Origin of the sequence: Aliivibrio sifiae (genome assembly GCF_002954705.1) — a bacterium.
In the GTDB taxonomy this organism is placed as follows: domain Bacteria; phylum Pseudomonadota; class Gammaproteobacteria; order Enterobacterales; family Vibrionaceae; genus Aliivibrio; species Aliivibrio sifiae_A.
This window is the reverse complement of the sequence record NZ_MSCO01000001.1, coordinates 2,088,919-2,145,925: the sequence shown is the minus strand read 5'-3', so window position 1 is coordinate 2,145,925 and position 57,007 is coordinate 2,088,919. Positions and strand designations below refer to the sequence as shown.

Genomic DNA, 57,007 nt, shown 5'->3' with positions numbered 1-57,007 from the left:
CAGCACCAAAAAGAGCCACGTTAGGGTCTAAGCCAGTAAGAAGAGGAACTAGGACAAGGGCACCAAATGCAACAAACAGCATTTGAAAACCTTGGAATAAATTGTATAGCATTTCCATTTCCAGTAATGAATTTGAGGGATTCTATCATTATTTGAGCAATAAATATCTTGATTTCACTCGTGAAAAAATAAAACTTTTCCAGAAAGTATTACTCTAATAGCTTGAAAGTTAGATCTGAGTCAATTCGAATCCTTGCTGAATAATAGGATAGCCCTTATTATCGGCGGTAAATTATAAAAGTAATTATAGGTTGTTTGATGTTACGTATCTTGTGTTTATTAATGTGTATGATTGCTAGCCCTGTTTTTGCGCAGCAGCAAACGGATCTTTATCATACCGAAGTGCAATTAACTGATGCAGAGAAAGCAGAAAGTTTAGCTAAAGAAGAAGGCTTGGTGAATGTATTGATCAAAGTTTCTGGTCAACAGGAAATTGCTGAAAACGAAGTGATAAAAAAGGCGTTAACACGAAGTGATCGTTACGTAACTCAAATGAGCTTTGTTGAACATGATGACGCCCCTCGTGGTATGAAACTAGGTTACAACTCAAGTATGGTTCTAAACTTGTTAATGCAAGCAGAACAGAGTATTTGGGAGACTCCGCGTAAACCCGTATTAGTTTGGGTCGTCAATGAATATAATTATCAGAGAAGCGTCATTTGGGAACAATCAAACAATTCATTAATCACTCGTATTAAGAATGCTGCAAATGAACGTGGTTTACCGGTTATGTTTCCTGTAGGAGATTTTGATGATGTAACATCTATCGAAATTCCAGATTTGTGGGGTAACTTTAAAAAGCCAATTGCAGATGCGAGTGAGCGTTATAATCCTCAAGCTATCTTAGTGGTTAAAGTTCGTGGTAATAGCTCAAGTTGGACGTTGTTTGATACGACTCCTCAATACCTTACGACGACATCGAAAAAACCAATTGAAGGCAAATCATCAGGTGCTGTTCAATTAGCAGATATGGTTAACGAGGTTAGTGATTATTTTGCTCAAACTTATACGAAAAATTTAGGTGCTGTTGCTAGTGATTCTGAAGTTGTATCGATTAAAGGGATTCATACAACAAGAGCTTTCTTCATTTTAGAGAAGTTATTAAAGCAGATGAACTCAGTTGCTAGTGTTCAAGTTGATACAATTCAAGGTGATAAAGTTACCTATACATTAAGCCTATTAGGTGACTATCAACAATTTAATGATGAATTATTAAGTAAAAATACTCGTATATCATTGGTGCCTGAAGAACCTATCGTTAATAAGGACATCAGTTCTGAATTAACCACTGAAGTAACGAAAGATACAGCTGAACCTGAACTTAAAGAAGAGGCGCCTATCGTAGAAGAGAGTGCTTTGGTCGATGAATTAGAAGTGAAAAAACTAGTGATTCATCAGTATCAATTAAGCGCAAATTAATCGATTTTAGTTAAATAAAAAGGTGACTCTAGAGTAACCTTTTTTTATGTTTAATTATTCACCTTCAGTGAATTTTGCTTTTTCTATTTTTTCAACTTCAGATAAACGTTTCAGTTTTAATCCGAGCTCTTTACCTCGAAGGCGAGCGTAATAAATATTACCTACAAACGCACCTGTAGTAAGAATTACCTCAATCAGTGCAAAGTATCGTTCGCCTTCATCAAGCCAAAGAATGGTTAAACCATGTAAAAAATAAAACATTAAAATAAAGTTAGCCCAAGCATGAGTGTAAGGCTTACCTTGAATTATGCCCTTTAACGGAAACAGCATAGGAATTATCCATGCCACAGTCACGCCATAAGGGTTAATTAATGGGTGGGGGGAGAATGTACTATGCCAAAGTGTAATAAAAATGAGTAGTGCTAAATTACAAAACAAAGCAAGTAAACGGTAGCGCTTCGTCTCTGCGCTCATTGCAACTGAATCCATGTCTTTTCCTTGGTGTTGTTTTATAAAATTTCTAATACTTTCTCGGGTGGACGTCCCATTCTTGCTTGGTTATTGTTAACTACTATTGGACGCTCCATTAGCTTTGGTGTTCGTGCCATTGCTTCAAATAACTGTTCGTCAGTCACAGAGCTATCACCTAGATTTTGTTCTTTATATTCAGTTTCTTTTGTTCTCATCATGTCACGAACAGAAGTAAAACCTAATTGAGAAAATAGTGCTTTTAATGCATCAGTACTCGGTGCTTCTTCTAAATATTTAACCACATTTGGAGTAATTCCTCTTTCTTCAAGTAACGCTAAGGTTTCACGACTTTTTGAACAACGAGGGTTGTGAAAAATAACAACAGACATATTTTTTCCTTTTGATTATAAGGTGCTAAAACGTTCTCGTGATAGACGGAGCTGATCAATTCTTGCGTCGTATCTAGCTTGGTCTAAACTTCCAAACTCAACCAATTGACTTGCTTGAGTATAATTGCTGAGGGCTTTATTCCACATACCCTTTAAGGCATATACTTCTGCCCTTGCGGCTAATTCACCATTAGTACTGCCATTGTCATGGTAGGCCTTAGAAAGTAACTGCCATCCTGTAGGGTCATCTGGATAATCATGAGTATAACGCTGTAAAACACGTATGGCTTCTGACAGTTTATTGGATTCCGCAAGAGCGTGAGCATAGTTAATCGTTAATACTGGGTTATTTGGTAATTGCACTAAGCTGTCTTTTAAGCGTTTAACTGCTTGCTGATTTTTTTTTGTATAGAGATCTAAATCGGTAGCCGCATCAATATAAAATGTATTAAGAGGATCTTTTCTTAATAGATCATTCATGATTGGTTGTGCTTTGTCATATTGTTTTGAATCAATATACACTAGCGCTCTGCCGTAATTTAGCGCTTGTTTAATATCGTTATTGTGAGTTTTTGATTTACGAGAAAACCAGTCTAGAGCTGCGCCACTGTCAATACCAGCAAAGCGTGCAACAATGCGAGACCGCGCAAGATGATAGCGTAATGAGGTATTTACTCGGCGCATAGGGTACTGTTGTGCTCTTTCTCTACTGTCGGTAATACGAGACGTTGGCAGCGGGTGGGTTAGTAGCATGGGTGGTGGTGTGCTTGCATAGCGGTATTGATCAGCTAGGCGAGAGAAAAATCGAGGCATCGCTGAGACATCAAAACCTGATTTAGCTAAAGTATCAATACCAAACCTATCTGCCTCTTTCTCATTACTACGAGTGTAGTTAATTGAACTTTGCATCGCCCCGGCAGTGGTTGCATGAATTGCTGCTATTCCTGCTTCTGGAGCTGCTATTGCTAATAGTAAAGATCCAATAAGTGCAGCTACAGTAGCTGGTGAGCGCCTTGCTTGATCTTCCATACTACGAGCTAAGTGGCGTTGAGTTATATGTGCAATTTCGTGAGCGACAACAGAGGCTAATTCACTTTCTGATTGGGCGTATAAAAATAACCCAGAATGAAGTGCTACGTAACCGCCAAAAAAGGCAAAGGCATTAATTTCTCTATTATTAATTAAGAAAAAATGAAAAGGGGTTTTTACATCGCTCGCATTTGCGACTAATCGATGCCCTAGGACTTGAACATATTCAGCTAAAACAGGATCGTTAATAACAGGCTGGCTTGCTCGAAGCATACGCATATATGCATCACCATAGATTAACTCTTGGTCAATCGTTAAGGTTGATGCTGCTGTGGTCCCTATATCCGGTAAATTTAAATCGTTCTTTGCATAAACGGGAAGAGTACTTGTCAATAATGAGGTGATCAGTAAACAACTGGCCAGCTTTTTTAATTTGAACATGTCGTTTTTACAAATCCTTTTCAATAACATTCTCTTATAGAGAGATAATAACGTAATCTTGATGAATAAGAGCGCCAAATTTAGAATTGGTTTCTTTTTTGTCGTAATTATGTGATTTATACTCTTTCAATTGAAATCTATCATATCTATAGAGTCGCTGAATGGAAACCAGAAGGTTAGATTTATCACAACATCGTTGCCCAATGTCGCTGTTATTAGCAAAACGGGCCAGTAAATCATTAATTAAAAATGAAATGTTACAAATCAAAGTCGTCGACAAAGCGTCTTTAAGCGATATGATGTCATACTTCGAACAGCATCTATTTGATATTCAATTAGAGCATGCTGACACCTACTCACTTTTAACCATCATAAAAAAGTAGAACTTAATATGTTAGATATGGTTACACAGTGGTATAAACGCCGCTTTTCTGATCCTCATGCCGTTAGCCTTGTTGCGATTCTTATCGTTGGGTTTATCACGATCTACTTTTTTGGTCATTTAATTGCTCCCTTGTTGGTGGCTATTGTTCTTGCATATTTACTTGAATGGCCAGTGGTAAAACTGAGTAAATTAGGTATACCAAGAACACTGTCAGTCATGCTCGTTATTATTTTATTTATTAGCGTTATGTTAATGGCTGTTTTTGGGTTAGTTCCTACAATTTGGAATCAAGTCGGTAACTTAATTAATGATGTGCCATCGATGTTTAATGGATTGCACAATTTGCTATCTAGCCTTCCGGGACGTTACCCTGAACTGATTCAACCTCAATCGATTGATACTTTACTAGAAACCATTCGTGGCAAAGTTCTTGGCATGGGCGAAACCATGGTTAAAGGCTCATTGGCATCATTAGTCAGTATTGCTGCGTTAGGGGTGTATTTGATCCTTGTTCCGTTGCTTGTTTTCTTTTTATTAAAAGATAAAGAAGAGATGGTAAGAACAATGAGTAATATTCTGCCAAAGAATCGTCGTTTAGCGACAAAAGTATGGGTTGAGATGAATGAACAGATCAGTAATTACATTAGAGGAAAGGTAGTTGAAATTCTGATTGTCGGTGGCGTGAGCTACATTACTTTCTTTATTATGGATTTACGTTATGCCTTATTGCTCGCTGTAATGGTTGGGTTTTCTGTATTGATTCCTTATATAGGAGCCGCTGCAGTTACCGTTCCTATTGCTATTGTTGCTCTATTTCAGTGGGGATTAACGCCTGACTTTTATTGGTTGATAGTCGCTTATGGCATTATTCAAGCACTCGATGGTAATGTTTTAGTGCCTGTACTTTTTTCTGAAGCCGTTAACCTTCATCCGGTCGCTATTATTGTATCGGTACTGGTGTTTGGTGGATTATGGGGCTTTTGGGGGGTTTTCTTTGCCATTCCGTTAGCAACATTAGTGAAGGCGGTATGGAAAGCGCTTCCTGCAACAGATGAAGTGTTTAATAAAGCATAAGGCAGCTTAACAAATAAAAAGGCGGTGCTTTTAATAAGCATCGCCTTTTTATTTTGAGTTTTTAAAACGATTATTTCTCGTTTAAATAGTCCAATACCACTTCGTGGTGAGTTTTTGTCTTGAACTTATTGAAGACGTGTTCAATAACACCTTCTTCATTGATCAAAAAGCTAATGCGGTGTAATCCATCATAAGTTTTCCCCATGAATTTTTTCTGACCCCAGACACCAAAAGCATCAGCAGCGGCATGATCTTCATCTGATAATAATGTGAAGTTTAACTCGTCACGTTCGATGAATTTACCTAAACGTTTTACAGGATCAATACTAACACCAAGAGTGACGACATTATGGGCATCTAATTCGGCTTTAATATCACGAAGACCTTGAGCTTGAACTGTGCACCCTGGAGTCATTGCTTTTGGGTAGAAATAAAATAAAACCTTTTTACCTTTTAAATCAGAAAGAGAAATAGACTCTCCATGTTGATCAAGAAGTGAAACGTTTGGTGCAGGAGCCCCTGCTTCTAGTGGTGTGATCATGATATTTCCTTTTGAATTACTTTTTATTATTAGAGGGAATTTTTATAAAAATTAATTTTACCGCTGACACTTAATAAATCACATAGAGATTCAAACTCTTCTTGGATCTCCATAATATGACATTCTTGAAAGATCTCTGCGGTGATTTGAATTTGAAAAGTATTTTGGTGCTCTCCCTTTTTAAGGGTTTGCGCACTTAGCGTTTTTAAATCGATGTCTCGATTTGCTAGGAAGTCAGTAAATTTCTCAGTTAAGCCCGGACGATCTTCTGATTCAACGAACGCATCAATCGTATAGAAAATATCTTTCTCTTGATGGGGAGAGGTTCGTTTCATCATGGTCGTTAAATCATGCTGTTGTCCAAGTAAAGGTAGGGTATTTTCAATACGAGAAATCGCGTTCGCTGTGCCAGACAACAACATGATTAATGTAAACTCATTACCAAATGAGGCGATACGGCTATCTACGATATTGCAGCTTGACTCAGTGACAAGGCGAGTCACCTTATTAGAGATACCAGGTCTGTCTGTACCGACCGCGGTAATTACAAGGTATTGAGGCATAAAAAGCTCGTTGTTGAAAAAGATAACCCAATACTAACACGCAAGTGATTGTGTGATAAGCAAGCAATAGTGAACAATCGTCAAAAAAAAGACTCTACAACATAGGCTCTTATGTAATATCCTTGAGGTATATTGAGTGAATGATTTTGCTCATTGCATAAGAAGATGAAAACCAGATAAAACATCATGGTCAAGGACGATGACTCTTTGCAATGATATTAATGAATAACAAAATTAGTTTACACGTTCAAGCTAAGATAAAAGGGAGAAGGATATGTTCTCAGGTAGCATTGTCGCATTAGTAACACCATTAGATACTGATGGTGAAGTAGATTACACCAGCTTAAAAAATCTTGTTGATTATCATATTGATGCCGGTACAAATGGCATCGTTGCTGTGGGTACAACGGGAGAGTCAGCGACATTAAGTGTAGAAGAGCATGTCAAACTAGTAATGAAAACACTAGAGTTTGCAGATGGACGTATTCCTGTTATTGCAGGTACTGGTGCTAATGCCACTCATGAGGCGGTAACATTTAGTAAGCTTTTCCATGACTCAGGTGTTGCTGGCTGTTTAAGTGTGACGCCTTACTATAACAAACCAACACAAGAAGGTTTGTTCCAGCATTATAAAGCGATTTCTGAAGCAACAGACATTCCTCAGATCCTTTATAATGTACCCGGACGTACTGCGGTTGATTTGTTACCAGAAACGGTTGCTCGTCTGTCAGAGTTTGACAACATTGTTGCACTAAAAGATGCAACGGCTGATCTAGATAGAGTTGCACTTACTCGTGAACTTTGTGGCGAAAAATTTATCCAACTTAGTGGTGATGATGCAACGGCGCTTGATTTTGTTAAGTTAGGCGGTCACGGTGTTATTTCGGTAACCTCAAATATTGCAGCAAAAGAGATGGCAACGATGTTCGCACTAGCGGCTCAAGGTAAGTTTGAAGAAGCGGAAGTGATTAACCAACGCTTAATGCCACTACATAAAGATTTATTCGTTGAAGCAAACCCAATTCCTGTGAAATGGGCAGCACATCGTTTAGGTATGATTACTCATTCAGATATTCGTTTACCATTGACGGAGCTAAGCTCATCATTACAGCCTGTGGTTGAACAAGCCTTAATTAGTGCTGGTGTGTTGAAATAATAGGATTGAAAATGAAAGTGAACACTCGCTTTGTTGTTGGATCATTAATGATTGCTGTTTTATCAGCATGTTCAAGCAGTCCAACAGAGCGTCGCCAAGCTAAGCAAGACTTTAAGTATTTGGATACGCCGCCGCTCGTTGAGTGGAAGCAACCTGCTGATGCTAAACCTGAGTTTTATCCTCAATATGATATCCCTCAAGGAGAATTTATTGGTGGTATTGGTAAAAATGTCGATATTCGTCCACCTCAGCAGGTTCTTGAGCTTATTCCTGGTGCTCGAGTTGAAGAGTTAAATGGAGAAGTGACTGTTTGGCTGATTAAAGAAGAAGAGGTCGATAAACTTTGGCAGACCGTGTTAACTTTAATTAAAAAACGCGATATCGGTTTAAAAGTGCAAACTGATTCTGAATTAGAAACGGATTGGATAAAGTGGAACTCAGAAGATGAAGACCATGAGTTTGGTGCTCGCTATAAGATCAATAAACTAAGTCAAAATAGACGTTCTGGTTTCCAAATATCACTGATTGATTGGCAAGTAGATGGTAAGAAAACAGACGTTACTTTGGCTAATAAAGCGCGTTACAACATCTTGATGACAAATTTAGTAACGTCAGCTTACGATGCTCAATTGCGTGAAGAAGCGCGTATTCGTGCTGAGGAATTAGTGAAGCGTATTCCTATTTCTATGGGACAAGATAGAAGTGGTCTTCCAATTATTATTGCTCGTGCGCCTTATAATATTTTCTGGGAACGTCTTGGTGAATTACTACCAATGATGGGGTTAGAAATTGAAGATAGAAACCGTTCTCAAGGTACCATTAAGGTAAAATATAGAGAGCCTGATGATGAATATTGGAAAGAAATAGGAACGAAGCCATTGGCTTTTGAAGGCCGCACTTATAATCTATTATTAGGTGATTTAGGTAACCGAACATCGATTAATGTTACAGATGCTGCTGGTAAGCCTGTAGATGAAGCAACGTTGGATTCTGTTGTTCCAGTTTTAGCTGCGATGATTGAAAAATCAAATAATGCACCTAAAGTGAAAACGGAAGAAGAGTAGAATTTAGTATTAAATTAACAGCGTTTATTTAAATAGTTAAAGACGTTCACATTAGTGAACGTCTTTTTTTTCATTGTTTTGTTCTGTAGTGATGCTTTCTTCATTTGAGGATGTTATTGAATTATCGTCTTCTGATGATTCATGCTCATTTTTTTGTGAGTAAAGCTTTTCCTTTGATTTAAATTTCATATTTGCTGTTGCTTTTAGGGCAGCAAGGTTACCAATAACAACACTTAAAACGATGACAATAATAACCCAAGGATTCATTAACCATTCCATATTTATTCCTTATTAATATTAGTAATGTAGCGAACAAATAACGTATCAATGTGTTTAATAATAGTATCTTTTCCTGCTAATTCGACATTTTCCCATGCGTTTAAAAGTACTTCGGGAGTTAATTCGGTCATAAATAGTGAGCTTTGCTCTTTATGGCTCACATGCCAAGGTTCAATAGCGACGCCTTGTCTGTCTACTTTATAAGGAAAAAAGAAACCATGCTTATGTGCATTTTCTTGTAGCCATATACTAAACGAGGCTTGGTGCCCTGTATTATATTCCCAAGGTTCTAGCAGAAGCGCTGTGTTTTCAGGGAGAGTATTTGATGCATAAATATCAAGATCTGTACCCCAATGATGACGACTTCCACCAGGAAGGGCTGACCAACGCATAATTGCATGGATTTTATCTAGCTCACTCATATTGTCAGTATTCAGTGGCTGCCCATCTTCACCTAAAATAGGACGGATCCCATTGAACTTATTATTCCAAATCATTAATTGACGTTCAAAATCACGGAAACTGCTTGCAATGGTAAGTGTAAAACCTGCGTTGAGTGCGGCCTGTGTTAATGCGTAAAAAGAAGTAACGCAATGGCGATGAAGTTGACGATTAGCTGTTACAAAAGAGAGGTGTTGGGTTGAAAGACCTGTAAGTTGTGCTTTTTCCATAATTTACCACATTAAAGAAGAGAGGATCGAAACCCTCCCATCATATACTCAAAAATCATCAAGAAAATAGATTATTAAGCACTTGTTGATACATATCAGTTAGCTTTTCTAGATCATCGACTTTAACGCATTCGTTCACTTTGTGAATTGTCGCATTAACAGGACCAAGTTCGATGACTTGAGACCCCATTTGAGCAATAAAACGCCCATCAGAAGTACCACCAGTGGTCAATAGTTGAGGTTTTTGCTGGTTGACTGTATCTACTGCATCAACAACAGCTGTTAAAAGATCACCTGTATCGGTTAAGAATGGAAGGCCATTGATGATCCAATCTAAATCGTATTCTAAATCGTACTTATTTAAAGTATCAATGACATGCTGTTGTAGGTCTTCAACCGTAGATTCAGTACTAAAGCGAAAGTTGAACATGATTTCTACATCACCAGGTATTACATTAGAAGCGCCAGTACCTCCATTAATATTAGGAATTTGAAAACTTGTTGGTGGGAAGTAATTATTACCGGTGTCCCACTCTGTTGTTGCTAGTTCTGTTAATGCTGGCATCGCTTGATGAATAGGATTACGTGCAATATGTGGATAAGCAACGTGGCCTTGAATCCCTTTCACTGTTAAATTTCCAGTCAGAGAGCCACGACGACCATTCTTTACAACATCACCCACATACTCAGTACTAGATGGCTCACCGACAATACACATATCGATGATTTCATTTCGATCTTTTAGGGTATCAACGACGCGTGTTGTTCCATTAATAAATGGACCTTCTTCATCAGAGGTAATTAAGAAAGAAATAGAGCCTTTATGGTTAGGATGCTCTGTAACAAAGCGTTCAACGGCCACAACCATGCAAGCCAAAGAACCCTTCATATCAGCAGCACCACGAGCGTATAACATGCCATCAATGATTGTTGGTTCAAATGGGTTGGTATTCCAATGATCTAATGAGCCAGTTGGTACTACATCGGTATGACCAGCAAAGGTAAATAAAGGCGCTTCAGTACCACGGCGAGCCCAAAAATTAGTCGTATCTTCAAATACCATCACTTCTATTGTAAAACCAAGCGCTTCTAGCCGTTTTATCATAAGCTCTTGGCAACCGGCGTCCTCAGGGGTAACAGATTGGCGGCTTAATAAATCTTTTGCAAGAGCTAACGTTGGGGTGTCTGTCATGGTGTATTCCTTTACTTTATCTTTAATTAGTCATCAAAATTACGAGTTTTAAACGGTAAATAGAGTTTCATATTGAGCAGGTTTAAACCCTAAGTGGTATTCATTGTTATGAACTAATACAGGGCGTTTAATCATGGCTGGCATTTCTAGTAATAATTCAATCGCACTTTCTTCATTTAGAGTATTTTTCTGCTCATCCGTTAATTGGCGGTAAGTTGTGCCTCTTTTATTGACAACATTTTCCCAGCCAAGCTGTTTAACAAAAGTTGTCACCATCTCTTTATCAATACCATCAGTGCGGTAGTCATGATAAGTAAAGTTGATTTCATTTGCGTCTAACCATTTTTTACACTTCTTTATCGTATCGCAGTTTTTTATTCCGTAAATTGTAGTCATGGCTTTCTTCATTATGTTATTAATTATTAACTCCTTTATAACGAGAATTGAACCAATACGCCAGTCTTGAGCATAATTTATCATTCTATTGATTATTATTTGAAGTGACTCGTCTTTTTCTTAAGTACATTATTTTTGTTTGTATAGAAAATATACACTTTGTTATCGACATTAATAAGGGCATACATGATGGGGAATGCAGTAAAGGTTGGAGATATAGGCAGTGCACATGATGGTTTTCATCCCAGTCCAATATTGGCAGGTTCAGCGACAGTTAAAGTCGATGGTGTTCCAGCTGCAAGAAAAGGCGATCCTTTAGCTCCTCATGTGAAGCCAAAGCATCCTCCTCATCCTAGATTTATTTCTGGTGGTTCAAGTACTGTTTTTATTGACGGTCAGCCTGCTGCTCGTAATGGGGACAAAGTTGGATGTGGTGGAACTGTAAAGGGAGGAGGAACCGTTAATATTGGATAATTTGACCTAGGTTATTAGTGATAGTTATGAAAATTAATTACAATAAATGCATTTTTATGTGTTTTTTAGTGGAATTGTGCGATTATTTTCGTAATTAGTTGATCAATCTCAACATCATAAATATTGAATGATTAATAATTGTTATTATTAAATCAGGAGGTATCAATGGAGTTGAATCCAGTGTTTGCCAGACGCTTATATTTAGCGTTGTTGGTGCATAATTTAGAAAGACCAAATGTACCGAAGCTTGTCGAATTAACAGGTTGGCCTCGTCGTACGATTCAAGATGTATTGAAAGCCTTACCTGGCATTGGTATTGAATTGATGTTCATTCAAGATGGACGTCGCCATAATGACGGGTATTACCGCTTGTCAGATTGGGGGCCTTATGATCCTGAGTGGGTGTGTTCACGAGAAGATGAAATCGCATCAACGTTGTATCATTAATAATCTAATGATGATGAAATTTAAATAAAAATGCCAACAAATATGTTGGCATTTTTGTTTTTATTGGTTGGAATATCAAGTATGCCTAAGGACAAGAATAGGCTGTACCAAGTAGGGTGATTGATGTATTAAATGGCATAGGATCTTGAAGTATGACGGTATTTGCACCCAAAGAATAAGCTTCGTTTTTTATATCGTTAACCGCCGAGATCATTAACTCTTTGTTGGATATAAAAAAGAAGGTATACCAATGCCCCTCGCTACCTGTCACTGTTCCTAATTCAGAGCACTGTTTATTTCCATTGTCATTATAATGAAGAGCGACTGAACTTGAATTGTTATCTAGAGGCTGGGTTGTCGATATACAGCCACTTAATAAAAATAAGCTTAGGGTTGCGGTGAGCAATTTTTTCATATTAAGAATCCAAGTAAAGTAACGTTGCTGCAACTCGTGACTTTACATTTAGTTTTTTCAATAAACTTTTCATGTGTACTTTAACGGTAGCTTCAGAGATAAATAACTTATCAGCGACTTGTTTGTTTCGCATACCTTTAGCAACGTTCTGTAAAATCTCTAGCTCTCTTGCTGTTAGACTTGATAACTTATCGTCACCATTATGATCTTGCTCTAAACACATTTTAACTTGTTCAGAATAGGCTTTTCCGCCTCGCATTGCTTCTTTTAATAAGGCAATTAGCTCATCAGGTTCGCTGTCTTTTAATAAGTAACCATCAGCACCGGCTTTAACCAGTGTTTTGATGTCTTGTTTGTTATCTGAAACGGTTAAAATTACGATAGGGCATGTTACCCCTTCACTTCGTAGTGCGTGTAATGTATCAAGCCCCGACATGCCTTTCATATTAAGATCAAGTAAGACTAAGTCAGGCTCATCTTGAGAGATAAGAGCTACCGCATCTGTACCGTTACTTGCTTCGCCTGTTAGTGCAAATTCGTCATCAAAAGAGAGAAGTTGGCCAATACCACGACGCATTAACGGGTGATCATCAACGATAACAACATTCCACATAATTTTTACCTTCTATTTTATTTTTATTGGTTTAGTGGAAACATAACGTTCACTGTACAACCGTGTTCAAATTCAGAGGATATCGATAAAGTGCCATGAACACAGTTTGCGCGTTCTTGCATTATTCTTAATCCATAATGATTAATCTTTTCTTCTGTAGGATCAAATCCTACTCCATCGTCTTCAATGTTAATGCAGCCTTGCTCACTTTCTTGAAAACACGTAATGATAATATTATCAGCTTTTGAGTGTTTGATGGCATTTAATGTCGCTTCACGTATTAATTGCAATAAATGGACATGCTGTTGGGCATTTATTGGCAATGAAGGCAGTTCATTATTTACTCTAATATTTATACTAGTTTGCGCAGCCAGTGTCGTTGTAATTTCTTGTAAGGCCTCTCCAAAGTGAGCTTTATTGATGGTTAGCCTAAAAGTATTAAGTAACTCTCTCAATTGAGTATAGGCACTTTTAAGTCCTTCATCTAACTCTATTAATGTATTACCTGTATTTTTGCAGTCACACTTCGCAAGTTGGCGTTTTAGTAATGTAGTTTGAATTTTTAAATAAGATAAAGACTGAGCTAAAGAATCGTGCAGTTCACGAGCAATGGCCGAGCGCTCTTCTAACAATATAAGTTGGTGAGTTTGTTTTTGAGCTTGGTTATAAAAAACACCACGAGCAAGAATATTTGAAATATTAATGATCAGTTTTTGATCAGGGCAAGGAAGAGAGAATTGCCACATTAAGTAACCAAGTTGTTCTCCGTCAATGCTAAGTTCTTGCAAACTCCAAGGGGAATCATTCGCTTCGCCACTGGTAATTTCCCAATCACCACCAGATTCTTCTTCAACAATTAAACGAGCACTTGTTATGCCTTCGATGTGTACAAAGGTATCAAGAATATTTTTAAACGTTTGCTCATCTAGTTGAGATGCGGATAGTTGTTGCGAACAGTGATAAAGCGTTGTAAGTGAACGATTCGCTTGACTTAATTTTTTAGTTTTATCTTCTACTCTATTTTCTAATTCTTTGTAATTTAGATGGATTTGCTTTGCCATATGATTAAATGAATCACTTAATTGGCCTAATTCATTGTCGCTTCTTAAATCAACTTGAACAGAATAATTTCCGTTTGTCATAGCTTTACTTGCTTGTACAAGTCGGTGCAATGGCGTCACGATTTGTCTTTGAGTAAAAAAGATAATAAAGATACTTAAAAACACAATTAACGATAATCCAAGAGCCCCGATAAACGATAAAAGTTGTAACTTTCTTTCTGAGAACTCTTGTAATCGGAAAACAAAGTGATCTATTTCATCTACAAATAAAGAGACTTTATTTAGATAAATTTGCTTATTATCACTAAGTAATGCTGGCTTTAAAGCATGCCATTGCAGACGAATATCCTGATAAGAAAGTTCAATATCATCAGGAACAAACCATTGCTCTAATGTTTGAAAGGAAGGAGATTCAATAGAGTCAGAAAATTTATTTAAGTGATTTATTATTTCTGGCGAATCACTTTCAATATCATAAGCTAATCGATAACTTTGCATACGTAATGAACCTGCAATATTGACTGCTTCAGCATCCTTTAAACTAGAAGATAGGGTAATTAAAGCCAAGCTAGTTGTAATTATGGAAATGAGAACTATCCACAACATCACTTGAGCAATTGTTTTTGTTAGAATTGAGGTTTTGGTATGTTTCATCTTTGTTAATTGTGGCCTATGATTAGTTAAAGGCAAATGATCTCTATTTTGTTGTTTTTATTTGTTTTAAAAATTGATCTAAAACAAATGTACCCCTTGTTTAGCCATTATGGGGTATATCAATAAATATAACAAAATTTAAAATTCATCGTATAAAAATGTGAATAGACAATTGGAGTTATGAATAGATGAGTCAAGATAATGCGATTGACCATTCTAAACGTGGTCTTTTTCGTCGTTTCTCTAATAAAGAAAAAATACATCCTTTAATACAACAACGACTACCTTGGGTTGATAACGAAGCCAAATTCGTATCTCAATGTACTCAATGTGAAAAGTGTATTAAGGCGTGCGAAGAAGAAATAATTGTTAAAGGCGATGGTGGTTTTCCTATTGTCGACTTTTCAAAGGGAGAGTGCACGTTCTGTGAAGAATGCGCCAATATTTGCCCTGATAATCTATTTGATTTAACCATTGTGTCAGCTTTTTCTCATAAAATATCTATAAATGAAGGCTGCTTAGCAAAACAATCGGTTGAATGTCGTAGTTGTAGCGATATGTGTGAAACACAGGCCATTCGCTTTCAATTAGTGCTGGGGAACGTTGCTCAGCCTCAAATTAACTTAGATGTTTGTAATGGATGTGGAGGCTGCGTAGCCGCTTGCCCTACCTCTGCTATCAGCATGACACTGGAAGAGCAAAAATAATGCTAGAGAATTTGCCTGAGAATGAAGTTCATATTTCAAGTTTAGTGGTTCATGTTAAACCTGAATTTTTAAAGCAGACAAAAGAAAAAATACTGGCACTACCGAATACGGAAATCTATGGCGAAAGTGAAGAGGGCAAGTTAATTGTTGTTCTTGAAACTGAGAACCAAGGATATATCACCGATTCAATCGATAAAATAAATGACTTCGAAGGAATTCTAAATGTCGCTTTAGTTTTCCACCAAATCGAGCACTTTGATTCGCAATGTGAGGATGAATCATGAAAATGACAAGACGTGCGTTTGTTAAAGCAAACGCAGCAGCTTCGGCTGCAGCTGTTGCGGGGGTTACTTTACCTGCATCAGCAACTAATTTAATCGTTAGTTCTGACCAAACAAAAATTAAATGGGATAAAGCGCCTTGTCGTTTTTGTGGTACTGGTTGTTCTGTACTTGTAGGCACCCAAGATGGTCGCGTTGTTGCGACTCAAGGTGATCCTGAAGCGCCGGTAAACAAAGGTCTTAACTGTATTAAAGGTTACTTCCTTTCTAAAATTATGTACGGAAAAGATCGCCTTCAAACGCCAATGCTGCGTATGACTGATGGCCAATATGATAAAGAAGGTGACTTTACTCCTGTTTCTTGGGACGTAGCTTTTGACACCATGGCTGAGAAATGGAAAGCCGCTCTGAAAAAACACGGTCCAACAGGTGTTGGTATGTTTGGTTCAGGTCAGTGGACAGTAATGGAAGGCTACGCCGCCGTTAAATTGATGAAAGCGGGTTTCCGCTCAAATAACATCGATCCAAATGCTCGCCACTGCATGGCTTCTGCAGTAGGTGCGTTTATGCGTACGTTTGGTATTGATGAACCAATGGGTTGTTACGATGACTTTGAACACGCAGACTCTTTTGTTCTGTGGGGCTCAAACATGGCGGAAATGCATCCGGTACTATGGACTCGTATTTCTGATCGTCGTTTAAGTAATCCACACGTTAAAGTTAATGTGTTATCTACTTATTACCACCGCTCATTTGAGTTAGCTGATAAAGGGTACATTTTTGAACCTCAATCTGATCTTGCTATTGCTAACTTCATCGCTAACTACATCATTCAAAACGATGCAGTAAACTGGGATTTCGTAAATAAACACACGAACTTCAAGCAAGCAACGACAGATATCGGTTATGGTCTTCGTGATACTGACCCGCTACAAATGAAAGCGGAAAATCCTAACTCTGGAGTGATGAGTTCAATCAGTTTTGAGGAATATAAAGCATCAGTTGCACCATACACAGCAGAAAAAGCATCTGAAATGTCAGGTGTATCAGAAGAAGACCTGATCACATTAGCTAAGCAATACGCGGATCCAAAAACGAAAGTAATGTCTTTATGGACAATGGGTATGAACCAGCACACTCGTGGTGTTTGGATGAACAGCCTTGTCTATAACATTCACTTGTTAACGGGTAAGATTTCAACACCTGGTAACAGTCCATTCTCATTGACTGGTCAGCCTTCAGCATGTGGTACTGCTCGTGAAGTAGGTACATTCTCACATCGTCTACCTGCTGACATGGTTGTTGCTAATCCTAAGCACCGTGCAATTTCAGAAAAAATCTGGAAATTACCAGAAGGTACATTGAACGGCAAACCTGGTGCACACGCAGTTGTTCAAGATCGCATGCTTAAAGACGGCAAGATTAACGCTTATTGGGTTATGTGTAATAACAACATGCAAGCCGGTCCAAATATTAATACAGAACGTTTACCTGGTTACCGTAACCCTGAGAACTTCATTGTATGTTCAGACCCATACCCAACAGCAACAGCTCAAGCATCGGATCTCATTCTTCCTACAGCAATGTGGGTAGAAAAAGAAGGTGCATATGGTAATGCTGAGCGTCGTACTCAAGCTTGGTACCAACAAGTACAAGCAAAAGGCGAAGCTAAATCTGATTTATGGCAAATCATGGAATTCTCAAAACGCTTCACAGTAGAAGAAGTGTGGGGCGAAGAGCTATTAGCTAAAGCTCCAGAATTCCGTGGTAAAACAATGTATGACGTACTTTACAAAAACGGTCATGTAGATGCTTTCCCATTATCAGAAGCTCAAGAACTAAATGATGATGCTAAAGCACAAGGTTTTTATGTTCAAAAAGGCTTGTTTGAGGAATATGCTAGCTTTGGTCGTGGTCATGGACATGATTTAGCACCATACGATACTTACCACCAAGTACGTGGCCTACGTTGGCCTGTTGTTGATGGTAAAGAAACATTATGGCGCTTTAAAGAAGGTTCAGATCCATACGCTAAAAAAGGCTCTGATTGGGACTTCTATGGTAAGCCTGATGGTAAAGCTTTAATTATCTCTGCACCTTATGAAGCGCCACCAGAAGTACCTGGTGATGAGTTTGATATGTGGTTATGTACTGGTCGTGTTCTTGAGCATTGGCACACAGGAACCATGACCCGTCGTGTTCCTGAGCTTTATAAAGCGGTACCAGATGCCCTTTGTTATATCCACCCTGCAGATGCGAAGAAACGTAATCTACGTCGTGGTGATGAAGTATTAATTTCTAATAAACGTGGTGAAGTTAGAGTACGTGTTGAAACTCGTGGCCGTAACCGTCCGCCTGAAGGATTGGTATTTGTACCATTCTTTGATGCTCGCATCTTAATTAACAAGTTGATTCTGGACGCAACTGATCCACTGTCTAAACAGACGGATTACAAAAAGTGCCCAGTAAAAATCACTAAAGTTGCTTAATTAATACATTGATAGGTTACTAGTTTTTTTAACTAGTAACTTGTTACAGAGTTTGCCTTAAGGCGGAGAAATTAGAATGAAAAAATTCATTATAGCGCTTATGTCAGCAGGACTACTGTTTGCAGGTGCAGTACAAGCAGAATCAGAACAAACTACCGAATCACCAACTGCAGAGTTGAATAACCCTGGTGGTATTGGTGGTGTAGAGTCATTACGTGGAGCATCAGAGCTAGAAGCAACTCGTCCTGCGGATGATTTTAAACGTTTTCCTCGTGATCACGCATTAGAAAGTGATTATGTTTATCAGCCACCATTGGTACCACATACAATTCGTAACTATGAAGTATCATTGAACGCGAATAAATGTCTATCATGTCACAGCTGGAAAAACGCAAAAGAAATGGGCGCAACGAAGATCAGTGTAACGCATTATGTGAATCGTGAAGATGCTGTACTTTCAGATGTATCACCTCGTCGTTATTTCTGTTTACAATGTCATGTCCCTCAAGCTGATGCTAAACCGTTAGTTGAGAATGAATTTGAACGTGTGGACTCATTGCGCTAGTTGATAGCCAATACCGTTAAGAGAGGCTATACATGAAATTATTAAAAGCATTTTGGAAGCGTTTTTCATCTCCAAGTAAAGCGGCAGTAGGCATCGTCCTATTTATGGGTTTTATGGGTGGGTTACTTTTCTGGGGCGCATTTAACACGGGTATGGAAGCAACCAATACAGAAGAATTCTGTTCTGGCTGTCACGCCCCAATAGTTAAAGAGATCCAAGAAACGATTCACTATTCAAACCGTTCTGGTGTTCGTGCTATCTGTTCTGATTGTCACGTCCCTCATAACTGGACAGATAAAATCGTACGTAAAGTTCAAGCATCAAAAGAATTGTTTGCGCATTACGTAACTAAAACGATTGATACTGAAGAGAAATTCAAAGAGCGTCGTGGTCATCTAGCAGAGCGAGAATGGCACCGAATGAAAGAGAATAACTCCCAAGAGTGTCGTAACTGCCATGAATTTAACTACATGGATTTCTCAGAGCAAGGTCCTCGTAGTGCTAAACAGCACTCAACGGCATTAGCATCAGGTGATAAAACCTGTGTAGATTGTCATAAAGGTATTGCTCATAAACTGCCTGACATGTCTGGCGTTGAAGGTTGGTAAGGAGCTTACTATGAGTACGTTAGAATCAGTTATTTGGCATACACTAGGCTATATCGCTATGCCATCCATCATTTTAGGTGGTTTTGCTGCGGTTGCTGTGTTGTCTATTTGGGTGTTATCACTTAAAGCAGATAAAGAGTAGGGCGTTAAGCGCAAATTTATAATAAAAAAGAGATGAAGTTATTTAGCTTCATCTCTTTTTTTGTGCTTAAAAACCGAGTACAGAGTAATAAATAAATCCTGCCCAACTTAGAGCAAGTAATATCCAAGGTAATGTTTTATTCGATTCAGAATTTATTTTATCTTGTTGAGCTTGTTTTGCTTCAATGTCTGAAATCGTCTCATTATTTTGCTTTTGACGAAGTGTTTTTTTCTTTAATTTATCTGCTTCTCTGGCTTTTTCTTTCTGCTGTTTTTTATATAAGGTAATGCCTTTTTCAATTCCTTGAGCAATCAACTTAGTTTGCTCTTTTGTTTGTGCTGGTTTTTGTGTAGCTTTAGCTATCTTCATCGCTTCTTGTTGCGTTTCAATAGAAGAGATCTCTTTTGTTTTTTTGTTGTTTGTCATAATTATTCTTTATTTTTAATATTTGAGAGTATCTTTGTGTATATTCAAACAGTAACTGATACAAAGTGTGACGGCAACATTGCTTTTGATCTTTGAACTGTTGTCAGCTCAAAGTTTTTATTTTATCCAATCGTTATTTTTAATTATTTCAGTAATCTGAACAAGTCTACTGAGAAGATTGTTAGTTTATTTTTAAGGTAGAAAATGTACTATTCATTTGATGCATATGATGAGCATGGTTGGTTAAAACCACCAATATGGTTATGGCTTGGTTGGGTTATTTTAATTCGTTCTGTTGTTGTCTTTGTAATGGCTGGAGCGAGTCGTGAACAAGGTACTGATTTACTGGCATTGTTTTACCCTAATCATACGCATCTTTACACGAGTTTATATCTAAGCTTACCCATTGTGTTTTTTATGTGGTTAAGTAGTTTTAAAAAGCCAACAAGACCTTTTATGCTCACCCTTTGGAAGCAAGGTCGATGGCTAACCATTATTATGGTTCTTATTGATCTCGCCATGCTAATTGAATCTGTAGTGGTGAGTCGTGGAGAGTTTCAGTTAGGAAGTGCCGTGATTATCTTACTTCTTAGCTGGTTTTTAATTTTTTTACTTCGTAGCAAAAGAGTAAAGATATGTTTTAGTCTGACGTAGAGGTGAAGACGATGGATTTATCAACTGGGGCGCTTTTATTTAGTGCTTTATTAAGCCCATTAGCAATGGCTGATTGGCAATTGGACTTAGGGTTAGAAATTAACCGTCCTGATTTACAGCGTATTAGTAATTCTTCAGCATCATTAGTGCTTGGAGAAGAGACACTTGTATTTAATTCTATTGATCAACAATCCCAAGTGAAAGCATGGGCTGAAATAAAAAATATTAATGCGGAAAATGTAGAGATTGCCTTTCGAGTAACAGAAGAAGGAAATGGCAATGTGCGTACTATTTGTGCTCCGACGATTATTACTAAGTTAAACAATCAAGAGTCTTATATGGTTTCTGATTCTTCAGCAAAAGAAACAGTAAAATTATCAGTAGAAGTGATTTCTTCATAAACTCTTATTAATTATCAAACAATCCCATGATTTATTACATATAATGGACTCAGTTAATTCAAAATAGAAAGGAACTGAGTTCATGTCTTACACCCCTCAAACGGCATTACTGCCAGAACCAGATCGATTTGCATTATACGTAACTCTAAATATCAAAAGTAATCCTCAGCTTGTATTAGAACAGTTACAAGCGCTTCCTGCTTTGATCATTGAATTAAATGAAAATCAGCCAGACGCAAACTTAAGTAGCGCGGTTTCCTTTGGTACTGATTTTTGGACTACACTGTCTGTACCTATGCCGCCAGAATTGACCAACTTTAAGCAATTAGGTAAAGGAGATATTATTGCTCCAGCAACGCACGGAGACGTACTAATTCATCTTCATTCCAACCGTCATGATTTACATTTCTATATTCTACGTAAGTTGATGAATGTTATTTCTGAGCATGTAGACATTAAAGAAGAGACTTCTGGGTACCGTTTTCTTGATTCTCGTGATATGACTGATTTTGTTGATGGAACGGAAAACCCTAAAAACGAAGCCCGAGCTGAAGTTGCCTTAGTTAAAGAGGGTGAATTTACAGGTGGAAGCTACATGATGTGTCAACGTTTTGTGCATAAACTTCCGGCATGGAATCGCTTATCTGTTTCAGCTCAAGAAAAAGTAATAGGTCGCACTAAGCCTGATTCAATAGAGCTAGAAGACGTCCCTGCCGCTTCTCACGTAGGTCGTGTAGATATTAAAGAAGATGGCAAAGGTGTTAAGATTTTACGTCACAGCTTGCCGTATGGTTCGGTTTCTGGTGACCATGGTTTATTGTTTATTGCTTATTGTCACTCTGTACATAACTTCCAGGTAATGTTGGATAGCATGTATGGCGAAATTGATGGTAAAACCGATCAGTTATTACGTTTTACTGATGCCGTTACTGGTGGTTATTTCTTTGCACCATCACAAGAAATGTTCGCCGAGCTAAAAGTTAAATAATTTTTCTCTAAAGCTAAAACAAGTACCATTAGAAATAATGGTACTTGTTTAATTGCTTATGTTTATAGCCGATACAAAAAGGCCGCTGGTTTCCCTTAGAGAGAACAGCGGCCTTTTTAATGTCTTGTGTAAACTAAATCAATCGATTAAGAAAGATTATTTAGTTACTTTAAGAACTGGAGATTCACCAACAGTAACAGCACCAGTAAGCTTAGTAAGCTCTTTGATTTCGTCCATGTTAGAGATAACAACTGGAGTTAGAGTTGATTTAGCGTGCTCTTCTAGGTACGCAAGATCAAATTCGATTACAGTGTCGCCAGCTTTAACTTCTTGACCTTCTTCAGCGATACGAGTAAAGCCTTGACCTTTAAGTTCAACAGTATCGATACCGAAGTGAACAAAAAGCTCGATGCCATCGTTAGATTCGATAGAGAAAGCGTGGTTAGTTTCGAAGATTTTACCGATTGTACCGTTAACTGGAGCAACCATTTTGTTGCCAGCTGGTTTGATAGCAATACCGTCACCAACGATTTTTTCAGCGAATACTACGTCTGGCACATCTTCGATGTTTACAATTTCACCAGAAAGAGGTGCGATGATGTCGATAGCACCAGCGTCAGCGCTTTCAGAAGAAAATGCGCTTTTAATTTTGTCAAACAGACCCATTGTGTAGCTCCCTAAAGTTTATATTAAATAGCCACTAAAACTTAGTGGCTATATTTAATTCTTTGCAACTATACTATTACTTAGTATTTTCTGCGATAAATTTTTCAACGTGTGCTTCAATTTCTGCTGCTGTTGGCATTTGAAGTGCTTCATCTGCCATCGCTTTTACTGCTGCAAAGTTTGAGTTACGAACGATTTTCTTAACAAGAGGGATAGAAATACCACTCATGCTGAATTCGTCTAAGCCCATACCTAGAAGAAGTAAGCTTGCACGCTCATCACCCGCTAGCTCGCCACACATACCAGTCCACTTGCCTTCTTTGTGAGAAGCGTCGATTACTTGCTTGATTACAAGCAGAACCGCTGGAGATAGTGGGTTGTATAGGTGAGAAATCATTTCGTTACCACGGTCAACAGCAAGAGTATATTGTGTTAAATCGTTAGTACCGATAGAGAAGAAGCTAACTTCTTTCGCTAAGTGGTGTGCAATTGCAGCGGCTGCTGGTGTTTCAACCATAACACCAATTTCGATGTTTTCGTCAAACGCTAGGCTTTCAGCTCGAAGTTCTACTTTGTATTCTTCGATTGCATTTTTAAGCTCACGGATTTCTTCAACAGAAATGATCATTGGGAACATGATACGCAGTTTACCGTGTGCAGATGCACGTAAAATACCACGTAATTGATCACGCAGAATTTCACGACGGTCTAAACTGATACGAATTGCACGCCATCCTAGGAATGGGTTCATTTCTTCAGGAAGATCCATGTATGGTAGATCTTTATCACCACCGATATCCATAGTACGGATGATCACTGGTTCACCATGCATCGCCTCTGCTACTTCTTTATAAGCAACATATTGCTCTTCTTCAGTAGGAAGTGCATCACGATCCATGAATAGGAATTCTGTACGATACAGACCAACACCTTCGCCGCCGTTACGGATGATACCGTCACAGTCTTTAACTGTACCGATGTTACCGCAAACTTCAACTTGGTGACCATCTAGAGTGATAGCTGGTAGGTCTTTTAGTTTTGCTAGTTCTTCTTTTTCTGCAACTAAAGTGTCACGGATTTTTTTAGATTCAGCTAGCTCTGCTTCTGATGGATTGATAACAATCTTGTTGTTAACCGCATCAAGAATCAGCATGTCGCCGTTCTTCACTTGCTTAGTGATATCGTTAGTACCAACGATAGCAGGAAGTTCAAGAGAACGCGCCATGATAGAAGTATGAGATGTACGACCGCCGATGTCACAAGCAAAACCAAGAACGTAGTCTAGGTTGATTTGCGCTGTTTCAGAAGGCGTTAAATCGTTAGCAACTAGGATAACTTCTTCATTGATATCACTCAGTGAAACAATGTTGATGCCTAATGCGTTTTTAACAAAGCGGCTACCGATATCACGGATATCTGTAGCACGCTCTTTTAGATAATCATCATCTAAAGATTCAAGTGCACAAGCTTGTTCTTCAATTACAGAATAAATTGCAAAATCAGCCGCAAGCTTATCATCTTTGATAAGGGCTAAGATTTCTTCTTCTAGCTCTTCATCTTCAAGAAGCATAATGTGCCCCTCAAAAATTGCTTCTTTTTCTTCGCCAAATGTTGCTAGCGCTTTCGCTTTAACCGCTTCTAATTGCTCAGAAGACTTAGCTCTAGCGTCAAAGAAACATTTAACTTCTGCTTCTACTTGAGATTCAGAGATTGGAGTTTTGTTTAGGACAATTTCATCTTCCTGAAGTAGTAGTGCTTTACCAAAAGCAATACCCGGAGATGCTAGAATGCCAGAAATCATAGCTTTACCTTAACATTGATCAAATTAGAGAATGAGAATAATTAAAGAAAAAGCTGATTAATGCAGCTCATCCATTAGTTTAACTAGGTGGTCTACAGCTTCTTTCTCTTGAGCGCCTTCAGCAGAGATAGTTACGTTAGTACCTTTAGTTAGACCTAAAGTTTGTAGTTTGAAAAGGCTAGTAGCACTTGCGCTTTTGCCGTTAGAAGTAACAGTGATTTTAGCATCAAAACCTTTTGCTTCTTTAACGAACTGAGCTGCTGGACGTGTGTGAAGGCCGTTTTCTGCAGTGATTACTACGTCTTGTGAATACATTGTGTATACCCCGATTTATATTTTATGTTGAATTAATGTCGTTAACCAATTCTGTTTATGACAGTACTTTCGCACATCATTGCTCCAGAAACAATCCGTCTGAATGTAAAATAAGTTAACGACAGTAATTTATACATACTGTCTTATTTTGTAATATTTAGGAGGTCCAATATTGATATATTATATTGGATTGTAATTATTTTACACCTAAAAATAAAGTGGCTAGATTATTACTAAGGAGTGAAATGAAATCAACAAAAAAACCCCATAAGGGGCTTTTTTGGAAGAAAAATTGATTTGAACACGTGAATATTGCAGATTTATTGTTCGTTTTCTTGTTCCGTAAACAAACCAGCAAAAAGTGCGGTACTTAGGTAGCGCTCACCTGAACTTGGCAATACAACCACAATTTGTTTATTCGCAAACTCTGGAAGTTCAGCAATACGGTTTGCGGCAACAACTGCGGCACCTGAAGAGATGCCCGCAAGAATACCTTCTTCTTCCATTAAGCGACGAGTCATAGCAATGGCATCATCAGAAGTGACAGCTTCAACACGATCAATTAATGCCAGATCTAGGTTACCTGGAATAAAACCAGCGCCAATCCCTTGAATTTTATGCGGGGAAGGCTTTAATTCTTGACCCGCAAGAGCTTGAGCTATTACTGGTGATTCCGCCGGCTCAACTGCAACTGAAAGTACGGCTTTATTTTGTGTATGTTTTAGGTAACGACTTGTCCCTGTTAATGTACCACCAGTACCAACACCTGCGACAAACACATCAATGTTACCTTCAGTTGCTTCCCAAATCTCTGGCCCTGTCGTTTTTTCATGGATAGCAGGGTTTGCTGGGTTATTAAATTGTTGAAGTAGTAGGTACTTACTTGGGTCACTCGCTACAATTTCTTCTGCCTTTGCAATTGCACCACCCATACCTTTTGGTGCTTCAGTTAATACAAGGTTAGCTCCAAGTGCTTTTAGTAGTTTACGACGCTCTAAGCTCATTGATGCCGGCATAGTTAGTGTTAGCTTATAACCACGAGCGGCAGCAACAAAGGCTAATGCAATACCTGTGTTGCCAGAGGTAGGCTCTACTAATTCAATACCTTCTTTTAATGTACCTGCTTTTTCAGCTTCCCAGATCATGTTTGCGCCGATACGACATTTAACACTGAAACTTGGGTTACGAGCTTCTACTTTTGCTAATACGTTGCCATTACTTACACGGTTTAGACGTACAAGAGGGGTGTTACCAATAGTTTGAGAATTATCTTCATAAATCTTTGTCATGATCTGTTCCTTCATTTCACGTAACGCGTGATTCAATACGGAGTAAATATTTGGTGACTCATTTGAGTAACTCGACTTACTTAGAATACGAAGAGTTTCTCAAATGAGAAAGGATCGAAAGGTTATAAGTTATGGATTAACGTTTTTATGTGTATCACGATAGACATCAACCCACATAGCTGTTGCTCCACAGACTGCGATAGGCATAACAAATAGGTTCAATATTGGAGTCATTGTAAAGAGAGTAACAAGTGAACCAAAAGATAAGCATTTTCCACGCTTGGTTTTAAGTTCGTCTCTCATTGTTTCAAAAGGTACTTTATGGTTATCAAACGGATAATCACAATATTGTATGGCCATCATCCAAGCGGTAAATAAGAACCATAGAACAGGCGCAATACTTTGACCGATTGCTGGAATGAAAAATAGAATGAACAGGCCTAATGCTTTTGGGAGGTAATACTTTAATTTTTGCCACTCACGTTTGAAAATACGAGGTAAATCTTTTAGGGCATCAACAATACCGCCAGTTGGTGCTGGTTGGTTCGTTAATTTAGCCTCGAGATGCTCAGCGAGCAAGCCATTAAATGGAGCTGCAATCCAGTTAGCTAGCGTGCTAAAAAAATAAGAGAATACCGCTAAAATACTAACCACTATTAATGGCCATAATAGATAAGACAGCCAATCTAGCCAGCTTGGAATTTGAGCTAAAATCTGTTCAATCCAACCACCAATTTGGTTAAATAGGTAAAAAAATGAGCCCCCTAATAAAATAAAATTAATTAATAGAGGAATAAAGACGAAACGGCGGATCCCTGGGGTCATCGCCAATGACATACCTTTTAAAAAATATTGAATACCTGATTGGGTTTGTTTTAATGAACTCATAATCTATATTTACATTTTGTGTACCATGTATTCACTATACTCAAAAACACGCACAAAGAAATGGAATTAGCGTAAATAAAGATGATGTAAATTGTTCAAATGTAAGATTTATGTCACCACTTTCATTTTGTTATTCAACAATAGGGCTATTATTTGGTACATTACCAATAAGTAGTGGTAGATTAACGGTTACAGTTAAACTACCTTCATAGTAGTTAAGGAAAACTTCCTTTGTATTTTTTACAAAATAAGGAAGTTCAATAAAGCAGAAGAGCAGAGAGTTAGCGATGCAAGAATTGCGATTAGTGTTGATACTTGTTGGGGCATTAGCCATTGCGGCGTTATTGTTTCATGGCTTATGGACAAGTCGAAAAGAAACGAACTCAAAATTTGGAAAAAAAGTAGACATAGATTTTGATTCAGAGATTGATGATGAGCAACCTGCTCCTATGCGAACTTTTGATCAAGCAAAAAAAGAAGTTAATATTCCAAGAGAGAGAAAAGAGCCAGCGTTTGTAAGAGAAGAACCTGCTTTTTCTAAAGAGCCTCTTTTTGATGGCGAAAGCGTCACTTCGGAGCCAATCGAAAAGATTCAAGAAAAGCCTGTCGAGACGGCTATTGAGAAGGTTGAGCAACCACCAATAAATGACATTAAGGTTAAACAAGAACCAACAATGTCATTTTCTGCAATTGATGAAAATGTGGTTCCTCAAAAAGAGATACCTCAACCATTACAGATAGAAGAGCCTATCGTTATACCTGAACCGATTATTACTATTCTTGAAGAACCAGAACCAGAACCAGAAGAGGATGTTATTGTTATTAATGTCCACGGAATGGGAAGTGAGCGCTTTAATGGTAACCGGTTATTTAATAGCTTGGAGCAAAATGGTTTAGTGTTTGGCGATATGGGGATTTATCATCGTCACTCAGATCTATCTGGTAGTGGTAAAGTCTTATTTAGTACTGCGAATATGGTAGCTCCTGGCCATTTCCAAGTACCTGAAGGTGATGAATTCTCTACTCCTGGAATTTCCTTCTTCTTACCACTGCCGTGCTACGGCGATGCAGAGCATAATTTTAAATTAATGCTACAGACGGCTCAGTTAGTGAGTTCAGAGCTGGGTGGTAATATTTTGGATGAAAAACGAGATATGCTGACTCCAAATAAAATAGATGAATATAAACAACGAGCAAAAGTGTTCTGTCGTAAATAGATCGTCTATTATTATAGTTAATTGAGAAAGGCTCCTAGTGAGCCTTTTTTTTATTTTTTGTACAACAGAACAAGAAGTTGATGAACCATGAGTACAGAACAGACATTAGATGAGTTGAGACAACAGCTGAATTACCACGCGTATCGTTATTATGTGGAAGATTGTCCAGAACTTCCCGATGCAGAATACGATCGAATGATGCAGCAATTACTTTCTATTGAGGCTGAATATCCTGAGTTAGTTACTGTCGACTCACCAAGTCAGAGAGTGGGTGGTGAAGCGTTGGATGGATTTACTCAAGTAAAGCATGAGATAGCAATGCTCTCTTTAGATAATGCCTTTAATGATAAAGAGCTAGAATCTTTCGAGAAAAGAATCAATGACCGTCTCATTACTAAACCTGTTTCATTATTCTGTTGTGAACCTAAATTGGATGGTCTAGCGGTCAGTCTTTTGTATGTTAATGGTAAATTAGTTCAAGCTGGGACTCGTGGTGATGGTTTAACGGGCGAAAATATAACAGAAAATGTTAGAACGATTCGTTGTATACCATTAACACTTCAAGGGGAAGGCTGGCCAACACGATTAGAAGTTCGTGGTGAAGTTTTTATGCCAAAAGCAGGTTTTGATGCGTTAAATGAACGCGCATTAAAACGTGGTGATAAACCATTTGCTAATCCACGTAATGCAGCAGCAGGCAGTTTACGTCAATTGGATTCGAAGATTACCGCGACTCGTTCACTAAGCTTTTATGCTTATAGTGTTGGTGTGATTGATGGTGGTGAATTAGAATCAAGTCATTATCAGCGTTTTGTTCAACTTAAACGTTGGGGTCTTCCTATGTGTGAGGAGACTAAACAATGCAGTTCATTAGATGAGGTTAAAGCGTATTACAAAGATATTCTTGAACGTCGTGATTCACTGAAATATGAAATTGATGGTGTCGTCATTAAAGTTGATGATATTGAACTTCAAGAACTGCTAGGTTTTGTTGCTAGAGCACCTCGTTGGGCTATTGCTTATAAATTTCCTGCACAAGAAGAACTAACAATACTTAATGATGTAGAGTTTCAAGTGGGTCGAACTGGTGCTATTACACCAGTCGCTAAACTTGAACCTGTATTTGTCGGAGGGGTTACTGTAAGCAATGCCACACTGCATAATGCTGATGAAATCGCACGACTAGGTGTTCACATTGGTGATACGGTGATAATTCGTCGTGCGGGTGATGTGATCCCTCAAATTGTTTCTGTTGTTGAGGCCCGCCGTCCTGAAGACAGTAAGGCGATTGTATATCCAACAACGTGTCCTGTGTGTGATTCGCAGTTAGAGCGCATTGAAGGAGAAGCGGTAACACGTTGTGGTGCCGGTTTAGTCTGCCCAGCTCAACGTAAAGAAGCACTAAAGCATTTTGTTTCTCGTAAGGCTCTTGATGTTGATGGCTTAGGTGACAAAGTAGTAGAGCAATTAGTTGATAAAGAAATGGTCGAAACCCCCGCAGATTTATTTAAACTTTCGGCTGGAGTGATTACGGTATTAGAACGAATGGGACCGAAATCAGCTCAGAATGTTGTTGATGCCTTAAATAAGTCAAAAGAAACGACATTGCCTAGGTTCTTGTACTCACTAGGGATACGTGAGGTTGGTGAGGCCACTGCGGCAAATTTAGCGATACATTTCTTAACATTAGAAGCGGTTCAAGCTGCAAGTTTTGAGCAGTTAATAGAGGTCAATGATGTTGGTGATATTGTCGCTAAGCATGTATTACATTTCTTTTCTAAACCTCACAATCAAGCTGTAATTGAAGATCTTAAAACGGTAGGTGTTTACTGGCCTGAAATAAAAGCACTAGATGAATCGGTACCTCAACCGTTAGCTGGTAAAGTTGTTGTTTTAACTGGAACCTTGTATCAATTAAAACGTAATGAAGCAAAAACAGCGTTGCAAGAGTTAGGTGCAAAAGTAACAGGCAGTGTATCTAAAAAGACGGATATTCTTTTTGCTGGTGAAGCTGCTGGTTCTAAATTAGCGAAAGCTGAAGAATTAGGTATTGAAATAATGAATGAAGAACAACTGATAGAATTATTAAATTAATTACTGATTTTTCATTAAATAAAAAAAAGGAACTCTAGAGTTCCTTTTTTTATGTTTGTAAATATGGACTGTTCAGGTATTTAACAAATATTCCCAATGTTTTTTTAATTAGCTTTCATTTCTGATCGGCCCTCAATAAGTTGTGAACATGATCGCATTGAGGTGTTTTTTTATATTTATAAGTTATTGTTTTATATATTTCATACTTTTATTTATGTTTTTGATCTATTTAATTTGATCTTAATCACTAACGCGAAAGAAGTTTGCGCTCTGTCATATTTTTTTTGTTGTAAATTAAGTTTTTGTTTTATGTTTTTTTTGAACGGTTTAGTATTTATTCGTGGATGCACAGAGTGTATGCAGGAAAAATATAAGGTAATTACAATTTTTAAATTTTCCTTTTCTTATTTAAAAATTGTGTGAATTAGGAGATTTATTTACTGCTTTCGGCGGCCAACTTAAAGCCAGTAAATAATGAACACAGCTATATCCATTTTTTAGGAGCTTTATTCCATGGAAAACAAATTTTTTAAAACAACCTTACTCGGTGCTGCAGTTGCTTTAGCATCTTCAGGTGTAACAGCGAAAGAAGTAGGTATTAACTCAGACTTTAATGTTGAAGTGTACGGTGTTGCTGCGATATCAATGGTTAACTACAATACTACCGACAATGACAATGACAGTTCTGGTTATGCTGTAGAGAATGAATCTCGAATTGGTTTCCGTGCTCATAAAGAGATGTTTGAGAATGTTTTAATTACTATGCAGATCGAGTCTGGTTATGTTGATAATACAGACTGGGGTCATGGCGGTGTTTCAGGTGGTGTGCTAGGTTTCCGTGATACGTTTATTGGTGCTTCTGGTGATTGGGGTAATGTTCGAGTTGGTCGTGTTTTGACGCCGTTATATGAACTAGTTGACTGGCCGTTTTCTAACCCAGGTTTAGGCTCTGTATTCGATTGGGGTGGTATTGCTGGTCACTACGATCGTCAATCAAACCAAGTGCGTTATGATTCACCTAAATTTGGTGGTTTCTCATTTGCAACTTCTGTTGGTCGTGACGATAACGCTAATGGGGGTGGTGCAGCTACTCGTGATTCATCTTTTGCAAGTGCAAACGCAAAATACAGTTTTGAAAAATTGACGTTAATGGGTGCGGTTGAAGCGGGCTCTGATTTTAATGGTGTAGCTGGTCAAGATAACCAAGCTTATCTAGTGGGTTTAGAGGCTTCATTACCTGCTGGTTTTGGTTTTGCAGCAGCATATAAAATGGAATCACTAGATAATCAAGCAGATAGTGGTGTTGCTCAAATGGGTAAAGATGTAGAGCAAGGCTCTTACTCTATTATTGGTCAATACTGGAACGGTCCAATTGGTTTCAAACTAGGTTATGCTGCTAACTTAGAGTCAGAAACGAATGGTAAGACTGATAAAGATTCAGATAGCAATACAATTTCAGGTCAGTTGATGGCTGTTCATAACGGCTTTGTACCTTACCTACGTGTCGCTGGTCGTACTGAAGGCGACAAAGATACAGATATCGTAACACGCGTTGGTTTAGAGTACGGCTTCTAAGAAAGTTGTTACTTAGCTAACTTTTAAAAGCGCTGGCAATTTTTTGTCGGCGTTTTTTACTTTAAGAGCATTTAAAATTTAAGGTGTATTAGGATGTATAAAAGAATTTTAGGACTAAGCGTAATATTACTTAGTGGGTGCTCCACATTATCAAGTGATGATGATTTTAGTGATGCAGTAAATGAGGTAACAAAAAAATCAACGTATGTATCTATAGAAGCGAAAAGCATTAACCCAATCGAAAATGAAGGTGTTGGGGCGAATGCGATGAGGAATACCTCTCAGTTAACGGCCAATTATGCGACAACGCCAAAAGCTGCGCCTACTTCTTATTTAGCGGTAGAGCTTAGTTATTTTAAATCAAGCTACGTATACGATTCTGTTTCATTAAATGGCACCGAAAAGAAAATGACAGCCTATTCGCCATCAACAGAATCATGTAGTGAGCATTGTACTGCTACTCAATATTTTACATTTCCTATTGATAATGAAGACATCGTATTATCTGCTAAGAGTGGGTTAACTTATGTAGTTAAAACTCAAAATGATCTTTCGAAATTGTCTTTCACGATCCCTGCGGGTTATTTTCAAGCCGTGCTGGATGAAAAAGCACTTCAATTACAGAATACACAGATGGTTGTTACACAACAGCCAGCGGCAGAAATAAAAGAAGTTGAAACAAAGCCTGTTGAAATGACCAAGTATTGGTTTGATGATGCTACAACTGTAGAGAAAGAGGAATTCACTGAATGGGCGTTTGCAAATAGAAAAACGGTAACGACTTCATTGGAAGGTAACTCAAAATCGGCAGAGATGCTGAGCTATTGGTATGAGAAAGCATCAGCTGAAGGTAAAGCTCAAATTTTGACTTGGTTATTAAATAAATAACGTTTTGAATTCAGAAATGGTTAAATCAAAGTGATTTAGCCATTTTTCTATTTTTAAAATAAGTTTATGATCTGTCTTTCCCATTGTAGATTTACCTTATGGTGCTAAAATAGCGCACAAATTATGTGGTGCTGACAGATTCAGCTCAACCTCTTCAAAAAGGTAATAACAATGACGGTTAAGACTCGTTTTGCTCCAAGCCCAACAGGCTACCTTCACGTTGGTGGTGCACGTACTGCACTTTACTCATGGCTTTTTGCTAAAAATCAAGGTGGCGAATTTGTTCTACGTATCGAAGATACGGATCTAGAACGTAACTCTCAAGAAGCGGTAGATGCTATTATTGAAGGTATGCACTGGATGGGTATGGAATGGGATGAAGGTCCTTATTACCAATCTAAGCGTTTTGACCGTTATAATGAAGTAGTTGATCAACTACTTGCAGAAGACAAAGCTTACAAATGTTATGCATCAAAAGAATTGTTAGATGAAATTCGTGCAGAACAAGAAGAAAATAAAGAGATGGCTCGCTACGATGCAAACCACCCAAAAATTGTTGCCGCGAATGCAGCTGCAAAAGAAGGGGATGCATGTGTAATTCGCTTCCGTAATCCTAAAGAAGGTTCGGTAGTATTTGATGACCAGATCCGTGGTCGTATCGAAATCTCAAACAGTCAATTAGATGATTTGATCATCCGCCGTACTGATGGCGCACCTACGTACAACTTCGTAGTGGTTGTTGATGATTGGGATATGGGTATTACTCAAGTTATCCGCGGTGAAGATCATATCAACAACACACCTCGTCAAATTAACATCTATGAAGCATTAGGTGCTCCAGTACCAATGTTTGCACACTGTGCAATGATCTTAGGTGATGATGGTGCAAAACTGTCTAAGCGTCATGGCGCAGTATCAGTTATGCAATACCGTGATGAAGGTTATCTACCAAATGCGCTAAATAACTACTTAGTTCGTTTAGGTTGGTCTCATGGCGACCAAGAGATCTTCTCTCAAGAAGAAATGATTAATTTATTTAGCTTAAATGCGGTAAGTAAATCAGCATCAGCATTCAATACTGATAAACTGTTATGGTTAAATAACCATTACATTAAAACATCAGAGCCTGAGTATGTTGCCAAATATCTACAATGGCATTTAGATCAAAAAGAGATCTCTCTTGAAAATGGCCCAGCAATTACTGATGTAATCACTTTAGTTGGTGAGCGTTGTAATACGCTAATCGAATTAGCTGAGCAATCTCGCTACTTCTACCAAGATTTTGAAGAGTTCGAAGCCGGTGCTGCTAAGAAACATCTACGTGGCGTTGCTAAAGGCCCATTAGAGCTTGCTCTTGCTAAAGTTGAAGCTCTAGAAGAGTGGACAACTGAAAACCTTCACAATATGATTGAAGAAGTATGTTCAGAGCTTGAAATTGGTATGGGCAAGATTGGTATGCCTTTACGTGTTGCTGTTACTGGTGGTGGTCAATCTCCATCCGTTGACGCGGTAATGCAATTAATTGGTAAAGAGCGTGTTGTTGCTCGTATCAAGATGGCATTAGCATTTATTGCTGAACGTGAAGCTAGCGCTCAGTAATACTGAGTATAGAGTTTAGTTTTAAGTATGTTATTGAAATATAATAAAAAAGCCGTTGAAAGGTTTACTATTCAGCGGCTTTTTTTTATTGATTAAACATCTATTTAATTGTGCCTTTTGCCACTTTACAAAGTGTTGCATACGTCATAGCGATGCTACCATCAGTTTGTTCACAAGACACTTTCGGTCCGATTTCAGTAGAGCCTTCTAAAGCAAACGAATTAAAAGAAAAAAGAGTAACTAAAATTGTTAACCGTGCATATTTCATTTTTATGATCCTCAATAAACGTTCTATTGATTAATCCATTATGGTTATTGGTTGCTGCACATCCATTGCTTATTTAAATATAGACATTGTTTTGATCTTGTAAATGAGAATCGGTTAATTACATTTTATTACACCACTAATGAGGTTTAAATTATAGGATCAACTAAAGCATCTACAATACAGTTTTTGCCATTTTGTTTTGCTTGATAAAGCCCTTCATCTAATATGAAATATATCTGCTCTACATCCTTCATTTCCCGCTCAAGGTAGACCCAAGAAAAACTCGCGGTAATAGATAGTTTTTTCCCATCCAGCGTATTAAAACTGCTTTTCTCTAAATTTGAACGAGCTGATTCAATCATTTCAAAACATGCATTTTTTGTTTCATTAGAAAGTAAGATTAAAAACTCTTCTCCACCAATACGGCCTATTTGATGAGGTGGTGGCATTGCCTCTTCTAAAATTGAATAGAGATGTTTAAGTCCTAAGTCACCATTTGGGTGACCGTGTAGGTCATTTAATTGTTTAAAGTTATCAATATCCAACATGACTAATGTTGTTTGATCATGAAAGTTCGCTAATTTCTTATTTATTATTTCAAATATAGAATGTCGATTATTTGCATTAGTTAATACGTCTTTATGCGCCAAAGTGTTAAGGCGTTTTCTTGAGCGTAAAATAAAATAGATAGTAATGCTGAGAAGAACAATGATGATTTGAAACAGTAAGCGATATTTCTTTTCTATGTTTATTTCAAGTTGCTTCTGATGAACAACTTTTAAATTATTGAGTTGTTGCTCCTCCTTTTCAATAAGAGATTTACGTAGTTGTAAGGCAGCGTAAGCTTCTTGGTGATCAATAGAATGGATTTTATTTATAATTTCTTCGTATTTTTTTCGAGAACTTAATGCAGGTTCAAAATTACCAATAAATTCATGTATTTGAGATTGAATTAAGTAAGAGGCAGATAAAGCCTGTTGATTTTGTGATTTTTCAGATTTATCTATAGCGATAGCGATATAATTTAATGCTTTATTTACATTCTCATATTTTAAGTAAACCTGGCTGAGTGCTTGGTATATTTCGATGTTTAGATCTGAATTCGAATTAAGATCAAGTTGCTTAAGGGCAAGTAGTAGGTACTCAATACCTTCATCATAATAACCTTGAGCATTAAGAACACAGCCAAAGATAAGGTATGCTCGACTTAATGTGTTAGCGTTATAATTGTCTTGCAGTTGCTCTATAGCTAATGTCGCAGAGATCTTAGCTTGAGTGTAATCTGATGACTGTAAATATATTTTAGCAAGTATAAGGTGTGATTGAGCTATCTTTTGTGGAATGTTTCGCTCTATACGAATATCTAGTGCTTTAATCGCATATTCCTTCGCTGAATTTATTTTGCCCATCTTTAGCAATAAGGAACTTATATTATTATAAGCAGTATCGTTAATTTCATAAGGTTTTGTCAGGGAAAGGGCTTTTTCACTAACAATTAATGCAGACTGATAATTGGTAACGCCTTGGTAGCTTAAAGCTAACAAGCGATATCCCCATTTTATATCAATAAAATTGTTTGGCGTTTTTTCTAAATGTTTTAATGCCGACTGACAGTAAAACTCAGCCAAATAGTGATTTCCTAATGCTAAATTGGCTCGACATTGATGGAGTTGAATTAAGCTATTTAAATCTAAATTATTAAGACTTTTTGCTTTGTTCTGAGCTGTTTTAATATAGTGCAGTGATTTTTTATATTTCCCTTCATCTTCTAAGTCCATTGCCTTTAAAATCAAATGCTCAATATTTTCATAGAGATCAGCACTGTAGTTGTTTGTTTGATGGAGGTAAGTATCGCCTCTGCGAGTAACAAAACCATGAATACGAGTTGCTGTATATACTCGCTCAGCGGAAGGAGGCAGTGATGAATAGACGTCACTAAGCATCGATAAGGCTCTGTTTTGATCCTGTATACGATATTGGTGGTATTGTTTTTGCCAGGCTTCTTCTGACATAACTGAACTAGCAGATGAAACAAAGCTTATCAGTAATAATAAACTACTAATAATGAAACGGAACTGTCCTAGCATTACGACTCAATGGGAATGTTGTTCTAATTATATTGGAAAGAATATCTCAAGATTGAGGGTAAAACGAGGATAAGTCTCATAAAAAAAAGAGAAACTACCATAATTGATAATTTCTCTTAGATATTAATGATCTACATCTACTTTTATTGAATGACAGTTTTATGCATTACATCACCAATTTGAACGCTATTGATGAGCTGCGGTTGATCTATTATCAATTCAGCATTCTGTTCATACACTCGATCAACGGTTAATGTTATATTCGTTTTAGCAACCTTATTTCTAGGTAAACCACTTTGATCAATGAAAGATCCAGTGTGCCATAAATCCAGTTTGTCGCCTTTTTTAACTCCATGAATACGACCAAGATCCATAGTGATACGGTTGTTATGGATACTGACAACCTGAGGTAGAGTTATCTTACAAGCAAATTGGTTTTCTAAATCAAGCATCATATCGCGATTAACTCGCAATACCATCTCACCATAAGCAGATGTCCAGAAACGAGCACTTTGAGTGTCCACTTCGCTGGTTTTGGGGAAATCCCACTGTGCTACTTCACGATAATTATTGTTATAAATAGTTTGGCCTGTTTTGCCATCTAATACAGCAACTTCAATAGCAAATTGACGATTAATGGTATCTTTCAGTAGTAAGTTTTGTTCGATAGTTGCACTTAAATCTGTGATGTTTCCAGAGAAAATATATTGAGCCCCGTGATCTTCTGCAATCATTTTAACGACTTCAGGCTGGCGTTTATCAATACGTAGGTGAGACGTTCCAACAGAGATAAAACTTTGTGATTCTTTATCTAGCTGACGAGAAAATACGGTGCTGAGGCTTTCTCCCATTTTGTACACTTTACCCATGACAGCTTGTTGAGGTGAATCAACAGTAATTTCACTGGTCATTATTGTTTTTTTGTATTGACCAATATGGCAACTGTTTGCCGAAGGATAGATATCAATACGGGCAGTAAGGTACAGCTTGCCGTTTTTCTTCTTCTCTTTTACTACTTCAATACTGCGAATTTCACTGCCGCTGAATTGATAACGTTTTTCATCATTCTCTAAAAAGACTTTAAGATCTTTTAAGCGGCTAATATCCGCCCCTGAAAATAACATAGCTTGGTAAGCGGCATCTTCTAGTGCATTAGTTCTTGCCGCATTTTTACTGGTAAGCACACTCGCTGATCCTGTTACCTCAAACCATTCAGCACTTGCTGATGGCGCGTAACTTATTGTTAATATTGATGTAAGTAAAAAAAATATTCTTTTCATTGCTGCTATCTGCCAAATGGGTATGAAATTTGCTAACTATTATTTGTTGATTGATAAAAGTACTTACAAATTGCGTTTCATAAACTATTGCAATTTTTGTTCCTAGTTTAAATTTGACGCTTAAATCAAGCGAGTAAGTACATTAAAACATTATCTGGAGATAATAGAATGAGAGTATTAGTTGTAATTTTGCTGTCAATGGTGGTTAGTGCATGCGCTTATTCACCAATTTATAATGGTAAAGAACCTTATAACGGCAGCCCATTTATGTTGGCAGATACACCGCGACACACAATGGATTACTTTATTGAAAGTTTAACAGAGCAATTGGTTACATCGAACACGACATTATCGGCTCGATCTCCGATTGCAATTACTTCTTTTGTAGATTTACAACAGATGGATCAAACCAACTGGCTAGGTAACTCAGTGACTGAAGGGTTTATGTTCCAGCTGCAGCGTCGTGGTTTTAAGGTTATTGACTACAAAACAACGGGTAATATTCGTGTAACTCAGCAGGGTGATTTCGCTTTTAGCCGTGACTGGAAAGAATTAGTGCAAGAGCAGCAAGTTGATTACGTGTTAACAGGTACGATGCTTCGCCAAGATGGTGGTGTGCTAATTAATGCTCGTGTTATTGGAATGCAAACTAGAATCGTTGTTGCTTCGGCACAAGGTTTCCTTCCTGCGGATCGAATTGGCCGTGACTTAGATACCTTAAATACCATGCGTATGGAAGATGGTGTTCTTATTCGTTCTGATGTGAAGAAAGCAGAGCGTAATACCATAATCCTACGTCCATAGGAGAAGCAGATATGAAACATTGGTTTTTATTAGCTCTATTAGTATTAGTTGGTTGCCAACCAATCGGTGTCATGCGTGAAAGCGATCACTTGACCGCGGTCGGTTACGCTAGCATTAGTGAGCAAGCGGGTAAGAATATTGATGAAAAACGTATTCGAGCTATGCGAGCGTCAAAAGTTGATGCATATCGTGAATTAGCGGAACAAGTTTATGGGATGCGAATTAGTGGTAAAGTTGAAATGAATGATCAGCAACTGGGTGAAGAAACAACCAGTGCTGGTGTTGATGGTATTATCCGTGGTGCAGAAGTAATTCGAACTTATCCTGTGGGTGATAGTTATGTGACTGAATTAAAGTTAGATTTGAAAAAGATGGAGCGTATGAAAAATCAAGGTCAAGTTTATGACGTACCCTCAACGCAAAGAAAAACAACGTTATTTTAATTAACGAATAAACACTCTCATTCAACATATTTGCCCTTGGTACTTTTAGTGCTGAGGGCTTTTTTATTATTTGAGTTGTAGAAGATGGATGAGTATTCAAGAGGTATAATTTATTCAAAAGTGCTTAATAAACAGCATTATTGAGTTTTTGAGTATGACGTTGATCATTTGTTGGGGTAATTTGTTCAGAGTTTTGATAAATAAGAAGTTTTGGACAATGGTTATTGTTTTAGTCAGTTGGATTTATGTGTCTTTATCTATTGGTGTTTCGATTATTGCTCATAATCAGGGGCGTTCAGCACCTGTTTTTTTTATGATTTCTATAATGTTGACACCAATTGGTAGTTTTTTGATTTATTTCTAAGCAAGTCAGATGAAAAGGCTAGTGAAAATAAGGACTGATAGCGTATTTATAAAGCGGGTAGGTATGCCCAGAGTGTTTTTATATAGAAAAATAATTAAAGAGGAGATTTTGTCTCCAATAAATTTAAACTCTGAAGGTTAAGCTTTTATATTTGTGCCTAACGTCGTGATATTACGAGTTTGGCCTTCAGCAGTATATGTCATGCCATTTTTACCACGGCTTTGTTGCATAAGATTATTTAACTTATTAAAACTCAATTGTGCACGTTGAAGGGCTTCGCCATTAACCACGTTTTCTTCTTTACAATCATGGATGATAGATTTTATTTCAACCACTTTGTCATTTAATACGCTATCTTCAGAAAGAAGCTGCCTTTCCGCGTGACTACCTAGTAACTGATCATATTGACGTAACTGGTTCAATAGCCCTAATTTATCGTGGGCAATACTTTCCATTTCCGCTGGTTTTCTACTTGCAATAGCCACCTTCTCTCGACTAAGAACAGTCGAAAGTGATATTGCGACACTGCGTTGTAGGTCCAATAATTCAGTTAATGTTTGAGCCATATTGTCTCTATATTATAGGTATACAATGAGAAAAGTTACCAGCCTAGGTTATAGGCCGGCTAATTCATCTTCAAATTTAATCATGTTGTCTGCTAGACGCTCAGGATCAACTGAATAAGAGCCATTTGCAATAGCTGCTTTAATTGCAGCAACTTTATCTTCATTAAAAGAAGGTTCAGTTGCTAGTTGTTGGTGCATTTGGCCAATTTCTTTTCCTTGATTGCTCAAAGAGACGGCATCTGTTTTTGCAGACAATGCTGGTGCTGAACTTGCTGGTGATTTATCACCAGAATCAACACGAGCTTGATTGCGTACAGTTGTCATTGCTTGGCTAGCACGTAGTTGGTCAATATTTGTCATATTATTCAAGCCTTTTCGCCGGTTAATACATTCTTATAAACTATTTATCGGCTGTCAAAAAATTAACTTAAGCAAATAATGAATATTTTTGACGCTTTTTTCATTATTTTAAACTGTGGTAAAACTAAGCATAAATAATGCCACAAAAATCATATCGGCACTAAGTCCAAGAAGTTTAGGAAAAAATCTAATATTCTGTGTGACATTTAATTCAGCACTTAAAAGCGAATACTAATTTCCCCCACGGCAGTGACTATACCACTAACAATGCGTTTGGATTTGTCGTTTTCAACATTTACTTTATCGCCTAAAGCGCCATCACCCAGTGCCGTTCCCTTTGTTAGGATACTTAATTCGCCTTTTACTGCTTTAATTATAACACTGTCGTTGCGACACACCATGCAGATGTCGTTTTTTTCGACAACGTCACCAGCTCTTACACTGCGTTTAATTCTAGAACCGATAATATCATTTGGGTTAGCGTAGCCCCCTCGTCGATAAGTTCGACTGTTTACTAGTGTTAATGCTAAATCGCTGCTTGATATTGAATGCCCTTTTGATAAAGGAGAGATTGCAGTAACTAATGGCATCATTAATTCTGTTTTTATAGGAACATATACTTTCCAATCATCAAGTTGGCATTCAACTAATACCGATGTATTACCACTTGTATTTAAGCGTCCAGGTAAAGAGGCACTGAGTGGTTTTGGGCAATCAGTTGCATAAATTCGGTTATCAATACGCGCAGCCTCTACATTGATTGTCCCATTTTTAGGAATTTCAATTTGTGTTTGAATAAAGGACTCTGCCGTTTGTTTGATTGCGTTTAGCTGTTCATCTGTGGCAGCATACGCAATAGAATTAAAGAAACTTATGAATACGCCGATAACGCTTATAAGTCGATAAAGAGTGATCTTGGAATCACGTTTTTTTATTATCATATTTTTATTATAAAATGCCATATAGTATGTCGTGTTCGTCATGGGTTTATGTTAGGCTCACGGTTCATTGATAATGGCACAAGATGGAGTCATATATGACAGGTATACTGGATTCGGTGAATCAGCGCACACAACTTGTTGGACAAAACCGTTTAGAACTACTTACTTTCCGTCTTATGGGACGTCAACGTTATGGTATTAACGTTTTTAAAGTAAAAGAAGTATTACAGTGTCCGAAGTTGACTTCAATGCCAAATTTAAATCCATTAGTAAAAGGAATTGCTCATATTCGAGGTCAAACGATCTCTGTGATTGATTTGAGCCTTGCTACGGGTGGACGTGCAACAACAGATATTGATAAGTGTTTTATTATTATTTCTGAGTTTAACCGTACGATTCAGGGGTTCCTTGTTAAGTCTGTTGAGCGTATTGTAAATATGCATTGGGAAGCTATTTTGCCGCCACCGCAAGGAACTGGCCGTGCAAACTATTTAACAGCAGTAACTAACATTGATGATGAATTGGTTGAAATTCTTGATGTAGAAAAGATTTTGGCTGAAATCGCGCCTATTGATGAAACAATTAATGAAACATTGGTTGAAGAGATGGCAGCGATCAGTCCTGAAGTCGTACGTAAAGTATTGATTGCAGATGATTCAAGTGTTGCTCGTAAGCAAGTTCAACGTGCCGTTCAGTCTATTGGCTTTGAAACTATCATGGTAAAAGATGGTAAAGAAGCGCTAGATAAGCTTGTTGATATGGCAAATGAAGGCAATATTTATGATCAAATTGGTTTGGTTATTTCTGATGTAGAAATGCCAGAGATGGATGGTTATACCTTAACCGCCGAAATTCGTCGTGAACCTGCACTGAAAGATCTACACGTAATATTGCATACTTCATTAAGTGGTGTATTTAACCAAGCAATGGTAGAACGTGTTGGTGCAAACCAATTTATTGCGAAGTTTAATCCAGATGAATTGGGTGCCGCAGTAAAAAGAGCGGTTGAAAAATAAAGCCTACCTGTTATTTTGTCACCTGTAATCTAAGGTGACATTCATTTTTTATTTGGAAATTTATTCGTTAATGACAACTATAACTATCAACGAACAAGAATATCGTGATTTTAGCCGATTTCTTGAGTCTCAATGTGGCATTGTTCTTGGTGACAGTAAGCAATATCTAGTGAGAAGCCGACTGAGTCCTTTAGTTGCTAAGTTTTCATTAGCTTCATTGTCTGATTTATTAAAACAAGTGATCTCGGGTCGTAATCGTGAATTGCGTGTTGCTGCGGTTGATGCAATGACAACCAATGAAACATTATGGTTTAGAGATGGTTACCCGTTCACTGTATTGTCTGAAAAGCTTCTTCCAGAGCTAGCGGCAAATCGTCGCCCATTAAAAATCTGGTCAGCGGCAAGTTCATCAGGTCAAGAACCTTACTCGATGGGGATGACCATTGCTGAGATCCAAGCGCGTAAGCCTGGTTTTCTTCCAAACATTAGTATTACAGCAACTGATATTTCACCATCAATGCTAGAAAACTGTAAAGCAGGTGTTTATGATAATCTTGCATTAAGTCGAGGTTTATCTCCAGAACGCCGTCGTGCATTTTTTGAAGACGCGGGTGATGGAAAAATGAAAATTAACGATAAAATTAAACGTATGGTTAATTTCAGACCTCAAAACTTAATGGACAGCTACAGTTTATTAGGTAAATTTGACATCATCTTTTGCCGTAATGTACTTATTTATTTTTCACCAGACATGAAAGCGAAAGTGTTAAATCAGATGGCGGCAAGTCTTAACCCTGGTGGGTATTTATTGCTTGGTGCTTCTGAGTCATTAACAGGTTTGACGGATAAATTTGAAATGGTTCGCTGTAATCCAGGAATTATTTATAAACTTAAATAATCATATTTGAGTAAATTACCAACAAAAAGCGGCTTAGGTCGCTTTTTTTGTGCCTAAAAATCAGGTTCGGCATGTTAATTGCTTATATTTTTACTTGTAGTATCGTCAATCTGTTTGTTAAGTAACAAAGTTGGCATACAGGTTGCTATATAGAAATTATATATACTGCTAGTCAGTTCTTGTGGAGGGTTTGGAATGGCAATTTCTTTTGATAACGCATTAGGTATTCATCAGTACACGGTAGGAGTTCGCTCTGAACGTGCTGAAATGCTAGCGACAAACATCGCTCAAGCAAATACACCAGGCTATAAAGCAAAAGGAATGGATTTTCAAAAAGCAATGCAGTCGGCAACATCGAAGGCAAGCATGGGTCTCAGTCGTACCGATGGTCGGCACATTAATGCCTCTACACGAATGGCAGGGGAAATTCAATACCGTGTACCTACTCAACCAGATACGGGTGATGGGAATACGGTTGATGTAGATTTGGAACGTAATTTATTTATGCAAAACCAACTTCGTCATCAAGCATCATTGGAATTTTTAGGTAGCAAATTCAAAAACCTAACCAAAGCAATTAAAGGGGAATAGAGATGAGCTTATTTAATGTTTTTAACGTTACAGGTTCTGCAATGAGTGCAGAGTCAGTTCGTCTTAATACCACTTCAAGTAACATGGCAAATGCTGATAGTGTAAGTAGCTCTGCTGCTGAAACGTATAAAGCTCGTCAAGCTGTCTTTGGTGCGGAATTGAGTAAAGCAAAATACAAACAAGATCATACAGTTCCTGTAAAAGTACTTGGTATTGTAGAAAGCCAAAAACCATTGCGTGCAGAATATAACCCTGATCATCCTATGGCAAATGACGATGGCTATATTTTTAAGCCAAACGTTAATGTAATGGAAGAAATGGCAAACATGATTTCTGCTTCTCGTTCATACCAAACGAATGTGCAAGTTGCAGATGCAGGCAAACAAATGTTGCAGAGTACTCTGCGAATGGGTCAATAAGGATAGGAGGTAGCTATGACTGGAATCAATAACGTTGGTCAACAAGGCTTGTCCTACATCGACCAGCTTAAAAGTCTTCAAGAGGCGAACAAGCCTGAAAAGACAACTGGCGGTAAAAATGAACTGAAGCAAGAAGACTTCCTTGCATTATTAACCAAACAGTTGTCTCAACAAGACCCATCTAAGCCGGTTGAAAACGATCAAATGATTGCGCAAATGGCATCATTTGCAACCGTTGATGGTATTGGCAAGATGAATACACAGTTTGATAGCTTGAATTCATCCATGACATCTAACCAAGCATTACAAGCGTCTTCGCTTGTTGGCCGTGATGTTCTAGTACCTGGCGCTAAAGGCTTAAAAGAAGCAGATAAAAGTATGGCGGCAATGGTTAAATTGCCACAGTCAATTAATAACCTAATGGTTCGTGTTGAAAACGAGCAAGGTCAATTAATTCGTACTTTAAATGTGGGCGCTAAACCTGCTGGCGACACTCGTGTTGAGTGGGACGGCAAAGATGAAAAAGGCAATGCTATGCCTGCTGGTCGCTACAGTATTAAAGCGGCGGGCGTGCTTGATGGAGAAAACAAAGAATTTGGCGTATCAACATACGCTAACGTCAACAGTGTTCTTCTAGGCAAAGGCGATGGCAATGTTCTGCTTAATCTTGCTGGCTTTACCTCACCTATGAAACTAGCAGAAGTGTTAGAAGTAGGTAAGGCGTAAAAGGGCGAATATTCAGTGCAGCATGACGCTGCCTGAATCCCCTTATTTATATCGTAAAATTCATTAATAAATAGAGCTATGCCAATTCCTTTAACATTCCCAATGACTGTGATCGTTAATGGAATTGGAAAATTATCAGCGTAGCTAGATAGGAGATATCAAATGTCATACGTAGCATTAAGTGGTCTAGCCGCTGCTCAAAAAGATCTAAATACAACATCAAACAACTTGGCGAATGCCAATACCTTTGGTTTTAAAGAGTCTCGTGCCGAGTTTGGTGATGTTTATTCATCATCGTTGTTTTCAAATGCTAAAACCACAACAGGTGGTGGTGCACAAACAACAAAAGTTGCTCAACAGTTCCATGAAGGCTCAAGTGTTTATACTAATAACCCAATGGACTTACGTATCTCGGGTCAAGGTTTTTTTGCGGTAGCGAAAGATCGCTTACAACCATCGACGAATGAGTTAAGCCGTAATGGTGCATTTCATTTAGATAATGAAAACTACATGACAACATCAAATGATGAGTTTTTATTAGGTTACGAAGTGGATCCTGAATCGGGTAATGTATCGTCTTATGAACCAAAAGCGATAAAGATCCCAGATCAATTTGGTCAACCTAGACCAACTGAAAATGTTGAAATTGGTATGAATTTACCGGCAGGAGCTGAAGCAAAAGATCCAGCTCTCTTTGATATGAATGATCCTGATACCTACAATAAATCAACATCGGTAACGACGTATGATTCTCTTGGTCAGCCATATAAGATGACATCTTATTATGTAAAAGATGCAACGCAACCAAACCGTTGGAATGTATTCTATTCATCAACTGATGTTGATGGTGAGAAAGCCGTAAATATTAACGCTGGTGATGCAACGAATGCAGCAGGCCATCTTGGTCACTCTATTATCTTTAATAACGATGGTACAACTCAAAGTATCAATGCTGGTCAACCTGTTGCAACAACAACGTTAGGTGAGAATGGTTTAAACTTAAATGGTGCAGATCCTTCTCAGACATTAACCATGAAGTTTGATAACCCAACACAGTTCTCGGCACCGTTTGAAATGCGTCGCTTCAGTGAAGATGGTGCAACAACAGGTTATATATCAAAAGTTGATATCGATAAGAGCGGTAACATTATCGGCTCTTACTCAAATGGTAAAGATGTTACCCTTGGTCGTGTAGCAATGGTTCGAGTAACTAACCAGCAAGGCCTTGCCCAAAATGGCGGTACGCAGTGGTCTACGACTCAAGCGTCAGGTTCTGCTATTTGGGGTGAAGCAAACCAAGGTTCATTTGGTGATATTCAAAGTGGTACGTTAGAGCAGTCAAACATCGACATGACTCAAGAGCTAGTTGATTTGATTTCTGCACAGCGTAACTTTCAAGCGAACTCTCGTTCATTGGATGTACATAACCAACTGCAACAAAATATCCTACAAATTCGTTAATCTAAACGAGAATGTATTTATAAAATTGCCGTCGATATTGACGGCAATTTTTTACCCAGATTATTTGCCCCTTACTATCCCTTCTTTTCCTCCTTATTTATTAATTTTCTATTTATTTGACGTAATAGTTAGTTAACCATTTGAAAGTAAAGCTTAATAAAAGTTGGCACAGACATTGCTATTATAACTTCAGATAGATTATTGGAGTTCATTATGGATCGCGCATTATTTTTAGCCATGAGTGGCGCAAAGCAAAACATGCAAGCTATGCAGCTGCGTTCAAACAACCTTGCCAACGTAAGCACAACAGGTTTTCGTGCCGATTTAGAGCAAGCGCGTTCAATGCAAGCGTATGGTGAAGGTTTGCCTACTCGTGTGTTTAATATGACAGAGCGTCCAGGAAACAGTTTTTCTCAAGGCTCTGTGATTACAACAGGCCGTGATTTGGATTTAACGATTGAAGGCGATGGCTGGATTTCAGTGATGGACAACACGGGCCGCGAAGGTTTGACTCGTGCCGGTAATCTAAAAATTGATGAAACAGGTTTATTAATGAATGGTAGCGGTCATCTAGTACTAGGTGAGAATGACGCGCCAATCACTTTGCCGCTTCCTATCTCAAAAATTCAAATTGCTAAAGACGGTACTATCTCTGTTCTTGAGCAAGGTGCGCCAGCAGAAGCGATGGCAGAAGTTGACCGCATTAAATTAGTAAAAACCGATAATCGCGATTTATTTAAAGACACGAATGGTTTGTTCCGTTCGAAAAATCCTAATAATGCATTCCAAGCGGATGCTAGTGTCACTGTATTAAAAGGTGCATTAGAAGGCAGTAACGTTAATGCTGTAGGTGAAATGACCAATTTAATTGATTTGCAGCGTCAGTTTGAAATGCAAGTCAAGATGATGAGTACCGCTGAAGAAATGGATAAAGCATCAGACTCATTATTACGTATGGGTTAATTGAATAATTAACTTTGATTAACTTAATACATTAAAAAATTTAGAGGAACACACAATGAATCCAGCATTATGGGTAAGTAAAACAGGTTTAGACGCACAGCAAACAAACATTGCTACTATCTCAAACAACTTGGCGAATGCCTCAACGGTTGGCTTTAAAAAAAGCCGTGCCGTATTTGAAGATCTGTTTTACCAAAACGTAAATCAAGCCGGTGCTCAATCAACTCAAAATACCGAGTTACCAACAGGCCTAATGCTTGGTTCTGGTTCTAAAGTTGTGGCAACACAAAAAGTATTTACTAACGGCAATGCGCAAACCACGTCGAACGGCATGGATATGATGATCGAGGGTAAAGGCTTTTTCCAAGTAACCATGCCTGATGGCAACATTGGTTACTCTCGTAATGGTCAATTTACCTTAAATGATGAAGGCGCAATTGTAACGACAGGTGCAGGTTACCGTTTAGAGCCTGAAATCGTTGTACCAGAAGATGCGATCAACGTTACTGTGGGGACGGATGGTGAAGTGTCTGTTCGTCTACGTGGTCAGCAAGATAACCAAGTAATTGGTCAGATTACGACGGTTGATTTTATTAACCCAGGTGGTTTAGAGCCCGTTGGTCAAAACCTTTATTTGCCAACAGGAGCAAGTGGTGATCCTCAAGAGGGCACGCCTGGCTTGGAAGGATTCGGTTCAATTCGTCAATCAATGCTTGAAGCATCAAACGTAAACGTAACTGAAGAGTTAGTAAACATGATTGAAGCACAGCGTGTTTATGAAATGAACTCTAAAGTAATCTCTGCTGTTGATAAGATGGCAAGCTTTGTTAACCAACAACTGTAATTGGTGATTAGGATGAAACGTCTTCTTTGTTTATTAGTACTAACATCCTTAACGGGGTGTGAGTCACTATTAGTTCAAAATCCGAACTTACAAGATAGCGAAGTGACTTCTGCTACAACAAATGTTGATGCGGTAGAAGGCGATAAAGCAAAAGAAGAAGATGGTGGCATTGTCGATACACTTCGTGGTCGTAATGATCCTATTTCAGGCGATCCGGCTTGGGCGCCTATTCATCCGAAAGAAAAACCAGAGCATTATGCTGCAGCAACTGGTTCATTGTTTAACGTTGATCATGCACAAGATATGTATGATGATACAAAACCTCATGGTTTAGGTGACATCGTTACGGTTACGCTTGCAGAAAATACCAAAGCGGCAAAAAGTGCCGATGCAGAATTATCAAAAACGAATGATTCAAGCATGGATCCACTGCAAGTCGGTGGTCAAGAGTTGCAAATGGGTGGCCAATATAATTTTTCATATGAATTATCAAATGACAATAATTTCACAGGTAATACCTCCGCTAACCAAAGTAATAGCTTAAGTGGCTCAATAACAGTAGAAGTGATTGAAGTATTATCAAATGGTAACTTATTGATCCGTGGTGAGAAGTGGCTAACGCTTAACACCGGTGATGAATATATTCGTTTGAGTGGTACTATTCGTCCTGAAGATATTAATTTTGATAACACCATAGCATCAACCCGAATTTCAAACGCACGTATCCAATATTCTGGTACGGGCGATCAACAAGATATGCAAGAACCTGGATTCTTGGCACGATTCTTTAATGTAGCACTGTAATAATGACGAATCGTTGGAGTTTTGACGTGAATAAAAGCCTAGTTACCTTAATCTTTACTTGGTTATGTCTAAGTATCTCAACTGCACAAGCGGCACGCATTAAAGACGTGTCAGAAGTTGCAGGGGTTCGTAGTAACCAATTAATCGGTTATGGCTTAGTTTCTGGTTTGCCGGGAACGGGGGAATCTACACCTTTTACTGATCAAAGCTTTAATGCGATGTTACAAAATTTTGGTATTCAATTGCCACCGGGCACAAAACCAAAGACAAAAAACGTAGCGGCAGTAATGGTAACCGCAACGTTGCCAGCCTTTTCAAAACAAGGCCAAGTGGTTGATGTTACCGTTTCTTCTGTTGGCTCAGCAAAGAGTTTACGTGGTGGTACCTTACTGCAAACCTTCCTAAAAGGTTTAGATGGTAAAACTTATGCGATTGCACAAGGTAACTTAATCGTAAGTGGCTTTAGTGCAACGGGAGCTGATGGTTCTAAAATTGTCGGTAATAACCCAACAGTAGGTCGTATCTCTGGTGGTGCTATGGTTGAACGTGAAGTTCCATCCCCATTTGGTCGTGGTGATTTCATTACCTTTAACTTGTTAGAAGCAGATTTTACTACTGCTCAACGTATGGCTGATGCCGTTAATAATTTCCTCGGTCCAAATATGGCGTCAGCGGTTGATGCTACGTCTGTGCGAGTTCGAGCTCCACGTGATATCAGCCAACGAGTGGCTTTTTTATCAGCCGTTGAAAATGTCGATTTTGATCCCGCAGACGGCTCAGCAAAAATCATTGTTAATTCACGTACCGGTACAATCGTTGTTGGTAAGCACGTGAAATTAAAAGCTGCGGCAGTCACTCACGGTGGAATGACGGTTGCGATTAAAGAAAACCTTCAAGTGAGTCAACCTGGTCCATTTAGCGATGGTAAAACAGTTGTAACGCCAGATTCAGATATCGAAGTAACGGAAGAGCAAGGTAAAATGTTTAAGTTCGAACCGGGTTTAACGTTAGATGATTTGGTAAGAGCTGTAAATGAAGTGGGTGCTGCGCCTTCTGATTTGATGGCTATTCTTCAAGCATTGAAGCAAGCGGGTGCGATTGAAGGCCAATTGATCATTATTTAATTTTCTTTGATAAATAGCTAAATAATTACAGAAAACGCACTTCTTCGGAGGTAATGCCAGTCAGTTAAGCGAACATCAATAAAAACAAGGGCTTCAGACGAATTTATTACAATCATTCTGGAGCCCTTGTTGTATCTATCTTTCACTCTCTTAACGGGTACTTTGCCATATCTATTAGACATTGAATAAATAGTGCGTAATTACTCAATAAAGTGACTAACTGATCGGCATTACTTCTTCGGAGGTGCGTTTTTTTTGGCATTAAACTTGCTCTAGTTAATAGAGTAAGTAGATTAATCTCGCAGATTAAAAAGAGTAAGTATAAAGATGAATAATTCAGTAAACATGACAGATGTCGGTTTCATCCATGATGTGGGTGGTCTAGATAAATTACGTAAAAGTGCAGTTAATGGCGATCAAGATAGCCAAGATAAAGCGCTGCGTGCTGCTGCTGAGCAATTTGAATCGATATTTACACAAATGCTTTTTAAATCAATGCGTAATGCGAATAGCTCATTTAAATCAGACATGATGAGTAGTGATAATCAGAAGTTTTTTGAGCAAATGCGTGATGACCAAATGTCGACTGAGTTATCGAAAAAAGGATCTCTCGGTTTAGCCGATATGATCGTCGCTCAACTTGGTGCATCAATGAATCAAGAGCCACCAGTTCAAAGCGGCAATAATTTAGAGCAAGATGCACGCACGGCAATGCGTAAGGCGGCAACCGATGAAACGTTACGTTTACCTTCTGATTATGTTTATCCAAATACATCTGAAGTAAAACAAGAGTCACAAGTAGAATCTCCAGCGATTGCACAATTAGAAAAAGCATTGGTAGCAAGACCTGTGCAACAACCACAGAAATTCGATTCTCCTCAGCAGTTTGTCGACACCATGAAGCCTTATGCAGAAAAAGCAGCAAAAGCGTTAGGTATTGATTCAAATGTTCTTATTGCTCAAGCCGCATTAGAGACAGGTTGGGGTAAAAAAGTGATTCAAAACTCTGTAGATTCAAGTCATAACTTATTCAACATTAAAGCAGACAGAAGTTGGCAGGGTGATAAGATCGCTAAAAACACCTTGGAGTATCACGATAATATCGCTGTTACTGAAAACGCTGCTTTCCGTTCATACGATAATTATGAAGAAAGTTTCAGTGATTTTGTTCGCTTCTTAAATCAAAATCCACGTTATGAACGTGCACTTCAGCAGACCCAAAGTTCTGAAAGTTTTATTAAAGGTATTCACAGTGCGGGTTATGCAACGGATCCAAATTACTCAGATAAAGTAATGAGCGTGATGAAAACGGTAGAAAGCTTAACTAAATAGCGCTTATCTACTTGTAAAACCTATTCATAAGCATCCTGTCGTTTATATAAGCGGCAGGATTTTTTTATTTTTGCCGCTTGACTAAATAAAAGAGGCAAAGAAAGGCAATAAAATAGATTAGAAAGAGGCAATAAGGAGTCGTAATGATTATTTTATCTTCTATTTTGTTGATATTAAAGGAAATAAAAGTTGGCACATTGATTGCTATATTAGATTCGTTAGGAAATATTTATTGCATCTTTTATAGAGTTTTTTGGAGGCTACATGGGACTTGATCTGCTACATTTGGGTACACAAGGTGTGCTTACGGCGCAGCGTCAACTGAATACGACCAGTCATAATATTAACAACGTTAATACTGAAGGCTTTAGTCGTCAATCGGTTGTTCAAGAAACAAATATGCCTCATTGGGTTTCGGGTGCAAACCTCGGCGCAGGCGTGCATGTTGCCGCTGTGCGACGTTCGTTTGATCAGTTTGCAACGAATGAACTGAACCTATCAACAACTAACCTTAATTACTCTATGGATACAGAAGCTAACCTAGATGTTCTAACGAATATGATGTCGTCTATTGGCGCTAAACGTATTCCTGAAAACATCAATGATTGGTTTGATGCCGTAAAAACTCTTGCCGACAGCCCTAACGAAATCGGTGCACGTAAAGTAGTCCTAGAAAAATCGCGTCTTGTTTCACAAAGCTTAAATGACTTTTATGAGAACGTACGTCAGCAAAATGCAGACGTAAATAAAAAGATGGATCTAACGGTAGAGCGTATGAATGGTATTGCTCTAGAGTTAAAAGATATTAACCAAATGATGGTCAAGACCCCAGGTCCGCACAATGACCTAATGGATCGTCATGAAAAGTTAATTAAAGAACTGTCTCAATACACAAAAGTTACCATTACTAAGCGTGATAACGAGAACGCATTCAATGTCTTAATTGGTGGTGGGCATATGTTAGTGTCTGGTACTAATGCAAGTGAATTGAAAATGATTGCAGGTTCTCCTGACCCATTACAGCGCCGACTAGCAATGGTTGAAGGTAAGGGAATGAAAGCGATTCAACATGATAGTATTGGCGGTAAATTATCGTCACTATTTGAATTGCGTGATAGCACAATCCCAACAATTATGGATGAACTAGGCCGTGTGGCTGTTGGCTTCAGCAGTGAAGTTAACCGTTTACAGAGTCAAGCAATTGATTTACGTGGTCAAGTTGGTGAAAATATTTTCTCTGATGTGAATTCAGAACAAGCAGTCCGTAGCCGTGCCATCATTTCTGGTGACTCGTCTGCTGAAGTCGGCGTATTTATTGATGATATTAGCCAACTAAAAGCAGGGGATTACGCTCTTAAATATGATGGTAGCCAATATACCGTGACCCGACCTACGGGTGAAGTTCAGCGCTTAGACCCAACCGGTAACCCATCGACCTTTTTCTTAGACGGTATGCGAGTTGAAATTCGTGAACCACTAAGTGCCGGTGAGCGTGTATTACTTCGCCCAACGCGTATAGCGGCAGGCACAATGAAGCTTGAGATGAATGAAGCAGAGAAAATAGCCGCGCAAAGCTATGCAAGCTCAGCAACCTTTGCAACAGGTAATGCTAAATTTAAAGTATTACAAGCTGGCCCATTAAAAGAGTTCCAAGTTGTTATTTCTCCTGCGGCAAATCAATTTGCTGTATTGGATATGAAAGGCAAAATGTTATTAGAACCACAAACGTACCCACCTCAAGGTCCAGTAACTGTTGGTGGTACTACTTTTGAGCTTTCTGGTGGTGCAGCAGCAAATGATAAATTTGCGGCTAACTTAGTCCCATCAGAAGGTGATAATGGTAACTTATTGCTAATGCAAGGCTTACAGACACGTAAAGTAATGGACGAAGGCCGCTCAACGGTGATTGACCTATACGAAAACGTAAATACAGAAATTGGTCTTAAAAAAGCCACCGCTTCTCGTTTATCTGAAGTTTCACGTGTAGAGAATGAAGCGGCGCAAAGTCGTGTTGCTTCAGTTGCTGGCGTAAACTTAGATGAAGAAGCAGCGAATATGATGAAATTCCAACAAGCGTACATGGCCTCTTCTCGAATCATGAAAGCGGCAGATGAGACGTTTAATTCAATCTTGCAATTATCGTAATTAGGAGGCAATAGAGTATGTTAAATCGTATTTCAAGCTTTCATAACTACCAATCAGTGCAGAATGATATTTCTCGTCAAGAAGCGAAAGTTCATCAAAATAGCGCACAACTGGCGTCAGGTAAAAAGCTATTAACCGCAGGTGACGACCCCGTAGCTGCGTTATACGCGCAAAACCTAACGCAAAAGAAAGAAGAGTTACGTCAATACAGCGATACCATTATCTTAGCGCGTAACCGTTTAGAGCGTCATGAGGTTGCGATTGCGAATGCAGAGCAATTTGCTGATGACGCAAAGCGCAGCGTGATGGAACTGATTAACGGTTCTCTTGCACCAGAAGATCGTTATGCTCATGCGCAAGACATTAAAGGTATTGCAGATAACTTCTTAAACCTAACAAACATGTTAGATGAATCAGGTAACTATTTATTTTCAGGTACAAAGTCGAAAACACAGCCTTTCTTTAGAGCGAATGACGGAACTGTAGCTTACGCAGGTGATGAATATCAGCGTAGCTTAAAGGTTTCCGGTTCTATTGAGGTGGCAGTGAATGACTCTGGTAGTAAATTGTTTACTGAGATAAAAAATCCATTTGGGGACTATGATCCACAATATGCATTACAAGAAGGGTCTGAGTTACTGCTTTCAAAAGCAACAAATTCTAATTATACCGATCCATCTACCTATGAAGTCACTTTTAAAGCGGCGGCAGATGGTCAATATAATTATCAGTTATCTCAAGACGGTAGCGTGGTAAAAAATGGACAGTTTGATCCTTCTGAAGGGATTAAATATGAAGGCGTTGATATTCAAGTTCGTGGTCAATTAAAAGCAGGCGATATCATTACGCTTGAACCAAAGAAAACCATCAGTATTTTTGATGCATTTAAGAAAGCACAAGAATTTGCATTGAAAGATGTCTCTGATGCTTCTAATACAGCAGAGTTACAGCAAGTAACAGATGAATTTCATGCTGCATTTATTCACTTAAGCCAAGCAAGAGCGGAAGTGGGTACAAGGCAAAATACGCTTGATCAGCAAGAATCACAGCATCAAGATTTTGATTTAACTCTCTCAAAATCATTAAGTTCGATTGAAGATTTAGATTACGCTCAAGCTGTGATTGAGTTTAATGAAAATACACGTGCACTTCAGGCTTCCCAACAAGCTTTCGGGAAAGTAAAAGACATTACATTATTTAATTACGTGTAAATTAACAAGTTTGATGACAAGCCTAGCTGAGATGCTAGGCTTTTTTGTTTTAAATTTAACTGTATGAATAATAAGTTTTTATATGGGAAATGAATTGCCGTTTCTCTTTGTTTTTTGCCGCAGTTGATGTGTCTTTGATTATGTATAAGTACTTATTTTTGGGATGAATAAGAATTTTGTTTTTCTTATATAAATAAAGATAGATACGACGGAAGCATTAAAGAGGAAAGAGCGGCAAATCGACTTGAAAAGCGGCAAAAAAATAATTCAGATAGTAAAGTTAAGAGTTAAATAACACTGAATAACCCTATTTAACTTATTGAAATTGTATAAGTTGATTGTTTTTTTTTATTTAAAATGTATTTTTTACTAAAATTGGCACAGCTTATGCTAATTAATAACTATGACTGAGACGCTCACAGTTTGCCAATGGTAAATAGTGGCATGACAGTGGCAAAGTAGAGTTACTCTTTTTGCTTTTGTATGTCAGTCATTAATGTATGTATTTTCTTCTCATCTTGGCATGAGACTTGATATGTAAATTAAATTACATGACATTGAAAAACATTAGCCAATTGTGGCTGATATTTAACTATGAATTTTAAATATTTCTGAATAGAGCAGAAATTAGATTTCGTGAAAACGAAGCTAAAGGAGAGCAACGATGGCTGTAAATGTAAATACTAACGTATCTGCGATGACTGCGCAGCGTTACCTAAATAACGCAACGAACGATCTAAACAACTCAATGGAGCGTTTGTCTTCAGGTACTAAAATCAACAGCGCAAAAGATGACGCTGCTGGTCTACAAATTTCTAACCGTTTAACAGCGCAGACTCGCGGTCTTGACGTTGCTGTGCGTAATGCGAACGATGGTATCTCTATCGCTCAAACGGCTGAAGGTGCGATGAACGAATCGACAAATATCCTTCAACGTATGCGTGATTTATCACTACAAGCGGCAAATGGTTCTAACTCAGACCAAGATCGTTCTTCTATCCAAGAAGAAGTGCATGCTCTTTCTGATGAAATAAACCGTATTGCTGAAACAACCTCTTTTGGTGGTCGTCGCCTACTTAATGGTCAGTTCGGCGAATCAGCATTCCAAATTGGTGCTAACGCTGGTGAAGCTATTCTAATCAAGTTACCTTCAGTTCGTGCTGATGATGCCAGCATGGGGGGACAACGTTTTGTTTCTGAAAACGGCAAAGATGCATCTTGGAACGTAGAACCTGGCAAAAATGACCTGAAATTAGAATTCACAACTAAAAAGGGTGAAGCTGTTTCTATCGATATTAGTGCTAAAGCAGGTGATGATATCGAAGAATTGGCGACTTACATCAACGGTCAATCAGACAAGATCTCTGCATCTGTTGGCGATGAAGGTAAACTTCAATTGTTTGTTGCTGAACCATCTATTGAAGGTGAGTTAGCAGTATCTGGTAACCTTGCTACTGAACTAGGCTTAGCTAGCGGTTCTGGTATGAAAGCTACCGTTGATAAACTTGACGTAACTTCTGTTGGTGATGCTCAAGCATCTGTTGGCGTTATTGATTCAGCACTTGCTTACATCGATCGCGAACGTGCTGATTTAGGTGCTAAACAAAACCGTTTAGGTCACAGTATAAACAACTTGTCAAACATTCAAGAGAATGTGTCTGCTTCTAACAGCCGAATCAAAGATACTGATTTTGCTAAAGAAACAACAAACATGACAAAAGCACAAATCCTTCAGCAGTCTAGTACGTCTATTCTTGCTCAAGCGAAACAGTTACCAAACGCTGCACTAAAATTACTGCAGTAATAGTAACTAACAACAGTCATCTGAGTGAACAAGAGGTGCTCTCATCTCTCATCATCCTCTTGTTCATTTGATTGTTGTGCAAGCTTCAGGTAACTGGTTTTTTGTGTTCTTCTCACAGATCTCCTCATAAAAAACCAACCTAGCTTTATGCCCCTTAATTGGGGCTACC

The 57,007-nt window shown here is 38.2% G+C and carries 62 protein-coding genes (1 of these 62 cut by a window edge); 37 read left to right on the top strand and 25 right to left on the bottom strand.

Annotated features, from left to right (window positions below; translation table 11 throughout):
* Positions 1-112, bottom strand: partial view of a uracil-xanthine permease family protein gene (locus BTO22_RS09595; protein WP_105055281.1) — the 5' end (the start) only. 1,139 nt of this gene lie to the left of the window's left edge; only the first 112 of its 1,251 coding nucleotides appear in the window; its start codon is at positions 110-112; its stop codon lies off the left edge, out of view.
* A gap of 206 nt (positions 113-318) precedes the next feature.
* Here BTO22_RS09595 and BTO22_RS09590 point away from each other — a divergent pair, with 206 nt between their 5' ends.
* Positions 319-1,479, top strand: coding sequence for a DUF2066 domain-containing protein (locus tag BTO22_RS09590; RefSeq protein ID WP_105055280.1), 1,161 nt, complete (start codon positions 319-321; stop codon positions 1,477-1,479).
* A 54-nt stretch (positions 1,480-1,533) separates the two neighbouring features.
* On the opposite strand, the gene BTO22_RS09585 is transcribed toward BTO22_RS09590, so the two are convergent.
* Genes BTO22_RS09585 through BTO22_RS09575 form a run of 3 tightly spaced genes read right to left on the bottom strand, consistent with a single transcriptional unit; the run spans position 1,534 to position 3,809 of the window.
* A complete protein-coding gene (locus tag BTO22_RS09585) occupies positions 1,534-1,968 on the bottom strand; it encodes a DUF2069 domain-containing protein (protein ID WP_105055279.1) in 435 nt (144 codons plus the stop codon).
* Between the two features lie 20 nt (positions 1,969-1,988).
* Positions 1,989-2,339, bottom strand: coding sequence for an arsenate reductase (glutaredoxin) (arsC, locus tag BTO22_RS09580; RefSeq protein ID WP_105055278.1), 351 nt, complete (start codon positions 2,337-2,339; stop codon positions 1,989-1,991).
* A 15-nt stretch (positions 2,340-2,354) separates the two neighbouring features.
* A complete protein-coding gene (locus BTO22_RS09575; RefSeq protein WP_105055277.1) occupies positions 2,355-3,809 on the bottom strand; it encodes a beta-barrel assembly-enhancing protease in 1,455 nt (484 codons plus the stop codon).
* A 161-nt stretch (positions 3,810-3,970) separates the two neighbouring features.
* Here BTO22_RS09575 and BTO22_RS09570 point away from each other — a divergent pair, with 161 nt between their 5' ends.
* Positions 3,971-4,192, top strand: coding sequence for a sulfurtransferase TusA family protein (locus tag BTO22_RS09570; RefSeq protein ID WP_105055276.1), 222 nt, complete (start codon positions 3,971-3,973; stop codon positions 4,190-4,192).
* 8 nt (positions 4,193-4,200) lie between these two features.
* On the top strand, positions 4,201-5,268 hold the full coding sequence (locus BTO22_RS09565; protein WP_105055275.1) for an AI-2E family transporter: 1,068 nt from the start codon (positions 4,201-4,203) through the stop codon (positions 5,266-5,268).
* Positions 5,269-5,338: 70 nt separating this feature from the next.
* Here BTO22_RS09565 and bcp read toward each other — a convergent pair whose 3' ends face one another.
* Positions 5,339-5,806 (bottom strand): thioredoxin-dependent thiol peroxidase, encoded by a 468-nt coding sequence (bcp, locus tag BTO22_RS09560; RefSeq protein ID WP_181044624.1) that lies wholly within the window; start codon positions 5,804-5,806, stop codon positions 5,339-5,341.
* A gap of 32 nt (positions 5,807-5,838) precedes the next feature.
* Entirely contained in the window at positions 5,839-6,372 is a 534-nt protein-coding gene (locus tag BTO22_RS09555) for a glycine cleavage system protein R (protein WP_105055273.1), read from the bottom strand.
* A gap of 274 nt (positions 6,373-6,646) precedes the next feature.
* Between BTO22_RS09555 and dapA the strand changes: the two genes are divergently transcribed.
* Both dapA and bamC read left to right on the top strand, forming a co-directional pair.
* On the top strand, positions 6,647-7,528 hold the full coding sequence (gene dapA, locus BTO22_RS09550; protein WP_105055272.1) for a 4-hydroxy-tetrahydrodipicolinate synthase: 882 nt from the start codon (positions 6,647-6,649) through the stop codon (positions 7,526-7,528).
* An 11-nt stretch (positions 7,529-7,539) separates the two neighbouring features.
* A complete protein-coding gene (gene bamC / locus BTO22_RS09545; protein ID WP_105055271.1) occupies positions 7,540-8,592 on the top strand; it encodes an outer membrane protein assembly factor BamC in 1,053 nt (350 codons plus the stop codon).
* A 51-nt stretch (positions 8,593-8,643) separates the two neighbouring features.
* On the opposite strand, the gene BTO22_RS09540 is transcribed toward bamC, so the two are convergent.
* Genes BTO22_RS09540 through BTO22_RS09525 form a run of 4 tightly spaced genes read right to left on the bottom strand, consistent with a single transcriptional unit; the run spans position 8,644 to position 11,130 of the window.
* Positions 8,644-8,871 carry a DUF2897 family protein gene (locus BTO22_RS09540; RefSeq protein WP_105055270.1) on the bottom strand — a complete coding sequence of 76 codons (228 nt, stop codon included), beginning with the start codon at positions 8,869-8,871 and terminating at the stop codon, positions 8,644-8,646.
* 2 nt (positions 8,872-8,873) lie between these two features.
* On the bottom strand, positions 8,874-9,542 hold the full coding sequence (locus BTO22_RS09535; RefSeq protein WP_105055269.1) for a M15 family metallopeptidase: 669 nt from the start codon (positions 9,540-9,542) through the stop codon (positions 8,874-8,876).
* A gap of 58 nt (positions 9,543-9,600) precedes the next feature.
* Positions 9,601-10,734: a succinyl-diaminopimelate desuccinylase gene (gene dapE, locus BTO22_RS09530; RefSeq protein WP_105055268.1), complete on the bottom strand. Its 1,134-nt coding sequence runs from the start codon at positions 10,732-10,734 to the stop codon at positions 9,601-9,603.
* 48 nt (positions 10,735-10,782) lie between these two features.
* Positions 10,783-11,130 (bottom strand): ArsC family reductase, encoded by a 348-nt coding sequence (locus BTO22_RS09525; protein ID WP_181044589.1) that lies wholly within the window; start codon positions 11,128-11,130, stop codon positions 10,783-10,785.
* A gap of 189 nt (positions 11,131-11,319) precedes the next feature.
* On the opposite strand from BTO22_RS09525, the gene BTO22_RS09520 reads away from it, so the two are divergent.
* Positions 11,320-11,604 carry a type VI secretion system PAAR protein gene (locus tag BTO22_RS09520; protein ID WP_105055587.1) on the top strand — a complete coding sequence of 95 codons (285 nt, stop codon included), beginning with the start codon at positions 11,320-11,322 and terminating at the stop codon, positions 11,602-11,604.
* A 165-nt stretch (positions 11,605-11,769) separates the two neighbouring features.
* Positions 11,770-12,051: a winged helix-turn-helix domain-containing protein gene (locus tag BTO22_RS09515; RefSeq protein ID WP_060991618.1), complete on the top strand. Its 282-nt coding sequence runs from the start codon at positions 11,770-11,772 to the stop codon at positions 12,049-12,051.
* Between the two features lie 85 nt (positions 12,052-12,136).
* Here BTO22_RS09515 and BTO22_RS09510 read toward each other — a convergent pair whose 3' ends face one another.
* Genes BTO22_RS09510 through narQ form a run of 3 tightly spaced genes read right to left on the bottom strand, consistent with a single transcriptional unit; the run spans position 12,137 to position 14,794 of the window.
* Entirely contained in the window at positions 12,137-12,466 is a 330-nt protein-coding gene (locus BTO22_RS09510; RefSeq protein WP_105055266.1) for a DUF4156 domain-containing protein, read from the bottom strand.
* A gap of 1 nt (position 12,467) precedes the next feature.
* Positions 12,468-13,079, bottom strand: a complete 612-nt coding sequence (locus tag BTO22_RS09505) for a response regulator (RefSeq protein ID WP_060991616.1) — start codon at positions 13,077-13,079, stop codon at positions 12,468-12,470.
* 23 nt (positions 13,080-13,102) lie between these two features.
* Positions 13,103-14,794, bottom strand: coding sequence for a nitrate/nitrite two-component system sensor histidine kinase NarQ (narQ, locus tag BTO22_RS09500; RefSeq protein WP_105055265.1), 1,692 nt, complete (start codon positions 14,792-14,794; stop codon positions 13,103-13,105).
* 188 nt (positions 14,795-14,982) lie between these two features.
* Here narQ and napF point away from each other — a divergent pair, with 188 nt between their 5' ends.
* The 6 genes from napF (at position 14,983) to BTO22_RS09470 (ending at position 19,586) form a co-directional block, all read left to right on the top strand.
* The gene (gene napF, locus BTO22_RS09495; protein WP_060991614.1) at positions 14,983-15,501 is read left to right on the top strand and encodes a ferredoxin-type protein NapF; all 519 of its coding nucleotides are present in this window, start codon (positions 14,983-14,985) and stop codon (positions 15,499-15,501) included.
* The gene (locus BTO22_RS09490) at positions 15,501-15,785 is read left to right on the top strand and encodes a chaperone NapD (protein ID WP_060991613.1); all 285 of its coding nucleotides are present in this window, start codon (positions 15,501-15,503) and stop codon (positions 15,783-15,785) included. The genes napF and BTO22_RS09490 overlap by 1 nt, the downstream gene beginning before the upstream one ends.
* Positions 15,782-18,271: a periplasmic nitrate reductase subunit alpha gene (gene napA, locus BTO22_RS09485; protein WP_105055264.1), complete on the top strand. Its 2,490-nt coding sequence runs from the start codon at positions 15,782-15,784 to the stop codon at positions 18,269-18,271. Before BTO22_RS09490 ends, napA begins: the two co-directional genes overlap by 4 nt.
* 76 nt (positions 18,272-18,347) lie before the next feature.
* Positions 18,348-18,836: a nitrate reductase cytochrome c-type subunit gene (locus tag BTO22_RS09480; protein WP_105055263.1), complete on the top strand. Its 489-nt coding sequence runs from the start codon at positions 18,348-18,350 to the stop codon at positions 18,834-18,836.
* Positions 18,837-18,868: 32 nt separating this feature from the next.
* Positions 18,869-19,444 carry a NapC/NirT family cytochrome c gene (locus BTO22_RS09475; RefSeq protein WP_060991610.1) on the top strand — a complete coding sequence of 192 codons (576 nt, stop codon included), beginning with the start codon at positions 18,869-18,871 and terminating at the stop codon, positions 19,442-19,444.
* A 10-nt stretch (positions 19,445-19,454) separates the two neighbouring features.
* Entirely contained in the window at positions 19,455-19,586 is a 132-nt protein-coding gene (locus BTO22_RS09470; RefSeq protein ID WP_081091591.1) for a TIGR02808 family protein, read from the top strand.
* 66 nt (positions 19,587-19,652) lie between these two features.
* Here the strand turns inward: BTO22_RS09470 and BTO22_RS09465 are convergent, their stop codons facing one another.
* Entirely contained in the window at positions 19,653-20,012 is a 360-nt protein-coding gene (locus tag BTO22_RS09465) for a DUF2956 domain-containing protein (protein ID WP_105055262.1), read from the bottom strand.
* A 204-nt stretch (positions 20,013-20,216) separates the two neighbouring features.
* On the opposite strand from BTO22_RS09465, the gene BTO22_RS09460 reads away from it, so the two are divergent.
* The 3 genes from BTO22_RS09460 to BTO22_RS09450 all read left to right on the top strand — a co-directional run bounded on the left by BTO22_RS09460 (position 20,217) and on the right by BTO22_RS09450 (position 22,055).
* Entirely contained in the window at positions 20,217-20,666 is a 450-nt protein-coding gene (locus BTO22_RS09460; protein ID WP_105055261.1) for a DUF2919 domain-containing protein, read from the top strand.
* A gap of 11 nt (positions 20,667-20,677) precedes the next feature.
* Positions 20,678-21,067 (top strand): hypothetical protein, encoded by a 390-nt coding sequence (locus BTO22_RS09455; protein WP_105055260.1) that lies wholly within the window; start codon positions 20,678-20,680, stop codon positions 21,065-21,067.
* An 82-nt stretch (positions 21,068-21,149) separates the two neighbouring features.
* Positions 21,150-22,055: a Dyp-type peroxidase gene (locus BTO22_RS09450; protein ID WP_105055259.1), complete on the top strand. Its 906-nt coding sequence runs from the start codon at positions 21,150-21,152 to the stop codon at positions 22,053-22,055.
* A gap of 156 nt (positions 22,056-22,211) precedes the next feature.
* Here the strand turns inward: BTO22_RS09450 and crr are convergent, their stop codons facing one another.
* The 5 genes from crr to cysZ form a co-directional block, all read right to left on the bottom strand.
* The gene (gene crr, locus BTO22_RS09445) at positions 22,212-22,721 is read right to left on the bottom strand and encodes a PTS glucose transporter subunit IIA (RefSeq protein WP_105055258.1); all 510 of its coding nucleotides are present in this window, start codon (positions 22,719-22,721) and stop codon (positions 22,212-22,214) included.
* A gap of 76 nt (positions 22,722-22,797) precedes the next feature.
* Positions 22,798-24,522, bottom strand: a complete 1,725-nt coding sequence (gene ptsI / locus BTO22_RS09440; protein ID WP_105055257.1) for a phosphoenolpyruvate-protein phosphotransferase PtsI — start codon at positions 24,520-24,522, stop codon at positions 22,798-22,800.
* 57 nt (positions 24,523-24,579) lie between these two features.
* Positions 24,580-24,837, bottom strand: a complete 258-nt coding sequence (gene ptsH, locus BTO22_RS09435) for a phosphocarrier protein Hpr (protein ID WP_005420435.1) — start codon at positions 24,835-24,837, stop codon at positions 24,580-24,582.
* A gap of 320 nt (positions 24,838-25,157) precedes the next feature.
* Positions 25,158-26,126, bottom strand: a complete 969-nt coding sequence (gene cysK, locus BTO22_RS09430) for a cysteine synthase A (protein ID WP_105055256.1) — start codon at positions 26,124-26,126, stop codon at positions 25,158-25,160.
* A gap of 129 nt (positions 26,127-26,255) precedes the next feature.
* Positions 26,256-27,014 carry a sulfate transporter CysZ gene (cysZ, locus tag BTO22_RS09425; protein WP_105055255.1) on the bottom strand — a complete coding sequence of 253 codons (759 nt, stop codon included), beginning with the start codon at positions 27,012-27,014 and terminating at the stop codon, positions 26,256-26,258.
* A gap of 287 nt (positions 27,015-27,301) precedes the next feature.
* Between cysZ and zipA the strand changes: the two genes are divergently transcribed.
* From zipA to gltX, 5 genes are all read left to right on the top strand, one after another.
* Positions 27,302-28,231: a cell division protein ZipA gene (zipA, locus tag BTO22_RS09420; RefSeq protein ID WP_105055254.1), complete on the top strand. Its 930-nt coding sequence runs from the start codon at positions 27,302-27,304 to the stop codon at positions 28,229-28,231.
* An 87-nt stretch (positions 28,232-28,318) separates the two neighbouring features.
* Entirely contained in the window at positions 28,319-30,325 is a 2,007-nt protein-coding gene (ligA, locus tag BTO22_RS09415) for an NAD-dependent DNA ligase LigA (RefSeq protein WP_105055253.1), read from the top strand.
* Between the two features lie 513 nt (positions 30,326-30,838).
* Positions 30,839-31,900, top strand: coding sequence for a porin (locus tag BTO22_RS09410; protein WP_105055252.1), 1,062 nt, complete (start codon positions 30,839-30,841; stop codon positions 31,898-31,900).
* Between the two features lie 93 nt (positions 31,901-31,993).
* Entirely contained in the window at positions 31,994-32,788 is a 795-nt protein-coding gene (locus tag BTO22_RS09405; protein WP_105055251.1) for a hypothetical protein, read from the top strand.
* 171 nt (positions 32,789-32,959) lie between these two features.
* Positions 32,960-34,387 (top strand): glutamate--tRNA ligase, encoded by a 1,428-nt coding sequence (gene gltX, locus BTO22_RS09400; protein ID WP_105055250.1) that lies wholly within the window; start codon positions 32,960-32,962, stop codon positions 34,385-34,387.
* A gap of 100 nt (positions 34,388-34,487) precedes the next feature.
* Here the strand turns inward: gltX and BTO22_RS19960 are convergent, their stop codons facing one another.
* From BTO22_RS19960 to BTO22_RS09390, 3 genes are all read right to left on the bottom strand, one after another.
* Entirely contained in the window at positions 34,488-34,655 is a 168-nt protein-coding gene (locus BTO22_RS19960; protein ID WP_181044588.1) for a hypothetical protein, read from the bottom strand.
* A gap of 146 nt (positions 34,656-34,801) precedes the next feature.
* A complete protein-coding gene (locus BTO22_RS09395; RefSeq protein ID WP_181044587.1) occupies positions 34,802-36,433 on the bottom strand; it encodes a tetratricopeptide repeat-containing diguanylate cyclase in 1,632 nt (543 codons plus the stop codon).
* A 452-nt stretch (positions 36,434-36,885) separates the two neighbouring features.
* Positions 36,886-38,022, bottom strand: coding sequence for a flagellar assembly protein FlgT (locus tag BTO22_RS09390; protein WP_105055249.1), 1,137 nt, complete (start codon positions 38,020-38,022; stop codon positions 36,886-36,888).
* Positions 38,023-38,190: 168 nt separating this feature from the next.
* Here BTO22_RS09390 and BTO22_RS09385 point away from each other — a divergent pair, with 168 nt between their 5' ends.
* Both BTO22_RS09385 and BTO22_RS09380 read left to right on the top strand, forming a co-directional pair.
* The gene (locus tag BTO22_RS09385; protein WP_105055248.1) at positions 38,191-38,826 is read left to right on the top strand and encodes a FlgO family outer membrane protein; all 636 of its coding nucleotides are present in this window, start codon (positions 38,191-38,193) and stop codon (positions 38,824-38,826) included.
* Positions 38,827-38,837: 11 nt separating this feature from the next.
* Positions 38,838-39,269, top strand: a complete 432-nt coding sequence (locus BTO22_RS09380; RefSeq protein WP_105055247.1) for an LPP20 family lipoprotein — start codon at positions 38,838-38,840, stop codon at positions 39,267-39,269.
* A gap of 501 nt (positions 39,270-39,770) precedes the next feature.
* On the opposite strand, the gene BTO22_RS09375 is transcribed toward BTO22_RS09380, so the two are convergent.
* The 3 genes from BTO22_RS09375 to flgA form a co-directional block, all read right to left on the bottom strand.
* Complete coding sequence (locus BTO22_RS09375) at positions 39,771-40,199, bottom strand: flagella synthesis protein FlgN (RefSeq protein WP_105055246.1); 429 nt, start codon at positions 40,197-40,199, stop codon at positions 39,771-39,773.
* Between the two features lie 48 nt (positions 40,200-40,247).
* Complete coding sequence (gene flgM / locus BTO22_RS09370; RefSeq protein WP_105055245.1) at positions 40,248-40,559, bottom strand: flagellar biosynthesis anti-sigma factor FlgM; 312 nt, start codon at positions 40,557-40,559, stop codon at positions 40,248-40,250.
* Between the two features lie 218 nt (positions 40,560-40,777).
* Complete coding sequence (flgA, locus tag BTO22_RS09365) at positions 40,778-41,500, bottom strand: flagellar basal body P-ring formation chaperone FlgA (protein ID WP_258132521.1); 723 nt, start codon at positions 41,498-41,500, stop codon at positions 40,778-40,780.
* Positions 41,501-41,595: 95 nt separating this feature from the next.
* On the opposite strand from flgA, the gene BTO22_RS09360 reads away from it, so the two are divergent.
* The 14 genes from BTO22_RS09360 to BTO22_RS09295 all read left to right on the top strand — a co-directional run bounded on the left by BTO22_RS09360 (position 41,596) and on the right by BTO22_RS09295 (position 56,838).
* On the top strand, positions 41,596-42,516 hold the full coding sequence (locus tag BTO22_RS09360; protein ID WP_105055243.1) for a chemotaxis protein CheV: 921 nt from the start codon (positions 41,596-41,598) through the stop codon (positions 42,514-42,516).
* Between the two features lie 70 nt (positions 42,517-42,586).
* Positions 42,587-43,414 (top strand): CheR family methyltransferase, encoded by an 828-nt coding sequence (locus tag BTO22_RS09355; RefSeq protein WP_060991589.1) that lies wholly within the window; start codon positions 42,587-42,589, stop codon positions 43,412-43,414.
* A 195-nt stretch (positions 43,415-43,609) separates the two neighbouring features.
* Entirely contained in the window at positions 43,610-44,005 is a 396-nt protein-coding gene (gene flgB / locus BTO22_RS09350) for a flagellar basal body rod protein FlgB (protein ID WP_060991588.1), read from the top strand.
* 2 nt (positions 44,006-44,007) lie between these two features.
* On the top strand, positions 44,008-44,424 hold the full coding sequence (gene flgC / locus BTO22_RS09345) for a flagellar basal body rod protein FlgC (protein ID WP_105055242.1): 417 nt from the start codon (positions 44,008-44,010) through the stop codon (positions 44,422-44,424).
* A gap of 15 nt (positions 44,425-44,439) precedes the next feature.
* Positions 44,440-45,150: a flagellar hook assembly protein FlgD gene (gene flgD, locus BTO22_RS09340; protein WP_105055241.1), complete on the top strand. Its 711-nt coding sequence runs from the start codon at positions 44,440-44,442 to the stop codon at positions 45,148-45,150.
* 162 nt (positions 45,151-45,312) lie between these two features.
* Positions 45,313-46,611, top strand: coding sequence for a flagellar hook protein FlgE (flgE, locus tag BTO22_RS09335; RefSeq protein WP_105055240.1), 1,299 nt, complete (start codon positions 45,313-45,315; stop codon positions 46,609-46,611).
* A 213-nt stretch (positions 46,612-46,824) separates the two neighbouring features.
* Positions 46,825-47,574 (top strand): flagellar basal body rod protein FlgF, encoded by a 750-nt coding sequence (locus BTO22_RS09330; protein ID WP_105055239.1) that lies wholly within the window; start codon positions 46,825-46,827, stop codon positions 47,572-47,574.
* Between the two features lie 55 nt (positions 47,575-47,629).
* On the top strand, positions 47,630-48,418 hold the full coding sequence (flgG, locus tag BTO22_RS09325; protein WP_105055238.1) for a flagellar basal-body rod protein FlgG: 789 nt from the start codon (positions 47,630-47,632) through the stop codon (positions 48,416-48,418).
* A 12-nt stretch (positions 48,419-48,430) separates the two neighbouring features.
* Complete coding sequence (flgH, locus tag BTO22_RS09320) at positions 48,431-49,222, top strand: flagellar basal body L-ring protein FlgH (protein ID WP_105055237.1); 792 nt, start codon at positions 48,431-48,433, stop codon at positions 49,220-49,222.
* Positions 49,223-49,224: 2 nt separating this feature from the next.
* A complete protein-coding gene (locus tag BTO22_RS09315; protein ID WP_105055236.1) occupies positions 49,225-50,346 on the top strand; it encodes a flagellar basal body P-ring protein FlgI in 1,122 nt (373 codons plus the stop codon).
* 327 nt (positions 50,347-50,673) lie between these two features.
* Positions 50,674-51,678: a flagellar assembly peptidoglycan hydrolase FlgJ gene (gene flgJ / locus BTO22_RS09310; protein WP_105055235.1), complete on the top strand. Its 1,005-nt coding sequence runs from the start codon at positions 50,674-50,676 to the stop codon at positions 51,676-51,678.
* Positions 51,679-51,942: 264 nt separating this feature from the next.
* Complete coding sequence (gene flgK / locus BTO22_RS09305) at positions 51,943-53,823, top strand: flagellar hook-associated protein FlgK (protein ID WP_105055234.1); 1,881 nt, start codon at positions 51,943-51,945, stop codon at positions 53,821-53,823.
* A 17-nt stretch (positions 53,824-53,840) separates the two neighbouring features.
* Entirely contained in the window at positions 53,841-55,034 is a 1,194-nt protein-coding gene (flgL, locus tag BTO22_RS09300) for a flagellar hook-associated protein FlgL (RefSeq protein WP_105055233.1), read from the top strand.
* A 664-nt stretch (positions 55,035-55,698) separates the two neighbouring features.
* Positions 55,699-56,838: a flagellin gene (locus BTO22_RS09295; protein ID WP_105055232.1), complete on the top strand. Its 1,140-nt coding sequence runs from the start codon at positions 55,699-55,701 to the stop codon at positions 56,836-56,838.
* The last annotated feature ends 169 nt before the right edge of the window (positions 56,839-57,007 follow it).

Coding starts and splice junctions, on each gene's coding strand:
- BTO22_RS09590 (WP_105055280.1), top strand. CDS start 319: ATGTTACGTATCTTGTGTTTATTAATGTGTATGATTGCTAGCCCTGTT.
- BTO22_RS09585 (WP_105055279.1), bottom strand. CDS start 1,968: ATGGATTCAGTTGCAATGAGCGCAGAGACGAAGCGCTACCGTTTACTT.
- arsC (WP_105055278.1), bottom strand. CDS start 2,339: ATGTCTGTTGTTATTTTTCACAACCCTCGTTGTTCAAAAAGTCGTGAA.
- BTO22_RS09575 (WP_105055277.1), bottom strand. CDS start 3,809: ATGTTCAAATTAAAAAAGCTGGCCAGTTGTTTACTGATCACCTCATTA.
- BTO22_RS09570 (WP_105055276.1), top strand. CDS start 3,971: ATGGAAACCAGAAGGTTAGATTTATCACAACATCGTTGCCCAATGTCG.
- BTO22_RS09565 (WP_105055275.1), top strand. CDS start 4,201: ATGTTAGATATGGTTACACAGTGGTATAAACGCCGCTTTTCTGATCCT.
- BTO22_RS09555 (WP_105055273.1), bottom strand. CDS start 6,372: ATGCCTCAATACCTTGTAATTACCGCGGTCGGTACAGACAGACCTGGT.
- dapA (WP_105055272.1), top strand. CDS start 6,647: ATGTTCTCAGGTAGCATTGTCGCATTAGTAACACCATTAGATACTGAT.
- bamC (WP_105055271.1), top strand. CDS start 7,540: ATGAAAGTGAACACTCGCTTTGTTGTTGGATCATTAATGATTGCTGTT.
- BTO22_RS09540 (WP_105055270.1), bottom strand. CDS start 8,871: ATGGAATGGTTAATGAATCCTTGGGTTATTATTGTCATCGTTTTAAGT.
- BTO22_RS09535 (WP_105055269.1), bottom strand. CDS start 9,542: ATGGAAAAAGCACAACTTACAGGTCTTTCAACCCAACACCTCTCTTTT.
- dapE (WP_105055268.1), bottom strand. CDS start 10,734: ATGACAGACACCCCAACGTTAGCTCTTGCAAAAGATTTATTAAGCCGC.
- BTO22_RS09525 (WP_181044589.1), bottom strand. CDS start 11,130: ATGACTACAATTTACGGAATAAAAAACTGCGATACGATAAAGAAGTGT.
- BTO22_RS09520 (WP_105055587.1), top strand. CDS start 11,320: ATGGGGAATGCAGTAAAGGTTGGAGATATAGGCAGTGCACATGATGGT.
- BTO22_RS09515 (WP_060991618.1), top strand. CDS start 11,770: ATGGAGTTGAATCCAGTGTTTGCCAGACGCTTATATTTAGCGTTGTTG.
- BTO22_RS09510 (WP_105055266.1), bottom strand. CDS start 12,466: ATGAAAAAATTGCTCACCGCAACCCTAAGCTTATTTTTATTAAGTGGC.
- BTO22_RS09505 (WP_060991616.1), bottom strand. CDS start 13,079: ATGTGGAATGTTGTTATCGTTGATGATCACCCGTTAATGCGTCGTGGT.
- narQ (WP_105055265.1), bottom strand. CDS start 14,794: ATGAAACATACCAAAACCTCAATTCTAACAAAAACAATTGCTCAAGTG.
- napF (WP_060991614.1), top strand. CDS start 14,983: ATGAGTCAAGATAATGCGATTGACCATTCTAAACGTGGTCTTTTTCGT.
- BTO22_RS09490 (WP_060991613.1), top strand. CDS start 15,501: ATGCTAGAGAATTTGCCTGAGAATGAAGTTCATATTTCAAGTTTAGTG.
- napA (WP_105055264.1), top strand. CDS start 15,782: ATGAAAATGACAAGACGTGCGTTTGTTAAAGCAAACGCAGCAGCTTCG.
- BTO22_RS09480 (WP_105055263.1), top strand. CDS start 18,348: ATGAAAAAATTCATTATAGCGCTTATGTCAGCAGGACTACTGTTTGCA.
- BTO22_RS09475 (WP_060991610.1), top strand. CDS start 18,869: ATGAAATTATTAAAAGCATTTTGGAAGCGTTTTTCATCTCCAAGTAAA.
- BTO22_RS09470 (WP_081091591.1), top strand. CDS start 19,455: ATGAGTACGTTAGAATCAGTTATTTGGCATACACTAGGCTATATCGCT.
- BTO22_RS09465 (WP_105055262.1), bottom strand. CDS start 20,012: ATGACAAACAACAAAAAAACAAAAGAGATCTCTTCTATTGAAACGCAA.
- BTO22_RS09460 (WP_105055261.1), top strand. CDS start 20,217: ATGTACTATTCATTTGATGCATATGATGAGCATGGTTGGTTAAAACCA.
- BTO22_RS09455 (WP_105055260.1), top strand. CDS start 20,678: ATGGATTTATCAACTGGGGCGCTTTTATTTAGTGCTTTATTAAGCCCA.
- BTO22_RS09450 (WP_105055259.1), top strand. CDS start 21,150: ATGTCTTACACCCCTCAAACGGCATTACTGCCAGAACCAGATCGATTT.
- crr (WP_105055258.1), bottom strand. CDS start 22,721: ATGGGTCTGTTTGACAAAATTAAAAGCGCATTTTCTTCTGAAAGCGCT.
- ptsI (WP_105055257.1), bottom strand. CDS start 24,522: ATGATTTCTGGCATTCTAGCATCTCCGGGTATTGCTTTTGGTAAAGCA.
- ptsH (WP_005420435.1), bottom strand. CDS start 24,837: ATGTATTCACAAGACGTAGTAATCACTGCAGAAAACGGCCTTCACACA.
- cysK (WP_105055256.1), bottom strand. CDS start 26,126: ATGACAAAGATTTATGAAGATAATTCTCAAACTATTGGTAACACCCCT.
- cysZ (WP_105055255.1), bottom strand. CDS start 27,014: ATGAGTTCATTAAAACAAACCCAATCAGGTATTCAATATTTTTTAAAA.
- zipA (WP_105055254.1), top strand. CDS start 27,302: ATGCAAGAATTGCGATTAGTGTTGATACTTGTTGGGGCATTAGCCATT.
- ligA (WP_105055253.1), top strand. CDS start 28,319: ATGAGTACAGAACAGACATTAGATGAGTTGAGACAACAGCTGAATTAC.
- BTO22_RS09410 (WP_105055252.1), top strand. CDS start 30,839: ATGGAAAACAAATTTTTTAAAACAACCTTACTCGGTGCTGCAGTTGCT.
- BTO22_RS09405 (WP_105055251.1), top strand. CDS start 31,994: ATGTATAAAAGAATTTTAGGACTAAGCGTAATATTACTTAGTGGGTGC.
- gltX (WP_105055250.1), top strand. CDS start 32,960: ATGACGGTTAAGACTCGTTTTGCTCCAAGCCCAACAGGCTACCTTCAC.
- BTO22_RS19960 (WP_181044588.1), bottom strand. CDS start 34,655: ATGAAATATGCACGGTTAACAATTTTAGTTACTCTTTTTTCTTTTAAT.
- BTO22_RS09395 (WP_181044587.1), bottom strand. CDS start 36,433: ATGGACTTAGAAGATGAAGGGAAATATAAAAAATCACTGCACTATATT.
- BTO22_RS09390 (WP_105055249.1), bottom strand. CDS start 38,022: ATGAAAAGAATATTTTTTTTACTTACATCAATATTAACAATAAGTTAC.
- BTO22_RS09385 (WP_105055248.1), top strand. CDS start 38,191: ATGAGAGTATTAGTTGTAATTTTGCTGTCAATGGTGGTTAGTGCATGC.
- BTO22_RS09380 (WP_105055247.1), top strand. CDS start 38,838: ATGAAACATTGGTTTTTATTAGCTCTATTAGTATTAGTTGGTTGCCAA.
- BTO22_RS09375 (WP_105055246.1), bottom strand. CDS start 40,199: ATGGCTCAAACATTAACTGAATTATTGGACCTACAACGCAGTGTCGCA.
- flgM (WP_105055245.1), bottom strand. CDS start 40,559: ATGACAAATATTGACCAACTACGTGCTAGCCAAGCAATGACAACTGTA.
- flgA (WP_258132521.1), bottom strand. CDS start 41,500: ATGATAATAAAAAAACGTGATTCCAAGATCACTCTTTATCGACTTATA.
- BTO22_RS09360 (WP_105055243.1), top strand. CDS start 41,596: ATGACAGGTATACTGGATTCGGTGAATCAGCGCACACAACTTGTTGGA.
- BTO22_RS09355 (WP_060991589.1), top strand. CDS start 42,587: ATGACAACTATAACTATCAACGAACAAGAATATCGTGATTTTAGCCGA.
- flgB (WP_060991588.1), top strand. CDS start 43,610: ATGGCAATTTCTTTTGATAACGCATTAGGTATTCATCAGTACACGGTA.
- flgC (WP_105055242.1), top strand. CDS start 44,008: ATGAGCTTATTTAATGTTTTTAACGTTACAGGTTCTGCAATGAGTGCA.
- flgD (WP_105055241.1), top strand. CDS start 44,440: ATGACTGGAATCAATAACGTTGGTCAACAAGGCTTGTCCTACATCGAC.
- flgE (WP_105055240.1), top strand. CDS start 45,313: ATGTCATACGTAGCATTAAGTGGTCTAGCCGCTGCTCAAAAAGATCTA.
- BTO22_RS09330 (WP_105055239.1), top strand. CDS start 46,825: ATGGATCGCGCATTATTTTTAGCCATGAGTGGCGCAAAGCAAAACATG.
- flgG (WP_105055238.1), top strand. CDS start 47,630: ATGAATCCAGCATTATGGGTAAGTAAAACAGGTTTAGACGCACAGCAA.
- flgH (WP_105055237.1), top strand. CDS start 48,431: ATGAAACGTCTTCTTTGTTTATTAGTACTAACATCCTTAACGGGGTGT.
- BTO22_RS09315 (WP_105055236.1), top strand. CDS start 49,225: ATGACGAATCGTTGGAGTTTTGACGTGAATAAAAGCCTAGTTACCTTA.
- flgJ (WP_105055235.1), top strand. CDS start 50,674: ATGAATAATTCAGTAAACATGACAGATGTCGGTTTCATCCATGATGTG.
- flgK (WP_105055234.1), top strand. CDS start 51,943: ATGGGACTTGATCTGCTACATTTGGGTACACAAGGTGTGCTTACGGCG.
- flgL (WP_105055233.1), top strand. CDS start 53,841: ATGTTAAATCGTATTTCAAGCTTTCATAACTACCAATCAGTGCAGAAT.
- BTO22_RS09295 (WP_105055232.1), top strand. CDS start 55,699: ATGGCTGTAAATGTAAATACTAACGTATCTGCGATGACTGCGCAGCGT.